Source organism: Falsiroseomonas ponticola (assembly GCF_016805305.1).
GTDB classification, from domain to species: domain Bacteria; phylum Pseudomonadota; class Alphaproteobacteria; order Acetobacterales; family Acetobacteraceae; genus Falsiroseomonas; species Falsiroseomonas ponticola.
Map to the genome: position 1 here is coordinate 1 of NZ_JAERQN010000001.1, position 56,404 is coordinate 56,404.

50 protein-coding genes (1 of these 50 cut by a window edge) are annotated in these 56,404 nt (G+C 72.2%); 26 read left to right on the forward strand and 24 right to left on the reverse strand.

Going from position 1 to position 56,404, the window contains the following annotated elements:
- Positions 1–469 precede the first annotated feature (469 nt).
- Complete coding sequence (locus JJI54_RS00005) at positions 470–1,672, forward strand: M23 family metallopeptidase (protein WP_203069691.1); 1,203 nt, start codon at positions 470–472, stop codon at positions 1,670–1,672.
- Between the two features lie 80 nt (positions 1,673–1,752).
- On the opposite strand, the gene JJI54_RS00010 is transcribed toward JJI54_RS00005, so the two are convergent.
- A complete protein-coding gene (locus JJI54_RS00010; RefSeq protein WP_203069693.1) occupies positions 1,753–3,435 on the reverse strand; it encodes a Na/Pi cotransporter family protein in 1,683 nt (560 codons plus the stop codon).
- A 123-nt stretch (positions 3,436–3,558) separates the two neighbouring features.
- Positions 3,559–6,147: an ATP-dependent chaperone ClpB gene (clpB, locus tag JJI54_RS00015; protein WP_203069695.1), complete on the reverse strand. Its 2,589-nt coding sequence runs from the start codon at positions 6,145–6,147 to the stop codon at positions 3,559–3,561.
- A 114-nt stretch (positions 6,148–6,261) separates the two neighbouring features.
- Between clpB and JJI54_RS00020 the strand changes: the two genes are divergently transcribed.
- Positions 6,262–7,032, forward strand: coding sequence for an MOSC domain-containing protein (locus tag JJI54_RS00020; protein WP_203069697.1), 771 nt, complete (start codon positions 6,262–6,264; stop codon positions 7,030–7,032).
- A gap of 59 nt (positions 7,033–7,091) precedes the next feature.
- On the opposite strand, the gene ndk is transcribed toward JJI54_RS00020, so the two are convergent.
- Together ndk and JJI54_RS00030 are read right to left on the reverse strand one after the other, a co-directional pair.
- Positions 7,092–7,514 carry a nucleoside-diphosphate kinase gene (gene ndk / locus JJI54_RS00025; protein WP_203069699.1) on the reverse strand — a complete coding sequence of 141 codons (423 nt, stop codon included), beginning with the start codon at positions 7,512–7,514 and terminating at the stop codon, positions 7,092–7,094.
- Between the two features lie 96 nt (positions 7,515–7,610).
- A complete protein-coding gene (locus JJI54_RS00030; protein WP_203069701.1) occupies positions 7,611–7,829 on the reverse strand; it encodes a hypothetical protein in 219 nt (72 codons plus the stop codon).
- 60 nt (positions 7,830–7,889) lie between these two features.
- On the opposite strand from JJI54_RS00030, the gene JJI54_RS00035 reads away from it, so the two are divergent.
- Entirely contained in the window at positions 7,890–9,755 is a 1,866-nt protein-coding gene (locus JJI54_RS00035) for an ABC-F family ATP-binding cassette domain-containing protein (protein ID WP_203069703.1), read from the forward strand.
- Between the two features lie 92 nt (positions 9,756–9,847).
- Complete coding sequence (locus JJI54_RS00040; protein WP_203069705.1) at positions 9,848–12,382, forward strand: ATP-binding protein; 2,535 nt, start codon at positions 9,848–9,850, stop codon at positions 12,380–12,382.
- Between the two features lie 4 nt (positions 12,383–12,386).
- On the opposite strand, the gene JJI54_RS00045 is transcribed toward JJI54_RS00040, so the two are convergent.
- A complete protein-coding gene (locus JJI54_RS00045; protein ID WP_203069706.1) occupies positions 12,387–12,614 on the reverse strand; it encodes a hypothetical protein in 228 nt (75 codons plus the stop codon).
- Between the two features lie 286 nt (positions 12,615–12,900).
- On the opposite strand from JJI54_RS00045, the gene JJI54_RS00050 reads away from it, so the two are divergent.
- Both JJI54_RS00050 and JJI54_RS00055 read left to right on the forward strand, forming a co-directional pair.
- Positions 12,901–15,018 (forward strand): sensor histidine kinase, encoded by a 2,118-nt coding sequence (locus JJI54_RS00050; protein ID WP_203069716.1) that lies wholly within the window; start codon positions 12,901–12,903, stop codon positions 15,016–15,018.
- 69 nt (positions 15,019–15,087) lie between these two features.
- Positions 15,088–15,540: a hypothetical protein gene (locus JJI54_RS00055; RefSeq protein ID WP_203069718.1), complete on the forward strand. Its 453-nt coding sequence runs from the start codon at positions 15,088–15,090 to the stop codon at positions 15,538–15,540.
- A gap of 69 nt (positions 15,541–15,609) precedes the next feature.
- Here the strand turns inward: JJI54_RS00055 and JJI54_RS00060 are convergent, their stop codons facing one another.
- The 4 genes from JJI54_RS00060 to JJI54_RS00075 all read right to left on the reverse strand — a co-directional run bounded on the left by JJI54_RS00060 (position 15,610) and on the right by JJI54_RS00075 (position 19,900).
- A complete protein-coding gene (locus JJI54_RS00060) occupies positions 15,610–16,431 on the reverse strand; it encodes an N-acetylmuramoyl-L-alanine amidase (RefSeq protein ID WP_203069720.1) in 822 nt (273 codons plus the stop codon).
- Positions 16,432–16,523: 92 nt separating this feature from the next.
- Positions 16,524–16,973, reverse strand: a complete 450-nt coding sequence (locus JJI54_RS00065) for a DNA polymerase III subunit chi (protein WP_203069722.1) — start codon at positions 16,971–16,973, stop codon at positions 16,524–16,526.
- Positions 16,973–18,406 (reverse strand): leucyl aminopeptidase family protein, encoded by a 1,434-nt coding sequence (locus JJI54_RS00070; RefSeq protein ID WP_203069724.1) that lies wholly within the window; start codon positions 18,404–18,406, stop codon positions 16,973–16,975. Before JJI54_RS00070 ends, JJI54_RS00065 begins: the two co-directional genes overlap by 1 nt.
- 9 nt (positions 18,407–18,415) lie before the next feature.
- Positions 18,416–19,900 (reverse strand): leucyl aminopeptidase, encoded by a 1,485-nt coding sequence (locus JJI54_RS00075; RefSeq protein ID WP_203069726.1) that lies wholly within the window; start codon positions 19,898–19,900, stop codon positions 18,416–18,418.
- 150 nt (positions 19,901–20,050) lie between these two features.
- Between JJI54_RS00075 and cysQ the strand changes: the two genes are divergently transcribed.
- The 4 genes from cysQ to JJI54_RS00095 all read left to right on the forward strand — a co-directional run bounded on the left by cysQ (position 20,051) and on the right by JJI54_RS00095 (position 24,188).
- On the forward strand, positions 20,051–20,821 hold the full coding sequence (gene cysQ, locus JJI54_RS00080) for a 3'(2'),5'-bisphosphate nucleotidase CysQ (protein WP_203072264.1): 771 nt from the start codon (positions 20,051–20,053) through the stop codon (positions 20,819–20,821).
- The gene (locus JJI54_RS00085) at positions 20,818–21,792 is read left to right on the forward strand and encodes an L-threonylcarbamoyladenylate synthase (RefSeq protein ID WP_203069728.1); all 975 of its coding nucleotides are present in this window, start codon (positions 20,818–20,820) and stop codon (positions 21,790–21,792) included. Before cysQ ends, JJI54_RS00085 begins: the two co-directional genes overlap by 4 nt.
- 129 nt (positions 21,793–21,921) lie before the next feature.
- A complete protein-coding gene (locus JJI54_RS00090; RefSeq protein ID WP_203069730.1) occupies positions 21,922–22,611 on the forward strand; it encodes a cysteine hydrolase family protein in 690 nt (229 codons plus the stop codon).
- Complete coding sequence (locus tag JJI54_RS00095; RefSeq protein ID WP_203069732.1) at positions 22,608–24,188, forward strand: hypothetical protein; 1,581 nt, start codon at positions 22,608–22,610, stop codon at positions 24,186–24,188. The genes JJI54_RS00090 and JJI54_RS00095 overlap by 4 nt, the downstream gene beginning before the upstream one ends.
- Before the next feature lie 66 nt (positions 24,189–24,254).
- Here JJI54_RS00095 and JJI54_RS00100 read toward each other — a convergent pair whose 3' ends face one another.
- The 4 genes from JJI54_RS00100 to JJI54_RS00115 form a co-directional block, all read right to left on the reverse strand.
- The gene (locus tag JJI54_RS00100) at positions 24,255–25,292 is read right to left on the reverse strand and encodes an alpha/beta hydrolase family protein (RefSeq protein ID WP_226381324.1); all 1,038 of its coding nucleotides are present in this window, start codon (positions 25,290–25,292) and stop codon (positions 24,255–24,257) included.
- Between the two features lie 13 nt (positions 25,293–25,305).
- On the reverse strand, positions 25,306–26,931 hold the full coding sequence (locus JJI54_RS00105) for a tannase/feruloyl esterase family alpha/beta hydrolase (RefSeq protein ID WP_203069734.1): 1,626 nt from the start codon (positions 26,929–26,931) through the stop codon (positions 25,306–25,308).
- A gap of 125 nt (positions 26,932–27,056) precedes the next feature.
- On the reverse strand, positions 27,057–28,028 hold the full coding sequence (locus tag JJI54_RS00110; protein WP_203069736.1) for a Bug family tripartite tricarboxylate transporter substrate binding protein: 972 nt from the start codon (positions 28,026–28,028) through the stop codon (positions 27,057–27,059).
- A 43-nt stretch (positions 28,029–28,071) separates the two neighbouring features.
- A complete protein-coding gene (locus JJI54_RS00115) occupies positions 28,072–29,157 on the reverse strand; it encodes a 4-oxalomesaconate tautomerase (protein WP_203069738.1) in 1,086 nt (361 codons plus the stop codon).
- A 114-nt stretch (positions 29,158–29,271) separates the two neighbouring features.
- Between JJI54_RS00115 and JJI54_RS00120 the strand changes: the two genes are divergently transcribed.
- The 11 genes from JJI54_RS00120 (at position 29,272) to JJI54_RS00170 (ending at position 41,574) form a co-directional block, all read left to right on the forward strand.
- Positions 29,272–30,165 carry a LysR family transcriptional regulator gene (locus JJI54_RS00120; protein ID WP_203069740.1) on the forward strand — a complete coding sequence of 298 codons (894 nt, stop codon included), beginning with the start codon at positions 29,272–29,274 and terminating at the stop codon, positions 30,163–30,165.
- A gap of 31 nt (positions 30,166–30,196) precedes the next feature.
- Positions 30,197–30,745, forward strand: a complete 549-nt coding sequence (locus JJI54_RS00125) for a chromate transporter (RefSeq protein WP_203069742.1) — start codon at positions 30,197–30,199, stop codon at positions 30,743–30,745.
- Positions 30,746–30,785: 40 nt separating this feature from the next.
- Positions 30,786–31,340 (forward strand): chromate transporter, encoded by a 555-nt coding sequence (locus JJI54_RS00130; protein ID WP_203069744.1) that lies wholly within the window; start codon positions 30,786–30,788, stop codon positions 31,338–31,340.
- Between the two features lie 44 nt (positions 31,341–31,384).
- Positions 31,385–32,812 (forward strand): FAD-binding oxidoreductase, encoded by a 1,428-nt coding sequence (locus JJI54_RS00135; protein ID WP_203069746.1) that lies wholly within the window; start codon positions 31,385–31,387, stop codon positions 32,810–32,812.
- Between the two features lie 17 nt (positions 32,813–32,829).
- Positions 32,830–33,636, forward strand: a complete 807-nt coding sequence (locus JJI54_RS00140; protein ID WP_203069748.1) for a trypsin-like peptidase domain-containing protein — start codon at positions 32,830–32,832, stop codon at positions 33,634–33,636.
- Positions 33,637–33,684: 48 nt separating this feature from the next.
- Positions 33,685–34,848, forward strand: a complete 1,164-nt coding sequence (gene lptF / locus JJI54_RS00145) for an LPS export ABC transporter permease LptF (protein WP_203069750.1) — start codon at positions 33,685–33,687, stop codon at positions 34,846–34,848.
- A 4-nt stretch (positions 34,849–34,852) separates the two neighbouring features.
- Positions 34,853–35,992 (forward strand): LPS export ABC transporter permease LptG, encoded by a 1,140-nt coding sequence (gene lptG, locus JJI54_RS00150; protein ID WP_203069752.1) that lies wholly within the window; start codon positions 34,853–34,855, stop codon positions 35,990–35,992.
- Positions 35,992–38,337, forward strand: coding sequence for an LPS-assembly protein LptD (locus tag JJI54_RS00155; RefSeq protein ID WP_203069754.1), 2,346 nt, complete (start codon positions 35,992–35,994; stop codon positions 38,335–38,337). Before lptG ends, JJI54_RS00155 begins: the two co-directional genes overlap by 1 nt.
- Before the next feature lie 71 nt (positions 38,338–38,408).
- Entirely contained in the window at positions 38,409–39,749 is a 1,341-nt protein-coding gene (locus tag JJI54_RS00160; RefSeq protein ID WP_203069755.1) for a peptidylprolyl isomerase, read from the forward strand.
- A gap of 19 nt (positions 39,750–39,768) precedes the next feature.
- Positions 39,769–40,596 carry a 16S rRNA (adenine(1518)-N(6)/adenine(1519)-N(6))-dimethyltransferase RsmA gene (gene rsmA / locus JJI54_RS00165; protein ID WP_203069756.1) on the forward strand — a complete coding sequence of 276 codons (828 nt, stop codon included), beginning with the start codon at positions 39,769–39,771 and terminating at the stop codon, positions 40,594–40,596.
- Positions 40,597–40,611: 15 nt separating this feature from the next.
- Complete coding sequence (locus tag JJI54_RS00170) at positions 40,612–41,574, forward strand: D-2-hydroxyacid dehydrogenase (RefSeq protein ID WP_203069757.1); 963 nt, start codon at positions 40,612–40,614, stop codon at positions 41,572–41,574.
- A 16-nt stretch (positions 41,575–41,590) separates the two neighbouring features.
- On the opposite strand, the gene JJI54_RS00175 is transcribed toward JJI54_RS00170, so the two are convergent.
- The 7 genes from JJI54_RS00175 to JJI54_RS00205 all read right to left on the reverse strand — a co-directional run bounded on the left by JJI54_RS00175 (position 41,591) and on the right by JJI54_RS00205 (position 50,047).
- Positions 41,591–42,448, reverse strand: a complete 858-nt coding sequence (locus JJI54_RS00175) for an SDR family oxidoreductase (protein WP_203069759.1) — start codon at positions 42,446–42,448, stop codon at positions 41,591–41,593.
- Positions 42,449–42,518: 70 nt separating this feature from the next.
- On the reverse strand, positions 42,519–43,307 hold the full coding sequence (locus JJI54_RS00180; protein WP_203069761.1) for a glycosyltransferase family 2 protein: 789 nt from the start codon (positions 43,305–43,307) through the stop codon (positions 42,519–42,521).
- Positions 43,308–43,533: 226 nt separating this feature from the next.
- Positions 43,534–46,206 (reverse strand): pyruvate, phosphate dikinase, encoded by a 2,673-nt coding sequence (gene ppdK, locus JJI54_RS00185; RefSeq protein ID WP_203069763.1) that lies wholly within the window; start codon positions 46,204–46,206, stop codon positions 43,534–43,536.
- Between the two features lie 103 nt (positions 46,207–46,309).
- The gene (glyS, locus tag JJI54_RS00190; protein ID WP_203069765.1) at positions 46,310–48,460 is read right to left on the reverse strand and encodes a glycine--tRNA ligase subunit beta; all 2,151 of its coding nucleotides are present in this window, start codon (positions 48,458–48,460) and stop codon (positions 46,310–46,312) included.
- A gap of 3 nt (positions 48,461–48,463) precedes the next feature.
- A complete protein-coding gene (locus JJI54_RS00195; protein ID WP_203069767.1) occupies positions 48,464–48,856 on the reverse strand; it encodes a type II toxin-antitoxin system VapC family toxin in 393 nt (130 codons plus the stop codon).
- Positions 48,853–49,116: a type II toxin-antitoxin system VapB family antitoxin gene (locus JJI54_RS00200; protein WP_203069769.1), complete on the reverse strand. Its 264-nt coding sequence runs from the start codon at positions 49,114–49,116 to the stop codon at positions 48,853–48,855. Before JJI54_RS00200 ends, JJI54_RS00195 begins: the two co-directional genes overlap by 4 nt.
- Before the next feature lie 61 nt (positions 49,117–49,177).
- On the reverse strand, positions 49,178–50,047 hold the full coding sequence (locus JJI54_RS00205; RefSeq protein WP_203069771.1) for a glycine--tRNA ligase subunit alpha: 870 nt from the start codon (positions 50,045–50,047) through the stop codon (positions 49,178–49,180).
- Between the two features lie 98 nt (positions 50,048–50,145).
- On the opposite strand from JJI54_RS00205, the gene JJI54_RS00210 reads away from it, so the two are divergent.
- Positions 50,146–50,562 (forward strand): ketosteroid isomerase-related protein, encoded by a 417-nt coding sequence (locus tag JJI54_RS00210; protein WP_203069773.1) that lies wholly within the window; start codon positions 50,146–50,148, stop codon positions 50,560–50,562.
- 121 nt (positions 50,563–50,683) lie between these two features.
- Here the strand turns inward: JJI54_RS00210 and JJI54_RS00215 are convergent, their stop codons facing one another.
- Entirely contained in the window at positions 50,684–51,391 is a 708-nt protein-coding gene (locus tag JJI54_RS00215) for an alpha/beta fold hydrolase (RefSeq protein WP_203069775.1), read from the reverse strand.
- Between the two features lie 72 nt (positions 51,392–51,463).
- On the opposite strand from JJI54_RS00215, the gene JJI54_RS00220 reads away from it, so the two are divergent.
- Complete coding sequence (locus tag JJI54_RS00220) at positions 51,464–51,649, forward strand: tautomerase family protein (RefSeq protein WP_164694564.1); 186 nt, start codon at positions 51,464–51,466, stop codon at positions 51,647–51,649.
- Positions 51,650–51,655: 6 nt separating this feature from the next.
- Here JJI54_RS00220 and JJI54_RS00225 read toward each other — a convergent pair whose 3' ends face one another.
- A complete protein-coding gene (locus JJI54_RS00225; protein WP_203069777.1) occupies positions 51,656–52,345 on the reverse strand; it encodes an FkbM family methyltransferase in 690 nt (229 codons plus the stop codon).
- A gap of 129 nt (positions 52,346–52,474) precedes the next feature.
- Positions 52,475–53,293, reverse strand: a complete 819-nt coding sequence (locus JJI54_RS00230) for a S49 family peptidase (RefSeq protein WP_203069779.1) — start codon at positions 53,291–53,293, stop codon at positions 52,475–52,477.
- 104 nt (positions 53,294–53,397) lie between these two features.
- Between JJI54_RS00230 and JJI54_RS00235 the strand changes: the two genes are divergently transcribed.
- Both JJI54_RS00235 and JJI54_RS00240 read left to right on the forward strand, forming a co-directional pair.
- Complete coding sequence (locus JJI54_RS00235) at positions 53,398–54,597, forward strand: FAD-dependent oxidoreductase (protein WP_203069780.1); 1,200 nt, start codon at positions 53,398–53,400, stop codon at positions 54,595–54,597.
- Positions 54,594–55,220, forward strand: coding sequence for an isochorismatase family protein (locus JJI54_RS00240; RefSeq protein WP_203069782.1), 627 nt, complete (start codon positions 54,594–54,596; stop codon positions 55,218–55,220). The genes JJI54_RS00235 and JJI54_RS00240 overlap by 4 nt, the downstream gene beginning before the upstream one ends.
- A 100-nt stretch (positions 55,221–55,320) precedes the next feature.
- Here JJI54_RS00240 and ygfZ read toward each other — a convergent pair whose 3' ends face one another.
- Positions 55,321–56,151, reverse strand: a complete 831-nt coding sequence (gene ygfZ / locus JJI54_RS00245) for a CAF17-like 4Fe-4S cluster assembly/insertion protein YgfZ (protein WP_203069784.1) — start codon at positions 56,149–56,151, stop codon at positions 55,321–55,323.
- Between the two features lie 66 nt (positions 56,152–56,217).
- On the opposite strand from ygfZ, the gene JJI54_RS00250 reads away from it, so the two are divergent.
- Positions 56,218–56,404, forward strand: the start of a protein-coding gene (locus JJI54_RS00250; RefSeq protein WP_203069786.1) for a glycosyltransferase family 9 protein. Its footprint extends 719 nt past the window's final position; the window shows 187 of its 906 coding nt (coding positions 1–187); its start codon is at positions 56,218–56,220; the stop codon falls past the right edge of the window.

Genomic DNA, 56,404 nt, shown 5'->3' on the forward strand with positions numbered 1-56,404 from the left:
ACCCTTCCCCCCGTGTCCACCCCCGCCACATGACCCAAAAGCCACACAGCAAAAGCAGCAGGAAGCCAAAAGGCAACCTAACTTCTCTTCCCTCAACAGATGCACAGCTTGAATGAACAAGATCCCGTCCCTGGCCAGTACCCTGACCAGAAGCACCATCGCATCGCTGCGTGGAAGAGATCGGCGCCGTATGGCGGGGCGCAGCATCTAGTGGCTTTCACCACCGAGTGCAACCCCGCTTTCCAGCGCACCGTCCGGGAACCATCGGCTCCGTTCTGGTGAGGCGGCTTTTACGGGCGGGGCCGGGGGGTGTCAACGATACCCCGTCACCAAACGGACATGGCAGCCATGACCGCCACGCCGTTGACACAAACCTCTTCTCGTCACGCAGCCGAAGCGGTCAACCCGTTGACTTCATTCGCCTTCGCCCAGATGGTCCGCCCCCTCACCGCCCGGACAAGACCACAGCATGACGCCAGCGACCCGCCTCGCCCTCTCGATCTGCGCCCTTCTCGCCGCCCCTCTCGCGGCCGCCGCAGCATCGGAACCTCCGGCCGAGGCGCAGCGCGTCCTGACCGTCCGCCGGGGCGATACCCTTGGCGAGCTCCTCGCCGGCGCCGGCGTCAGCCAGGCGGAGGCGCATGAGGCGATCGCCGCCCTCCGCCCCGTCTTCCCGCCCCGCGGCCTCGCCGTGGGGCAGGAGGTCGGCCTCCGCCTCGACCCCGATCGCGACAACGCCCTCCTGTCGCTGGAGATCGAGCCCGCCCCCGGCCGCACCATCGCGCTTCGCCGCCAGGCCGATCGCTGGGTGGTGGAGGAGCAGGTCATCCCCCGCCAGCGCCACCTCGCCCGGATCGAGGCCCCCATCATCGGCGGCGTCTACCTGACCCTGACCCGCGCCGGCATGCCCGCGCCGCTCACCCATTCGCTGATCCGCGCGCTCTCCCATGAGGTGGACTTCCAGCGCGACATCCAGCCGGGCGACCGCATCGCCGTCGCCTTCGAACGGCTGCGCGCCCCGGATGGCGACCTGCTCGGCCATGGCCAGCTGCTGCACGCCTCCCTCACCCTCTCGGGCCGGGAGCTTTCCGTCTGGCGCCATGTCGAGGCGGATGGCGACGTCGCCTGGTACCATGCGGATGGCCGCCCGCTGGCCGGCGGTTTCCTCCGCACGCCGCTCGATGGCGCGCGCCTCACCTCCGGCTTCGGCATGCGCCGCCATCCCGTGCTCGGCTTTTCCCGCCGACATGAAGGCCTGGACTTCGCCGCCCCCCCGGGCACGCCGATCTACGCGGCCTCCGACGGGGTGGTCGCCGCCGCGCGGATGGAACGCGGCTATGGCCGCACCGTGCGGCTGCGCCATCCCGGCGGGGTGGAGACCGTCTATGCCCACATGTCCCGCTTCGCCCGCAACCTGAAGCCGGGCGACCGCGTGCGGCAGGGTGACGTGATCGGCCATGTCGGCTCCTCCGGCATGTCCACCGGCCCGCACCTTCACTATGAGATCCGCCTGGCCGGCCGCGCCCAGGACCCCGCCCGCGCCGCCCTGCCGGCCGGGGAGCGCCTGCGCGGCCCCGAACTCGCCGCCTTCCATGACCGGCGGCGGGAGCTGACCCGCCAGATGGCGCAGATCGCCTCCGGCCGGACGGAGGTGGCGCTGGCGGGCGATTGATCGCCCGCCAGCCTTTTTCCCCCTTGGGGCGGGCGATTGATCGCCCGCCAGCCTTTCCCCCCCTTGGGGCGGGCGATTGATCAGCCCCCGGCCAGGCTCTCCGCCAGGTTCGGCTCCGTCGCCAGGCGGCTCGGCAGCAATTCCCCCCGCCGCTCCAGCAGCGGGTGGGCCACCATCGCGAAATGCGCGCCGATGCGGCGCAGGTCCCGCACCGCATCCAGCAGCAGCCCGGCCGCGGCGCCACCCTCCGCGGCGGAACGGTCGGCGGCCTCCGCCATCCGGCGCAGCGCGCTGCGCTCCGCATCCCGCAGCGCCTCCTTCTCCCGCACCAGGCGCCGCGCGGCTTCCGCATCCTCCCGGATGAAGACCGCGACGGCCAGGCGCAGCTGCGCCTGGAGGCGCAGATGCAGCCCGGTGATCTCGGCCGCGATGTCGCCGGGCAGCACCAGCCCGCGCCGCGTCCATTTCTGGGCGAGGCCCAGCAGGTCCCGCTCCAGCACATCCCCCGCATGTTCCAGGCTGACGGCGAAGGCGCGGATCTCGGCCAGCCGGCGCGCATCATCCTCCCCCAGCGTCTCCTGCGGGATGCGCGCCAGGTAGCCCTGCACCTGGCGGTGCAGCCGGTCCACCTGGTCATCCAGCCGCTTGGCCACCTTGGGCCGCTCCCGGTCCCCCTCCTGGAAGGCGGCGGTGGAGGCCGCCAGCATCGCCTCCACCGTATCCGCGATGCGCAGCACCTCCCGCGCCGCATTCGCCAGCGCCACGGGCGGCGTCTCCAGCGCATCGGGGTCGAGGTAGCGGGCCGCCGCGGGGTCCTCGGCCGGCGGGCGGTCCGGCACCAGCCGTTCCAGCCCCCGCGCCAGCGGCCCCAGCAGCGGCCAGGCCAGGATGGCGGTGCCGAGGTTGAAGGCCAGGTGCGCCTGCGCGGCGAAGATCGCGCCCGGCTCCGCCTCCAGCACCGGCAGCAGCGGCGGCATGGCGCCCAGCACCAGCACGGCGCCGGCCACCCGGTTGGCGATGTTGCCCAGCGCCACGCGCAGCCGCGCCCGTTCCGGCCCGGCCTCCCCCAGCGCGCCCAGCAGCGGGTTCACCGCGCTGCCGATATTGGCGCCCAGCACCATGGCGATGCAGGCCTCCGCCCCCAGCAGGCCGGATGCGGCCAGCGAGGCGATGAACAGCATGGCCGCGACCGAGGAATGCGCCGCCCAGGCCAGCAGCGCCGCCACCACCAGGTTCGGCAGCGGCATGTCGGCGAAGACGCCGACCAGCGCCCGCAGGGTGGGGGATGCCTCCACCGGCGCCATGCTGGCGGAAAGCAGGTGCAGCGAGATCAGCATCAGCCCGACGCCGATGAAGACCCGGCCGATATCCTTCCCCCGGCTGCCGCTGCTGCGCCGGAAGGCGACCACCCCCGCCAGCACCAGCGCCGGCGCCAAGGCGGAGACCTCGAAGGACAGGGCGAAGACGATCAGCGCGGTGCCGATATTGGCCCCCAGCATGGCCGCCAGCGCGGGCGCCAGCGCCACCCCGGCACCGGCCGCGAAGCTGCCCACCATCAGCGCCGTCGCGGTGGAGGATTGCAGCGCCGCGGTGGCGAACAGCCCGGCCAGCACGGCGCGCACCCGGCTGCCCAGCGCCACGCCCAGCCCCTGGCGCAGCCGCATGCCGAAGGCCCGCTGCACCCCGGACTGCACCATGTGCAGGCCCCAGAGCAGCAAGGCGGCCTCGCCAGCCAACTCCACCAGCAGCAATGCCTGGGACAAGGCCTCACCCCTCTGTCATAAAACTGAAACAGAGAGATTAGGCCCAGAAGGGCGCACCGGGGAAGGCGCCGCCTTCCCCGGACCCCATCCGCCAGGCCCGAGACGGGCCTGGACCGTCGTCGGTCAGGCGGCCTGCTTCAAGGCGGGGCGGACTTCGAGGCCGTCGGGGCTGGCCGTCACGCGCAGCACCGCGCCATCGCCGACCGTGCCTTCCAGCAGCAAGCCGGCCAGGCGGTCCTGCAGGCTGCGCTGGATCACCCGCTTCAGCGGCCGGGCGCCATAGGCCGGGTCGTAGCCCGCTTCCGCCAGCCATTCCCGCGCGCTGTCATCCAGCTCCAGCGTGATGTGCCGGTCGGCCAGCAGCTTGCGCAGCCGCACCAGCTGGATATCGACGATATGCGCCATGTCGCCCCGCGCCAGGCGGCGGAACAGCACCACCTCGTCCAGCCGGTTCAGGAATTCCGGCCGGAACCGCTCCCGCACCGCCCGCATCACCGCCGGCCGCGCGGCCTCGATATCCGCACTCTCCGGCAGTTCGGCGATGGCCTGGCTGCCGAGGTTGCTGGTCAGCACGATGATGGTGTTGCGGAAATCGACCGTCCGCCCCTGGCCATCCGTCAGGCGCCCATCATCCAGCACCTGCAGCAGGATGTTGAAGACGTCCTCATGCGCCTTCTCCACCTCGTCGAACAGGATCACCTGATAGGGCCGCCGGCGGATGGCCTCGGTCAGCGCGCCGCCCTCGTCATAGCCGACATAGCCCGGGGGGGCGCCGACCAGGCGGCTGACGGCGTGCTTCTCCATGTATTCGGACATGTCGATGCGCGTCATCGCGCGCTCGTCATCGAACAGGAAGCTGGCCAGCGACTTCACGAGTTCGGTCTTGCCGACGCCGGTCGGGCCGAGGAACAGGAAGCTGCCGATCGGCCGGTTCGGGTCCTGCAGCCCCGCGCGGGCGCGCCGCACGGCCTTGGAGACCGCCTCCAGCGCCTCCTCCTGCCCCACCACGCGCTGGCGGAGCTGGTCTTCCATCTTGAGGAGCTTGGCGCGCTCCCCTTCCAGCATCTTCTCCACGGGAATGCCGGTCCAGCGGCTGACGACGCCGGCGATGCCTTCCTCCGTCACCGCCTCGTTCACCAGCCGCGCATCGCCATCGCCCGTCGCCGCGATCTTCTTCTCGAGGTCCGGGATCAGGCCGTATTTCAGCTCCCCGGCCCGGGCATAGTCGCCGCGCCGCTCCGCGAGTTCCAGCTCGGTGCGCGCCTTGTCCAGCTCCTCCTTGGCCTTCTGCGTCTCGACGACCTTGCCCTTCTCCGCCTCCCAGCGCTGGGTCAGGGTCCGACTCTCTTCCTCCAGATCGGCCAGCTCCTTTTCGAGCTTAACCAGACGGTCGCGACTGGCGGAATCCTGCTCCTTCCGCAGCGCCTCGCGCTCGATCTTCATGCGCATGAGGTCGCGGTCGATCGCGTCCAGCTCCTCCGGCTTGCTGTCCACCTGCATGCGCAGGCGGGACGCCGCTTCGTCCACCAGGTCGATCGCCTTGTCCGGCAGGAAGCGGTCCGTGATGTAGCGGTTGGAGAGCGTGGCCGCCGCCACCAGCGCGCCATCGGCGATGCGCACGCCGTGGTGCAGCTCATACTTCTCCTTGATGCCGCGCAGGATGGAGATGGTGTCCTCCACGCTCGGCTCGCCCACGAAGACCGGCTGGAAGCGCCGCGCCAGCGCCGCGTCCTTCTCCACATGCTTGCGGTATTCGTCGAGCGTGGTGGCGCCGACGCAATGCAGCTCGCCCCGCGCCAGCGCCGGCTTGATGAGGTTGGAGGCGTCCATCGCCCCATCCGCCTTGCCCGCGCCGACCAGCGTGTGCATCTCGTCGATGAAGAGGATGACGTCGCCGGCGGCCTGCTCGACCTCCTTCAGCACGCCCTTGAGGCGTTCCTCGAACTCGCCGCGATACTTGGCGCCGGCGACCATCGCGCCGAGGTCGAGCGCCATGACCTTCTTGTCCTTCAGCGCCTCCGGCACGTCGCCGCGGATGATGCGCAGCGCCAGCCCCTCGACGATGGCGGTCTTGCCGACGCCGGGCTCGCCGATCAGCACGGGGTTGTTCTTGGTGCGCCGCGCCAGCACCTGGATGGTGCGGCGGATCTCCTCGTCCCGCCCGATGACGGGGTCGAGCTTGCCCTCGCGCGCCAGCGCCGTCAGGTCGCGCGCATACTTCTTCAGCGCGTCGAACTGCTCCTCGGCATTCTGGCTGTTGACGGTGCGGCCCTTGCGGAGGTCGGCCACCGCCTTCTCCAGCCGCTGCGCATCGGCGCCGGCCAGGCGCAGCGCGCGGCCGGCCTGGGTGTCGCTGGCGGCCAGCGCCTGCAGCAGCCGGTCCTGCGCCACGAATTCGTCGCCGGCCTTGGCCGCCAGTTGCTGCGCGCCATCCAGCACGCGGACGATATCCGGCATGAATTGCGGCTGCTGGCCCGCGCCGCCGCCCGTCACCTTGGGCAGCTTCGCCAGCTCGCCTTCCACGGATTGCCGCGCGACCTTGGGGTCGCCCCCCGCGGCGGTGATCAGCCCGGCGGCGGCACCCTGCTCATCGTCGAGCAGCGCCTTCAGCAGGTGTTCGGCGGTGACGCGCTGGTGGTAGTCCCGGATCGCGATGGTCTGCGCAGCCTGCAGGAAACCGCGCGCCCGGTCGGTGAATTTCTCGATGTCCATTCGCATGTCCCTCTCTGGAGCGGACTGGCTCCCCAAGCCCCCGATCGGGCGGCAAGGGTTTGCCTTCCGCCTTGATGTGGTATGCGGCGCGGCGGGGCTTCAAGAGGATGACCCATGCGTGTCGAACGGATCACCCGCTTTCCCGTGAAGGGTCTGACCGGGGAGTTGATGGATGTCGTTGACATCGAGGCGGGCCAGGGCCTGCCGCATGACCGCCGCTTCGCCTTCGCCCAGGGCGACAGCCCCTTCGACCCCGCGGCGCCGGTCTGGATGCAGAAGCGCCACTTCGCCTGCCTGATGGCCAATGCCGGCATCGCCGCCATCCGCTCGGCCTATGACCCCGTGACGGGCATGCTGCTGCTGATGGCCCCGGGTTTTCCCCATCTGGCGGTGGACCTCGCCCTGCGCGGCGACCGGGAACGGGCGGCGGCCTGGATGACCGCCTATCTGGGCCCGGAGGCCCGCGGCTCGCTCCGCCTGGCGGAGGCCCCGGGCCATGCCTTCACCGACATCGCCGCCAAGGCGGTCTCGATCATCGGGCTCAGCAGCGTGAAGGCGCTGTCGGAGAAGGTCGGCATGGAGCTCGACCCCACCCGCTTCCGCGCCAATATCCTGTTCTCCGGCGCCGCCCCCTTCGCGGAGCTGGACTGGGTCGGGCGGGAATTCCTCGTCGGCGGGACACGAATGAAAATCTTCAAGCGCACCCAGCGCTGCCCGGCGACGGAGGTGAACCCGGAAACGGCGGTCCGGGACGCCAAGCCGCAGAAATGGCTGCGGGAGCATTACGGCCACGCCGATATGGGCGTCTATGCGGAGGTGCTGGAAGGCGGCCGGGTCGCGGTCGGCGACGCCCTGGAACCGCTCCAGGCTGACCTGCTCGGATAGCAGAAGGGCCGCGCCCCCAGCCGGGGCGCGGCCCTCTCAACCTTCCAGCTGACGAAAGGTCAGCCGACGATCTCGGCGCCGGCGAAGAAATAGGCGATCTCGATCGCCGCATTCTCCGCGCTGTCGGAGCCATGCACGGAATTCGCCTCGATGCTCTCCGCGAACAGCTTGCGGATCGTGCCCTCGGCGGCGTTGGCCGGGTTGGTGGCGCCCATCAGCTCGCGGTTCTTCGCCACGGCGTTCTCGCCTTCCAGCACCTGCACGACGACGGGGCCGGAGATCATGAAGCTGACCAGGTCGTTAAAGAAGCCGCGCTCGCGGTGCACGCCGTAGAAGCTCTCGGCCTGGGCCTTGGTCATCTGGATGCGCTTCTGGGCGACGATGCGCAGGCCGTTCTTCTCGAACACCGCGTTGATCGCGCCGGTCAGGTTGCGGCGGGTCGCGTCGGGCTTGATGATGCTGAAGGTGCGCTCGATGGCCATGGGGCGTTTTTCCTGTTGTGCGGGTGCGAAAGCTGGCGCCGGATAAGGGGGGAACGGTTCCGGCGCAAGCCCCGGGGCCGGCGGGCAGCCCTGCCGTCAGGGCGCCGGGGCGCCGAACAGCCAGGCCGCCAGTTCCACCAGCCCGGCCAGCAGCCAGGGTGCCTTGGCCATGATCGCGGCCAGGGTGATGAACCCCACCACGACCAGCGCCGCCAGATTGACCACCACCCGCCAGGGCTGCCGCACCGTATCGGCCACCAGCCCGCCCAGCACCCGCAGCAGCCCCTCCAGCGTCCCGAAATCCCTGAGCCGCATGCCACCCTGGCCCTCCGCCGGGCTACGCGCCCCGGCGCCTTCCCTGTATGAACCGCCGCCATGACCGTCATCGCCATCCGCAGCCTGACCATCCGCTTCGGCGGCCGCACCCTGCTCGAGAATGCCGACCTGATGCTGGATGCCGGCCGGAAGATCGGCCTGGTCGGGCGGAACGGCGCCGGCAAGTCCACCATGCTCCGCGCCATCACCGGCGACCTGCAGCCCGATGGCGGGGAGATCAGGCTGGCCGCCCGCGCCAAGATGGGCGTCGTCGCCCAGGAAGCCCCGGGCGGCGAGACCACGCTCCTCGACAGCGTGCTGGAAGCGGACACCGAACGCCACGCTTTGCTCCAGGCGCTGGAGGACCCGGCCCAGGCCCACCGTGTCGCGGAAATTCACGAAAGGCTCATCGACATCCGCGCGGACAGCGCCCCCGCCCGCGCCGCCACCATCCTGTCCGGCCTCGGCTTCGATGCGGAAGCGCAGGCCCGCCCCCTCTCCGCCTTCTCCGGCGGCTGGCGGATGCGCGTCGCCCTCGCCCGCGCCCTGTTTCCGGAACCCGACCTGCTGCTGCTGGACGAGCCCACCAACCACCTGGACCTCGAAGCCACCATGTGGCTGGAGGGGTGGCTCGCGAAATTCCCCGGCGCGGCCATCGTCGTCAGCCATGACCGCGGGCTGCTGGACCGGGCCGTGGACGGCATCGCCCATCTCGACCAGCAGAAGGTCACCTTCTACCCCGGCAATTACGAGAATTTCGTCCGCGTGCGGACGGAGCGCGCCGCCCAGCAGGAAAGCCAGCGCGTCAAGATCGCCGCCCAGCGCGCCCATATGCAGGCCTTCGTGGACCGCTTCCGCGCCAAGGCCACCAAGGCCCGCCAGGCGCAATCCCGCCTCAAGGCCCTGGCCAAGCTCCCGGTGATCGAGGCGGTGGTGGAGGATGCGGCCAGCACCTTCTCCTTCCCCGAGCCCGAGGAACTGCCGCCCCCGATCCTGGCCATCGAGAAGGCCGATGCCGGCTATGGCGGCCCGCCCATCCTGAAGGGCATCGATCTGCGGCTGGACCAGGAGGACCGGATCGCCCTGCTGGGCGCCAATGGCAACGGCAAGTCCACCCTGGCGAAGCTCGTCGCCGGCCGCCTCGCCCCCCAGCGCGGCACGGTGCGCCGCTCCTCCAAGCTCCGCGTCGGCTTCTTCGCCCAGCACCAGTCGGAGGATCTGGACCCGACGGGCACGCCGCTCAGCCACATGCAGGCCGCGCTGCCCACCGCTACCATCCAGCAATGCCGCGCCCAGCTCGCCCGCTTCGGCCTGAACGCCGAACGCGCGGAGACGCGGATCGAACGCTGCTCGGGCGGGGAGAAGGCGCGCCTCCTGCTCTCCCTCTGCACGCGGGACGCGCCCCAGCTGCTGATCCTGGACGAGCCGACCAACCACCTCGACATCGATGCGCGGGAGGCGCTGGTCCGCGCGCTGGCGGACTACAAGGGCGCGGTGCTGCTGATCAGCCACGACCCGCATCTGGTGGAACTCGTGGCCGACCGCCTCTGGCTGGTGGCCGATGGCAAGGTCACGAGCTTCGACGGCGACATGGACGAATACCGCGCCCTGCTGGCCGAACGCGCCCGGGGCAGCGGCGGCGGCGGCGCCGGAGAGCGTGCGCCGACCGACCGCGCCGCCCGCGCCCAGGCCCGCGCCCAGCTGGCACCGCTCCGCGCCCGGCTCAAGGAGGTGGAGAAGCTGATCGAGCGCCACACGCTGGAAGGCAGGCTGATCGAGAAGAAGCTCTCCGACCCCGAGACCTATGCCTCCCGCAAGGCGCAGGACATCGCCTGGGCCACCACGCGCCAGGCCTTCCTGGCCCGCCAGATCGCGGCGCTGGAGGAGGAATGGCTCGCCATCTCCGAACAGCTGGACGCTGCCTGATCGTCACGATCGGGTGAGGCTGCGGGCGCGGCCCTTCCCGCCGCGTGACCGGATCGGGGACCCTGGCCGCAACCAACACCTTGGAAACGCTGTTGTCCCTCCGCCGCGTCAATGTCGCGATCCTCGCCATCGCGGGCGTCTTCCTGGCCTCCCTGGTCGGCATCCGCATGGCTTTCCTGGAACAGGAACGCGTCGCGGCGCTGGAACGGGCGGAGATCGGCACCCGCGAACTGGCCCGGCTGCTGGAACAATACGCCCGGCGATCCTTCGAGACGGCGGACCTCGTCTCCAACCGCGTGGCCGACCGCGTCGCCTCCCTCGGCGGCCCCGCCGCGGTGGTGGGTGATGAGGGCTTCCATGACTGGCTGCGCGACCTCTCCGCCCGCTCCGCCGGCGACTACATCATGGTGGTGGATGAGGGCGCGCGGCCGGTCGCGCTGAACAGCCTCTTCCCCGCCCCGGACCTGGATTTCCGCGACCGCCGCTGGTTCCAGGCGCATCTCGCCGGCAATGACCGCCATGTGGGGGAGGCGATCTACAGCCGCGTGACGCGGGAGATCCTGTTCACCTACTCCGTCGCGATGCGCGATGCCGATGGCCGCCTGACCGGCGCGGTGCAGATCGCCCAGCGCCCCGGCTTCTTCCAGCAGCAGGCGGAGGCCAGCGAGATCGGCCAGGGCACCGTGCTCGCCATGCTGGACATCGAGGGCCGGATCCTCGCCCGCACCGGCATGACGCGGGAGACGGTGGGCCGCGCCATCGCCGTGGCGCCGCCGAGCGCCACCAACGCGGCGGGCACGCTGCGCATCCCCTCCGCCCTCGATGGCGATGCGCGCATCATCTCCTACCGCCGCCTGGCGGACTGGCCCGTGATCGTCGCCGCCAGCGTGCCGGTGGACAGCGCGCTCGCCCCCTTCCGCGCGGCGCTGGTCTGGTCCGGCAGCATCGTCGGCGCCGTCGCCGTCGCCATCATCCTGCTGACCGCCATCGCGCTGCGCCTGGCGCGGCGGGAGGAACAGGGGCGGGAGGCGCTGGCCCGCGCCAATGCCGCGCTGCGCGACGCGGCGACGGAGCTGGAGCAGCGCGTGGCGGAGCGCACCCGGGCGCTCGCCACCGCGCGCGACCAGCTGGCGGAGAGCGAGCACCGCTTCCGCGCCATCTTCAACAGCACCTTCCAGTTCATCGGCCTGCTGGCGCCGGACGGCACGGTGCTGGAAGCGAACGACGCCGCCCTCGCCTTCGGCGGCGTGACGCGGGAGGAGGTGGTCGGCCGCAGGCTGTGGGAGGCCCGGTGGTTCGAGATGGGGGAGGCGGTGCAGGACCGCCTGCGCGCCGCCATCGCCGCCGCCGCCGCCGGCACGCCCCAGCGCTATGAGGAGGTGGTCCGCGGGGCCGACCGCCTGGCCGCCATCGACTTCTCCATCCGCCCGCTGCGGGACACGGAGGGGCGCATCACCCTGCTGGTGCCCGAAGGCCATGACCTGACGGAGCTGAAGGCCGCCGAGGCAAGGCTGCGGGAGGCGCAGAAGATGGAGACGCTGGGCCAGCTGACGGGCGGCGTCGCGCATGACTTCAACAACCTGCTGATGGCGGTGCTCGGCAACCTGGCGCTGCTGAAGAAGCGGCTGCCGGAGGATCCCCGCCTGGCCCGGCTGCTGGATGGCGCGCTGCAGGGGGCGGAACGCGGCGCGGCGCTGACGCAGCGGCTGCTGGCCTTCGCGCGGCGGCAGGAACTGCGCCCCGCCGCGGTGGACCTGGCGGCGCTGGTGCTCGGCATGCGGGGCCTGCTGGAACGCTCCACCGGCCCCGGCGTGCGGATCGGGGTGGAGCTGCCGCCCGGCCTGCCCGCCGCGCTGGTCGATGCCAACCAGCTGGAACTCGCCCTGCTGAACCTGGCGGTGAATGCGCGGGACGCCATGCCGGGCGGCGGCACGCTGGCGGTGACGCTGGCGGAAGCGCAGGCCCCCTCCCCCGGCGCGCCGCCCGGCCTGGCGCCGGGCGCCTATCTGCGCCTCGGCGTGCGGGACAGCGGCACGGGCATGGATGCGGCGACGCTGGCGCGCGCGGTGGAGCCCTTCTTCACCACCAAGGGCGCCGGCCGCGGCTCCGGCCTCGGCCTGTCCATGGTGCAGGGGCTGGCGCAGCAATCCGGCGGCGGCCTCGCCCTGGCCAGCACGCCCGGCCAGGGCACGCTGGCGGAGATCTGGCTGCCGCGCGCCGGCCAGGCCGCCGCCGCGCCCCGCCCCGCGCCGCCGGATGCCCTGCCCGCGGTCGAGGCCAGGCGGGTGCTGGTGGTGGATGACGATCCGCTGGTGGCCGCCGGGACGGCGCTGATGCTGGAGGATCTCGGCCATGGCGCGCTGATCGCCCGCTCGGCGCAGGAGGCGATCGAGCTTCTCGCCCGCGACCCCGCCATCGACCTGGTGCTGACGGACTACGCCATGCCGGGCATGAACGGGCTGGACCTGGCAGGGCTGCTGCGGCGCGACCATCCGGGGCTGAAGGTGGCGCTGGCGACCGGCCATGCGGAACTGCCGGCGACGGAGACGGATTGGCTGCCCCGCATCAACAAGCCCTATGGGCAGCGGGACCTGGCGCGGCTGGTGGCGCGGCTGACGGCGGCCTGAGCCCTCACTCCGCGCCCATCATGGCGCCGCGGGCGGGGGCCACCTGCTCCTCCGCCAGCGTCCGGCGCAGGAAGGTCGGCCACAGCGCCCAGGCGGTGCCGGGCTCGGCGGGGGTATCGGCCAGGGAATCCGCCCCGGACCCGGCATGGCGGGCCGCCCGCGCATCCCGCGCCGCGCCGGCCCCGCTTCCCCCCGGTGCCTCGGATGGCCCGGTATCCGCCCTTCTTCCCATGGCGTTGTCCCCGCGGATGTACCGCCCCGCCATCCTGGCGAAGCGCCGGCGGCTTCCGCAACCCGGCGCTGCATCCGCTGCCGCAAGCGTGATGGGTCGTTGCATTTTCGTCACAGCACGCCGCCGCTACACTCCGACATCGAGGACGGCATCCCCCCGTGCGACGATGGGGGGCGGGATGGAACCGTCCTGGTCCGGCGCCATTGCCCGCCAGGACGCAGGCCGGTGGTCCCGCGCCCCCGCCGGGGCGCATCGCCCGGCCACGGGCCTTCGTCACGCCGCATCGATGCAGGAGGCCGCCGCCATCGTCGCCACGCCCATGCCGCCACCCGCCGCCCGCGGCGCGCCGAGCCTGCGGGCCCGCCTGCTCGCCCTGGTGGCGCTGCTGGTGGTGGCGCTCATCGGGCTGGGCGGCCTCGCGGTCTGGCAGGCGCATGCGGAAAGCCGCCGCCAGGCGGGGGACCGGCTGCTGGCCGCCGCCCGCGCCATGGCGCACCGGATTGACCTGGAATTCGCCCGGGCGGAAGCGCTGCTGACCGGCTTCGCCGCCCAGCCCGGCCTGGCGGAGGGCGATGCGGCGGCCTTCATGGCGGCCGCCGCGCGGCTCGGCCCGCTGCCGGATGGGCGCGTGCTCGCCATGGCGCGGATGGGCGAAGGCCAGGTCGCCAACACGGCGATGGGGATCCTGCCCGGCCCCACCCCCATCCCCCCGGCGCTGGCGGAGGCGCTGGCCCGCGGCGGCACCGCCATCTCCAACCAGTATCGCGGCACGCTCAGCGGCCGCCCCACCGTCGCGGTGGCCATCCCGTTGCCCGCCGGGGCGGACCCGCCCCGCCTCGCCATCGGCCTGTCCCTGCCCGGGGAGGCGATCGCCCCGGCGCTGGGCGACGCACCGCTGCCGCAGGGCGCGGTGGCGGGGCTGATGGACCGCCGCGGCATCATCATCGCCCGCAGCCGCGACGCCGCCGCCGCCATCGGCCAGCCCGCCGTGCCCGCGCTGGTGGAGGCGATGGCGCAGGCCGGCGAAGGAGTGGTGGAGGGCATCGCCAACCGGGACGGGGAGGTTTCGGTCATCGCCTTCGCCCGCGCCCCCGTCTCCGGCTACGGCGCCGCCGTCGCGCAGCCCGAGGCGGTGTTCGAGGCCGGGCTGCGGGAGGCGCTGACGCGCCTGCTGCTGAGCACCCTGCCCGTCGCCGTGCTCGGCCTCGGCATCGCGCTGCTGCTCGCGCTCCGGCTGCGCCGGGCGCTGGCGGCGCTGTCCGCCATGCCGGACAGCATCCCCCCCGCCGGCCTGGCGCCGGGCCCGAAGCTGGCGGAGGTGCAGGACCTGGCCCGCGCGCTCGCCGCCGCCGATGCCGCGCGCACCGCCACCGAAGCGGCGCTGCGCGAACGCACCGCCTGGCTGGAACAGGCCCAGCGCGCCGCCGCCGTCGGCACCTGGCGCTGGGATTTCGCCACCGGGGAGCTGCGCTGGTCGGAAGCGATGTTCCGCCTCTATGGGCTGGACCCCGCCACGCAGGGCCCGCCCAGCCTGGCGCTGTGGCGCAGCCACCTGCTGCCGGAGGACCGCGCCGCCGGCATCGCCGCGATGGAGCGCGCCCGGCTGACCGGGCGGCATGAGGCGGAGGCGCGCATCCGCCGTGCCGATGGCGCCATCCGCTGGATCCGTGCCAGCGGCGCCGTCGAATACGGGCCGGACGGCACGCCCGAGCGCCTTGTCGGCGCCAGCCATGACGTGACGGAACAGCGCCTGCTGGCGCAGGAGCGGGACGCCCGGATCGCGGAGAAGGACCTGCTGGTGCAGGAGATGCACCACCGCGTGAAGAACAGCCTCCAGCTCGTCCAGGGGCTGCTGCTGCTGCAGGCCCGCGGCGCCGCCGACCCCGCGCTGGCGGCCAAGCTACGGGAAGCCGCGGGCCGCATCGTCTCCATCGCCGCCGTCCATCGCCGCCTCTACGAAGGCGCCCCCGGCATGGCGCAGGAAGTGGCCGAGCATCTCCGCGCGCTGGTCGAGGATCTGGGCCACTCGCTCGGCTCCTCCGGCCGCGCCATCGACCTCTCGGCCGCGCCCGGCCTGCGCCTGCCGGCGGGGCAGATGGCGGCGATGGGGCTGCTGGTCACGGAACTCGTCACCAATGCGCTGAAGCACGGCGCCGGGCGCATCGCCGTGCGCTTCCAGCCCGGGCCGGCCGGGGCGGTGCTGGAAGTGGCGGATGAAGGCGCGGGCTTCCCCCCGGGATTCGACCCGACGCAGTCCCGCGGCCTCGGCATGCGCGTCGCCCTCGCCATGGCGCGCCAGCTGCGCGGCGCGCTGGCGGTGCAACCGGGCCCCGGGGGATGCGTGGTGGTGCGGCTGCCGCCCTCGGCCGAAGCGCCGGAGGACGCTGTCCAAATTTCCAACTAAATCGTTAATATTTCGTTGTCGACTTGTTCCGCGGCATCGAGTCATCTACCCTTCGCGGCGGAGGGTCTCATGGTCGTCGCCGCGGTCATCCTGGTCTCCCTGCTGCTGCTGCCGGGCGTGATCGCCGGGCTCATCGTGCGGCCGCTGTTCATCACCCCCGCCTTCACCACCCCGCCGCTCTCGACGCATGACATCCGCTATGTGCTGAACCAGCACAGCGCCGGGCTGTTCGACATCGTCATGCGCGCCGTCGTCGCGGAAGTCGCGCTGGGCTTCCTGGCCGGCAGCGTGGCGGTGACGCTGGCGCGCATGGTGCTGGCGCGGGAGAGGCTGATGCCCGTGGCCTATGCCGTCAGCATGGCGCTGGCCGGGCTGCTGGTCTTCGACCAGGCGCCATCCGTGCTGCGCTACGGCGTGTCCGAGGCCGCGGTCGCCATGGCGACCTACCTGGCCGGCATCAGCGCGGGCATGATCGTCGCCGCCGCCTTCGCGGACAGCAAGGCGCAGCGCGCGGTGGGATAGGGCATTTTCGAGTCGGGCGGCATCGCCCGGCGACCCGGACAATGCGCGGAAACAGATGTCCAGGCCGGGTCAGCTTCCCAGGCGCCGCAGGAAGGCGCCGTGCACGAAGCCGTCCTGCACGCCATCGCCCTGCAGATCCACCAGGCGCCAGTCGCCTTCCTCCCGCAGCACGCGCAGCTTCGTCCCCGGCGGCAGCTTCCCCACCACCGCGAAGGCCGGGCCCGGCCCGCCGCGCAGGTTCAGCTCGTCCCGCACCACCACCTCGAACTGGCCGAGGTCACGCTCCGCCAGGCTGCCCGAACCCGCCGCGCCGCCGCCCAGCGCCTGGAAGCGCCGCATCGGGAAGGCCGGGCCGGGGTCCACCTTGCGCGTCGGCGCGATGTCGTCATGGCCGACCACCTCCTGGATGGTCGGATAGGCCTCCCGCAGCGCGAGGGTGATGGCCTCCACCGCGCGCAGCTGCGGCTCCGGGAAGGCCTCCCACCCCATCTCGGGCCCGCCATTGCGGTGCCGCGCCACCACCACCTGCTCGGCCGTGAAGACGCGGCCCAGCCCGTCCCGCGTCCAGCCATCGCCGGCGCGCCGGTCGAGGAAGCCGAGATTGGCGATCTCGATGCCGATGGAATGGCCGTTCAGCCCGTTGAAGCCCCGCCAGGTGGAGGGGCCGGCATGGAAGGCCTCGGTCGTGAACTCCACCGTCTGGATGATGGAGCCGTCGCGCTCCACGAAGAGATGCGCGGAGAGGCCCCGATCCTTGATGGCGCGGACGGAGCCCAGCGCGGAGCCGCCGGCGGTGTAGTGCATGACGATGAAGCGCGGCGTGATCTTGCCGCCGACATGCGGCGTGGCATCGAAGGGCACGCCGTCCAGCCTGTTGCGCTTGACCTGCATCGCCCGCCCCCACCGCCTTGCGCGGCCGGAACGTTAACGCCGCCCGGCGGTGTCCTGCAACCCTGGCGCGCGTTGCCGCGCGGCGAATCGCGTCAGGCTTTCTTCTCCCACCCCCGCGGCCCCTGCTGCCAATAGGCCAGCGCATGCCCCGCCGCCTTGGCCGCCTTCCAGCGCCCGCGCGCCGCCGCCACCGCCGCCTCATCCCCGCCATCGAACAGGTCCAGCACCCGGTCGAAGGCCTCGAGATGCGCGCTGCTCGTCCCCTCCAGCAGGAAGAGGAAGCGCGCCCCGTTCGGGGCCTCCCCATCCTCCGTCGTCAGCCAGATCGGCTGCAGGGCGGCATGGCCCATGCGGGGCGTGCCATGGGGCAGCCAGTCCGGGTCCGGGCAGGTCCAGAGCGTGGCGTCCAGCGCCTCCAGCCGCTCCTGGGACGCCAGCCGCACCATGGCCCGCCCGCCCCCCGCCAGCACCCGGCCCAGCAGCTTCGGCAGCGCCTGTTCCAGCGGCGTGCGCGTCAGGTGGTAGAAGCCGTATTCCGCCATCAGCCGCGCGCCCCCGGCGCGGCGTGATGGTCCGCCTCCTCATGGTGCATCGCCACCCAGCGATCCAGCAGCCGCGCGCCGAAGCCCGTGGCCCCCGCCGGGCCCAGCGCATGCGCCCCGTCCTGCGTATCCACCCCCGCGATGTCGAGATGCGCCCAGGGCACATCCCCCACGAAATGCTCCAGGAAGGCCGCGGCATGGCAGGCATCGGGCAGCAGGCGCCCCGCCTGGCACTGCCGGAGATCGGCGATGTCGGAGCGCAGATCCTCCCGGTGCCGCTCCCCGATCGGCAGCGGCCAGAGCGGTTCGCCCACCGCCTCCCCCGCCGCGGCCAGGGCGGCGGCCAGCGCGCCGTCATTGCCGAACAGCCCGGCGCGATGGTGGCCGAGCGCGGTCACCACCGCCCCCGTCAGCGTCGCGAGATCGACCACCGCGCGCGGGGCATGGCGCGTCACGGCGTGATGCAGCGCATCGGCCAGCACCAGGCGCCCTTCCGCATCGGTGTCGATCACCTCCACCGTGCGGCCCGACCCCGTGCGCAGCACGTCGCCGGGGCGGTAGGAGGCCGCGCCCGTCGCATTCTCCGCGATGGCCAGCACCGCGACCGCCGGGCAGGGGGAGTTGCGCCGCGCGAGGGCCAGCATCGCCCCCGCGCAGGCCGCGGCCCCCGCCATGTCCGCCCGCATCGCCTCCATCCCCTGCGCCCCCTTGATGGAGATGCCGCCGGTGTCGAAGACGAGGCCCTTGCCCACGAAGGCGACCGGCGGCGCCACCAGGCTGCCCTTCCAGCGCAGCGTCACCAGGCGGGGCGGGAAGGCGCTGCCCTGCCCCACGGCCAGCAGCGCGCCATAGCCTTCCCGCGCCAGGCGCTTGCGGCCCCAGACCTCCACCTCGATCCCGTGCCGCGCCAGGCCGCGCAGGCGGCGGACGAAATCCCGCGTGGTCAGCACATTGGCGGGCTCCGTGGTCCAGTCCCGCGCCACCAGGCAGCCCTTCACCGCCGCCGCCGCGCCCCGCCAGGCCGCCCGCGCCGCGCCGGGGTCATCCGCCAGCACCGTCACGGCGCGGGGCGGCGCTTCCTCCGCCGGCCTGCGGCGGTAGCGGTCGAAGCGCCAGGCGCCGAGCGCCATGCCGGCCGCCAGCGCGGCGGCGTCCCCGGCGCCGAGGCCGCGCGCATCCAGCACCGCATCGCCCGCCTTCAGCGCCAGCGCGGCGGCGGCGCCCGCCCTTTCCCAGTCCAGCGCCCGCCCCGGCGTGCCGAGCCCGAGCAGCAGCGGCCCGCCCGCCAGGTCCAGCACCGCGCCTTCCTCCGCCCGGAAGCCGGCGGCCCCGGCGGCCGCGGCCCAGGGGGCGGGCGGCGCCGCGCCGGCGGCCAGCGGCAGCACCAGCCGCCCGCCCAGCGGCGCGGTCCTGCGGAAGCGGACGGCCAGCATGGCCCGGCCTCAGCCCTCGCCCATCTCCGCCACCAGCCGGTCCAGCATGCGCACGCCGAAGGCGGTCGCGCCCTTCGGCACCGTCGGCTGGTCCTTGCTGCTCCAGGCCGTGCCCGCGATGTCGAGATGCGCCCAGGGCATCGGCCCGTCCTTGGTGTTGACGAAGCGCTGAATGAACTGCGCGGCGGTGATGGACCCGCCCGGCCGCCCGCCGACATTCTTCATGTCCGCGATGTCGGAGCGGATCTGCTTGTCATAGGCATCGCCGAGCGGCATGCGCCACGCCTTCTCCCCCACCGCCTGGCCGGCGGCCAGGATGCGGGCGGCAAGGTCGTCATCATTGCTGAACAGCCCGGCATGCTCGTGGCCGAGCGCGATGATGATGGCGCCCGTCAGGGTCGCGAGGTCGATCATGCAGCGGGGCTGGAAGCGTTCCTGCGCGTACCAGATGACGTCGGCGAGCACGAGGCGCCCCTCGGCATCGGTGTTGATCACCTCCACCGTCTGGCCACTGTAGGTCTTCACCACGTCGCCCGGCCGCTGCGCGGTGCCCGACGGCATGTTCTCCACCAGCCCCACCAGCCCGACCACGTCGCATTTGGCGCGCCGTCCCGCCAGCGCGGCCATCAGCCCGACCACGGTGCCGGCGCCGGCCATGTCCCACTTCATGTCCTCCATCCCGCCCGCCGGCTTGATGGAGATGCCGCCGGTGTCGAAGGTGACGCCCTTGCCGATGAAGGCCATGGGCTTGGCGCCGCGGCGGTTCTTCGGCGCGCCCTTCCACTGCATCACCACCAGGCGGGGTTCGTGCTGGCTGCCCTGCGCCACGCCGATCATCGCCCCGAAGCCGAGTTTCGCGAGTTCCTTCAGCCCCATGACTTCCACTTCGACGCCGAGCTTCTCCAGCCCCCGGCAGCGTTCGGCGAATTCGATGGGGTGCAGGATGTTGGGCGGCTCGCTCACCAGCTCCCGCGTCAGGAAGACGCCATCCGCCACGGCGCGCATCGGCGCGAAGGCCTGCTTGGCGGCGTTGGGTTCCGCCGTCGCGATCGCCAGGCGTTCCAGCTTCGGCTTGTCCTCCTCCTTCTCCCGCGTCCGGTAGCGGTCGAAGCGCCAGGCGCGCAGCAGCGCCCCAAGGCCGAGGCTCGCCGCCAGGGCGGGGGGCAGCGCATCGGCGGCCACCGTCGCCTCCCGGTCCTGGGCCAGGGCGCCGATCAGCGCGCCGCCCGCCGCCTCCGCCGCCGCGGCGTCCAGCTCCGCCTCCTTCCCCAGGCCGACCGCGACGACCTTGGTGAAGCCCCCCAGCGCCCAGAGGGTGGTCGCCTGGCCCTTCCGCCCCTTGAAGCCCGCGGCCTCCAGCGCCCGGGCCAGCGCGCCGCCCGCCTCCTGCTCCGCCTGCGCGAAAAGGCCCGCCGGCGCCGCGCCCTCCGCGATCGGGAGGACCAGCGTGCCGGACTTGGGGAGGGCGGCTTTGACGAAGGCGATGTCGGGCATGGGGTGCGGCGTCCGTCCGGCTTGTTCGCCGCCAGACTATCATCCCCGCCGCCGCCGGTCACAACCGGGGAACAGGGCGCCGCACCGTCCAGAAACGCGCGAAACACGCCGTTGCTTTCCCAGCCGCCGCGGCGGCGCTACAGCACCGATATGCGGAACGAGGATCTGCTCGGCCTGGCCGTGCGTCTCGCGGTGGCGGCGGCCGCCGCCATCAACGCCGTGCGCGCCGCCGGCTTCGTCGTGGAACACAAGCGCGACCACTCCCCCGTCACCGTCGCCGACCGGATCGCGGAGGCGCTGATCGTCGAAGGCCTGCGGGAAGCCACCCCCGGCATCCCCGTGGTGGCGGAGGAAGCCGTCGCCGCCGGCCAGGCGGATGTCCCCGCCGGCCGCTTCTGGCTGGTCGATCCGCTGGACGGCACCGCGGAATTCACCGAGGGCCATGACAGCTTCGCCGTGAATATCGGCCTGGTCGAGGATGGCCGCCCCATCCTCGGCGCCGTCGCCCTGCCCGCGACCGGGGAGGTCTTCTCCGGCATCGTCGGCCAGGGCGCCTGGAAGCGGGACGCCGCCGGCGAACGCCCCATCGCCGTCCGCGGCATCCCGGCCAGCGGCGCCACCGCGATGGTCAGCCGGCGGCATGACCGTGACCCCCGCATCCTGGACTTCCTGGCCGAACGGCACGTCGTCTCCGTCACCAGCATCGGATCGGCCGAGAAGTTCTGCCGCCTGGCGGAAGGCGCGGCGGACTACTACCCCCGCCGCGGCCCCACCAGCGAATGGGACACGGCGGCGCCGGAAGCCGTGCTGATCGCCGCCGGCGGCCGCATGGCGGACTGGTCCGGCGCGCCGCTGCGCTACGGCAAGCCCGGCTGGCGCAACCCGCCCTTCATCGCCGAGGGCAAGGGCCTTCCCGCGTGACCCTGCGACTGACGGAGGTGGCGGAAGCCGCGCGGCTGCTGCGGGAGGGTGCGCTCGTCGCCTTCGCCACCGAGACGGTCTATGGCCTCGGCGCCGATGCCCGCAACGCCCGCGCCGTGGCCGCGATCTTCGAGGCCAAGGGCCGCCCCCACTTCAACCCGCTGATCTCCCATTTCGCCAGCGCCGAGGCCGCCTTCGCGGAGGTGGTGGCGGATGGCCGCGCGCGCGCGCTGGCCCAGCGCTTCTGGCCCGGCCCGCTGACCATGGTGCTGCCGCGCCGGCCGGAGTCCCGGATCGACCTGCTGGCCGGCGCGGGGCTGGATACGCTGGCCGTCCGCGTGCCCGGCCACCCCCAGGCGCTGGCGCTGCTGGCGGAGGCCGGCATCCCCATCGCCGCCCCCTCCGCCAACCGCTCCGGGGAGGTCAGCCCCACCACCGCCGCCCATGTTCTGGCCGGCCTCGGCGGGCGCATCGCCGCCGTGCTGGAAGGCGGCGCCTGCGCGGTGGGCGTGGAGAGCACGGTGCTCGACCTGTCCTCGCCGGGCGGCGCGGTGCTGCTGCGCCCGGGCGGCGTGACGGCCGCCGCGATCGAGGCCGTGATCGGCCCGATCGGCCGCCCCATCCCCGCCGCCGCCGCCGCCGCGACGCAGACGCTGCGCAGCCCGGGGCTGATGCTCTCCCACTACGCGCCCCGCCTGCCGGTGCGGCTGGAAGCGACGGTGGTGCTGGCGGAGGAAGCGCTGCTCGCCTTCGGACCCGAACCGCTGCGGGGTGCGGGCGCGCTCTGGAACCTCTCGCCGTCGGGCGACATGGCGGAGGCCGCCGCGCGGCTCTTCGCCGGGCTGCGCTGGCTGGATGCGGAAGGCGCGCGCCTCGGCCTGGTCGGCATCGCCGCCATGCCCATCCCCGGGTCAGGCCTGGGCGAGGCCATCAATGACCGCCTGGCCCGCGCCGCCGCCCCGCGGGGCTGACTGACCGTTTCGCGCGCAGCACGCTTGCCGATCGGGCATCGCTGCGCCATCCCCTGACCATTCGCCCGCCATTCAGGCTGGCCCCGCGCTTGCTTGTCCCCCTCCGTGGCCACCGCCCGAGGGACAAGCATGGCAGCCGTCATCCCCGCCGATCCCGCGCCCTTCGCCTTCACCCCCGCGCGCAGCGCGCTGGTGGTCATCGACATGCAGCGGGATTTTCTCGAACCCGGCGGCTTCGGGGAAAGCCTCGGCAACGACGTCTCGCTGCTGGCCTCCGCCATCGGCCCCTGCCAGGCCGTCCTCGCCGCCGCGCGCGCCGCGGGGATGCTGGTGATCCACACGCGGGAAGGCCATCGCCCCGACCTGTCCGACGCCCCGCCCGCCAAGGTGGAGCGCGGGCCGAAGGGCCAGCGCATCGGCGATCCCGGCCCGATGGGCCGCATCCTGATCCGCGGCGAACCCGGCCACGACATCATCGAGGCGCTCGCCCCCCTCCCCGGCGAGCCCGTCATCGACAAGCCCGGCAAGGGCGCCTTCTACGCGACCGAACTTGAACCCATGCTCCGCCACCGGGGGATCGAGGTGCTGTTCGTCGCCGGCGTCACCACCGAAGTCTGCGTCCACACCACGGTGCGCGAGGCGAATGACAGGGGCTTCCGCTGCCTCGTCATCGCCGATGCCTGCGCCTCCTACTTCCCGGAGTTCCACGCCACGGCGCTGCGCATGATCAGCGCGCAGGGGGGAATCTTCGGCTGGGTCTCCGAAGCCGCGCGCGTCACCGCCGCGCTCCACCCGCATCGCGAAGGGAAAGCCGCATGAGCACCACGACGGAAAAACCCGTGCTCTGGTCGCCCGGCGACTGGAACGCGCTGTTCGGCTTCGGCACCAACATCCTGGTGAACCTGCTGGTGCTGACCGGGCTGCTGCGCTTCGTGCTGCAGATGCCGGACAGCATCGTCTTCGGCCGCATCCTGCCCGCCGCGGGGCTGATGATGGCGCTGTCCACCATGTACTACGCCTGGCTCGCCTACCGCCTCGCGCTCAGGACCGGCCGATCCGATGTCTGCGCGCTGCCATCGGGCATCTCCGTGCCGCACATGTTCGTCGTCGTCTTCGTCATCATGCTGCCGATCTCGGCGCGGACGAACGACCCGATCAAGGGCTGGGAAGCGGGCCTCACCTGGGTGTTCGTCCAGAGCTTCATCCTGATGGCCGGCGCCTTCCTCGCCCCCTGGGTGAAGAAGGTGACGCCGCGGGCGGCGCTGCTCGGCACGCTGGCCGGCGTCTCCATCACCTTCATCTCCATGCGCCCGGCGCTGGAGATGTTCATGACGCCGGTGATCGGCATCGTCTGCTTCGCCATCGTGCTGGCCGCCTGGTTCGGCGCGCTGCGCTATCCCCGCGGCATCCCGGCGGGCCTCGTCGCCATCGCCTTCGGCATGCTCATCGCCTGGGGCGCCGCCGCGCTCGGCCTCGGCTTCGGCGGCCGCAGCCTCGACAAGCTGCTGGGCGGGCTCACCAATATCGGCTTCTCCGTGCCGATCCCCGCCATCGACCATGTCTTCGGCGGCTTCGAGTTCATCGGCATCATCCTCGTCACCGCCATCCCCTTCGGGATCTATGACCTGGTGGAGGCGATGGACAATGTGGAGAGCGCGGAGGCGGCCGGCGACCATTTCCCGACCACGCGCGTGCTGACGGCCGATGGCGCCGTCTCGCTCGTTGGCTGCCTGATGGGCAACCCCTTCATCAACGCGGTCTATATCGGCCACCCCGGCTGGAAATCCATGGGCGGGCGCATCGGCTATTCCGCCGCCACGGGCCTGGCCGTGCTGGTCGTCACCTGGCTCGGCATCATCTCCCTGCTGCTGGACCTGATCCCGGTCGTCGCGATCGCGCCGATCCTGCTCTACATCGGCATGCTGATCGGCGCGCAGGCCTTCCAGGAGACGCCGAAATCCCACGCTCCCGCCGTGGTGCTCGGCCTGGTGCCGCATCTCGCGGCCTGGGCGAAGACGCTGATCGATGGCGCGCTGGGCGCGGCGGGCACCAACGCCGTCTCGGTCGGCATGGACAAGCTCGGCCAGGTCGGCGTGCTCTATCCGGGGCTGGAAGTGCTGGGGGAGGGCTCCATCCTCTCGGGCCTCATCCTCGCCGCCATCGCCGCCTTCATCATCGACAAGGAATGGGTGAAGGCCAGCTACTTCGCCGGCGCCGGCGCGGTGCTGACCTTCTTCGGCTTCATGCACGGGCCCGCCGTGGGCATCGCCGTCACGCCCGGCGTCGCCGCGGCCTATGCGCTGGTGGGCGCCTTCCTCTACGCGGTCAGCCGGCAGGCGGAGATCGAAGGGGCGCTGCGCGCGAAGCTGAACCGCGCCCCTGCCGCCGCTGAGTGAATCCTGGGGAAGGCGCTGCCTTCCCCAGACCCCATCCGCCAGGCCCGAGACGGGCCTGGACCGTCGTTACTGGTACAGCCCCTTGCTCGCCAGCCACTCCTGGATCACGCCGGCGGCCTGGTCGCCGTTGCGGTCCATCATCAGCATGTGGCTGTTGCCGCGGATGCCGCGCTCCGGCAGGTCCACCACATCCACGCTGCCGCCCGCCGCGCGCACGGCTTCCGCGAAGCGCACGCCATTGGCGCGGATGGTCGGCCAGCGGCTGTCCTGCGCGATGTAGTCGCCATAGATCATCAGCACGGGGATGTTGCGCAGCGCCGCCACCTTGGCGGGATCGCCCACCGCCGCGGGCTCCACCAGCACCAGCGCGCGCACCTTGTCCGGCCTCTCCTGCGCCGCGCGCCAGCCGAACAGCCCGGCCTGGCTATGCGCCACCACGACGCTCGGCCCGACACGGTCCAGCAGCGCCAGATAGGCCTCCAGCGTCAGCTCATCCGTCGTGGTGAAGCGCGGCACGATCTGCCGCATGAAGTTCATGTAGCTCTCGCGATCCGCCGGGAACTGGTTGCCCGGCAGCACCTCGCCGCGCGCGAAGCTGCCGGGGCCATTGCCGATGCGGAACCGCTCGAAGGGATTGTCCACCGTCAGCAGGAGGTGGGAGCCCCCGGTCTGCTCCGGGATCATGGACCAGCCGGACCGGCCGCGCTCCACCGCGTCGCTGACATAGACAGGCCAGCCGCGGCGCAGGAAGAAGTGCTGCCACCCCTCGCGCCCGTCGGGCGTCGTCTCATAGGTCACGCCCGTCAGCCCGCCGCCATGCCACAGCAGGATCGGCGCCTGGCCGCGCGGATTGGATGGGATCATGTACTGCGCGTACATCGAGCCCATGAGGTAGGTGCCGTTCGGATCCACGCGCGCGGGCACGCCGCCCGGGCTGAACAGCACCTCCCGCACCGGCTGGCCGGAGATCACGACCTCCCGCCCGCCGACATGGAAGCTGCCCCAGCTCTGCAGCGAGACGGGCGGCAGCTGCGATGCCTGCTGCGCCATCGCCGGCGCGGCCAAGATCGCAGCCATCGCCGCCGCCATCACGAGTTTCTTCATCGGTTCCTTCCTCTCACTCCACCGCGCAGACGAAGCTGGCGGCGCGGTTCACATCGCCTTCCCCGCGATAGCGCGGAAAGGCCGGCGCGGCGCAAAGCGGCAGGGTGCGCCCGCGCGTCGGGCTCGCCGTGCCGTCCACCACCACCTGCCCCTGCGGCGGCACGCCATTCTCCACCCAGTTGTCGAGCGCGCTCACGCTGCCCCATTGCGGCGCGAAGCGCCCGCCGCCATGGGCCAGCCCCGGCAGCAGGAAGAAGCGCGCGAAGCCATCGGCGCGCTCCGCGCCCATCGCCTGCACGATGCGCTGGTGGAAGCGCGCATTCTCCCAGGGGCTGACGGAGGGATCGTCATTCCCCTGCAGCAGGATCAGCTTGCCGCCGCGCGCCGCGAAGGCGGAGAGGTCGGCGCGCGACGCATCGAACAGCCGCGAGATTTCCAGGATCCGCTCCCGCTGCGGCCCCTCCGCCGTCACGTCCAGCCTCCGCATGTCGAGGTCGCGGCCCCCATTCACGAAGTAGCGGAAGAACTGGTAGGCGCGATCGACGTGATGCGCGTTGGGCCCCGATCGCGGCGGCGATGTCAGCGCGGCCTGGGAGCCGAGCTGCATCGCGATCCCCTCCAGGCTGTTGTAGCCGAGGTAGTCGTTCAGCCCGTTCGCGAAGGCATAGGGCAGCGTGTAGCCCTGGTGATAGACGCGCATGGTGCGGTCGATCTGGGTCGCGGTCAGGCAATGCGCGGGATGCCCCGTCTCTCCCGCCTTGCAGCGCAGCGCCTCCAGCGCCGCGCTCGCGCCGGCGCGGCAGGCCGCGGGGTTGCTCACCAGCCCATCCGCCACGCCATCCAGCCCGTCGCAGCGCGCCAGCGATTCCTGCGCGATCCGCGTCACCATCGCCGGCGGGATCCAGCCCGCCGCGTCATCGTCATAGACCGCGCGGCCCAGCATCGCGCCCCAGAGCCGCAGCCCCATGTAGCTGCTGACGGGATACCAGGAGATGATGCCGTCATAGGCTTCCGGCCAGCGCATCGCGGCCGTCAGCCCCTCCCGCCCCCCGGTCGAGCCGCCGTTGAAATAGACGCGGCGCGGCGCCTCGCCGTATCGCGCCCCGGCCACGGCGCGCACCGCATCCAGCGTCTTGCGGATATGGGCATAGCCGAAATTGTGCAGCGCCTCCTCGTTCAGCGCGAAGGAGGCATCGTCCGCGCTTTCCGCCTGGTGGCCGCTATCGCCCGCGAAGGTCAGGAAGCCGCGGGCGAGCGGCGTCGCGGCACCCTCCAGCCCATGCACCTCCGGCCCCGTGGTGGCGGGGATGCGGCCATTGTAGCCGCCGCCGCCGAATTGCAGCGCCTTGCGGTTCCAATGCGTCGGCAGGTTGGCCTGGAAGCGGATTTCCGGCGCCTGCGGATCGACCGGCGCGATGGCGCCCATCACGCGGCAGTATTCGCCGTTCGGGTTCCCGGCCTCGTTCGCCGGCACCAGCCGCGCCGCGGTCACGGCGGCGCCGGTGGTCGGCAGGGTGATGGCGGCGGCCGGGATGCGCAGCCCCGTGAGCGCCGCGCAGGCCTCGGCCGGCGGCCTGGGCTGCGCCATGGCGGGCAGGGCGGCAGCGGCCAGCGCCGCCACCGCGAGGGTGTGCTTCATGGTACCCGTCCCCTTCCCCTGCGCCCCGGCGGCATGCCGGGGTCGCACCGCGCCCCGCCTTGCTGGCGGGGTCGCCTTGCGCCCGGCCTTGATGGCCGGGTCGCACGACACACCCGTGGCGGGCGTCAGTCCACCGTGATGTTGGCCTGCCGGACGACGGTTGCCCAGCGTTCCCTTTCCCACCGGATCAGTTCGGCGAAGCCGCGGCCATCCAGGGTGGAGGGCTCCGCCCCTTCATCCCGCAGGCGGCGCACCACCTCCGGATTGGCCAGCGCCTCCCGCATCGCGGCGAAGAGGCGCGCCTTCACCGGCTCCGGCGTCCCGCGCGGCACCAGCAGCCCGTACCAGGCGGTCGCCTTGTAGCCCGGGATGGTCTCCGCCACCGTCGGGATGGTGGGCAGGATGGTCATGCGCGCATCGCCCGTCACCGCCAGCGGCCGCAGCGAATTGCTGGTCAGCAGGCCGACCACGGAAGGCAGCGTGGTGATCATGAAGTGCAGGTGCCCGGCGACCACGTCGGTCAGCGCGGGGGCGGCGCCGCGGAAGGGGACGTGCTCCGCCTCCAGCCCCGCCATCTGCAGCATCAGCGCCGCCGCCAGGTGGCTGGCGGAGCCGTTGGAGGCGCTGCCATAGGTGATGTTGCCGCGCGCCGCGCGGATCTCGCCCAGCAGCTCCTGCAGGTTCGTCGCGCGGGACTTCGGCCCCACCACGACGATCAGCGGCGCATCCGCCACCAGCCCGATCGGCTCCAGCGCCGTCTCCGGGTTCACCCGCATGTTGCGGAAGAGGGAGACGTTGACGCTCATCGGCCCATGGTTGCCCATCAGCATCGTGTAGCCATCGGGCCGCGCGCTGGCCGCGGCCTCGGTCGCGATGTTGCCGCCGGCGCCGGGCCGGTTCTCCACCACCACGGGCTGGCCGAGCGCGGGGCTCATGGCATTCGCCACCGTGCGGGCGATGAGGTCCGTGCCCCCGCCGGGCGCGAAGGCCAGCAGGATGCGGATCGGGCGGCTGGGGAAGGGCCCGTCCTGCGCCAGGGCGGGGCCCGCGAAGGGCAGCGCAAGCGCGGTGCCGAGCAGCGTGCGACGATCGATCATGGTGACTGGTTTCCGCTTTCTTGTTGTGTGAGGCGTCAGGTCTTCAATCCGCCGCATCCGCCAGCCGCGCATGCCCCGGCCAGACGGACCCCGGGATCAGCAGCGTGCCTTCGAAGATGCGGCGCGCCGTGCGCAGCGTGCCGGCCCAGGCGACGGCGTCGCCCTCCATCCCGATCGGCACCTCCATGATGCCGGAAGGATGGGCGATCCGCACCACCTCGCCCGCGCCGGGCACGGTCGCGACGGTGCCGGCCAGCCGCGCGGCGGCGGCCAGGGTGATGCCGCCCGTCACCGCCATGGCGCGGTGGCAGGCATGGGGCGTGAAGTAGCGCGCGGCCAGGTCCGCCCCCTCCGCCGGGGGCCCGACCAGCGCGGGCTTCGGCACCACGCTGTCGGAGACATCGCCGAAGCCCATGCGCCGGCCCGCTTCCAGGCGCAGCGCCTCCAGCCGCGCGCGCAGCACGGCGTCATCCTCCAGCGCCTCCGGCCGGTCCCCGGCCGAGACGCCGAGCGATTCCGCGCGCACCAGCATCATCGGCATGGCGCCGTCGATCAGCGTGACCTCGATCCCCTCGATCACCTCGCTCCGCCGCCCGGTCGGGAACATCGCGCCCGTCTTGCTGCCGGCCACGTCGCGGAAGCGCAGCACCACCGGCGCCGCCGTGCCCGGCACGCCGGGGATCGCCGCATCGCCTTCATAGGTCACGCGCCCGCCCGGCGTCTTCACCGCGGCATCGACCAGCGCGCCGGTGTTGACGTTGCGGATGCGCACCAGCGTCTCCCCCTCCCGCGCCCGGACCAGCCCGGCCTCGATCGCGAAGGGGCCGACGCCGGCCAGCATGTTCCCGCAATTCGGCTTGGTATCGACCAGCGCGCGGCCGACATCGACCTGCGCGAAGAGGTAGTCGACATCGATGCCCGGCATGGCGGAGCGGGAGACGATCGCGACCTTGCTCGTCAGCGTCTGCGCGCCGCCGATGCCATCCACCTGCATGGGATGCGGCGACCCCATCGCCGCCAGCAGCACGGCGTCGCGCGTCGCCTCATCCGCCGGCAGGTCATCGGCCAGGAAGAAGGGGCCGCGGCTGGTGCCGCCGCGCATCAGGACGCAGGGGATGCGGGTCTGCATGGATTGTCCGGCCGTTTCCGCCGCGCGTGATAGCCGCGCCGATCCCTGCGGAGTAGTGCAAAGATCGGCAGTACTCTTGCGCGCGGCGCAAGACGGCCGCAGGCTTCCCCGACCATGGCCATCGCCCTCGACCAGCTGCGCACCTTCGTCGCCGTCGCCGAAGCCGGCGGCCTGACCCCCGCGGCGGAGACGCTGCATCTATCCCTGCCCGCGATTTCCAGACGGTTGACGGCGCTGGAGGAGGAGCTGGGCGTCGCCCTCCTCACCCGTTCAACACGCCGTGTGGCGCTGACCCAGACCGGGCGCGAATTCCTCCCCCGCGCCCGCCGCCTGCTGGATGAGCTGGAGGAAAGCCTGCTCGGCATCCGGGAGGTCGCGGCCCAGCGGCGCGGCCTCGTCGTCCTGGCCTGCATCCCGACCGCCGCCTACTACTTCCTGCCCGCGACGCTCGCCGCCTTCGCCCGGCGCTTCCCCGCCGTCCGCGTCCGCGCCATGGACCTCTCGGCGGAGGGGGTGACCGATGCCGTCGCCACCGGCGCCGCCGAATTCGGCGTGGGCATGGAAGGCGCGGCCCATCCGGAGGTCGAGTTCCGCCCCATGCGGCGCGACCCCTTCGTCCTCGCCTGTCGCCGCGACCACCGCCTGGCCCGCCGCCGCGCCGTCCGCTGGCAGGACCTGGAGGGGGAGCGCCTGGTCGGCGTCTCCCGCCGCTCCGGCAACCGCCTGATCCTGGACCGCGCCCTGCTTCCCCGCGGCATCAGCCCCCATTGGCACTACGAGGCCGAGCATCTCTCCACCAGCCTCGGCCTGGTGGAGGCCGGGCTCGGCCTCGCGGTCGTCCCCCGCCTCGCCCTGCCGCGGGACCCCCACCCGGTGCTGGTGGCGCGCCCGCTGACGGACCCGGCGGTGGATCGCGCCACCGGCCTGCTGCTGAAGCGCGGCGCGGAACCCGGCCCCGCCGCCCGCGCGCTGATCGACCTGCTGGCCCGCGGCATGCGGGGGGCTTGATCCCGGGCGCCCCGCGCGCTCCCTTGCAGCCATGCCGGATCCCAGCCCGACCGTCGGGCAGCTCTTCCTCACCTATCTCAAGATCGGCCTGGTCGGCTTCGGCGGCGTCAATGCCTGGGCGCGGCGCGTGCTGGTGGAGGAGAAGCGCTGGCTGACCGAGCAGGAATATGCGGAGGTGCTGGGCCTCGGCCAGGTCCTGCCCGGCCCCAATGCGCTGAACGTCGCCATCCAGCTGGGCGACCGTTTCCGCGGCGGCGCGGGCGCGCTCGCCACCACCCTCGGGCTGTTCGGCGGGCCGCTGCTGGTGCTGATGGGGCTGGCCGCGCTGCATGACGCCTATGGGGAGGTGCCGCTGGTCAAGGCCATCCTCGCCGGCACGGCGGCGACGGCGGCGGGGATGATCCTCGGCACCGCGCTGAAGATGGCGACCAGGCTCAGGCCCGCCCTGCCCATCGTCGCGGTGGGCATCGCCGCCCTGGTCGGCGGCGCGCTTCTCCGCCTGCCGCTGCCCTACATCGTCCTCGGCCTCGCCCCCTTCGGCATCGCCGCCGCCTGGTGGACGCTGAGGACCCGCGCGTGAACGACCGGGACCCGCGCGTGAACGCGACCAGGACCCGCGCATGAACGACCAGGGCGGCATCCTCCTCCAGCTCGCCATCGGCTTCGCCGCCATCTCCATGATCGCGGTGGGCGGCGGCATCGCCGTGGTGCCGGAGATGAACCGCCTGGTGGTGGACGTGCATGGCTGGATGACGGATGCGCGCTTCGCCCAGCTCTTCGCCCTCGCCCAGGCCGCGCCGGGGCCGAATGTGCTGGTCGTGGGCCTGATCGGCTGGCAGGTGGCGGGGCTTGCGGGGATGCTGGTGGCGACGCTGGCCATGACCGGCCCCGCGGGCCTCTTCGCCTTCGGCTTCTCCAAGCTCCGTGGTCGCCTGGCCGGGGCGCGCTGGCTGCGGATCATCGAGAAGGGCCTGGTCCCCATCGCGGTCGGGCTGATCTTTTCGTCCGGGATCATCCTGGCGCAGGGCGCGGCGCACCCCGCCGGCCCCGGCACCGCCATCAGCCTGCTGGCGGTGGGGCTGACCGTCTTCTCCACCCTCTTCGTCTGGCTGACCGATCGCAGCCCGCTCTGGGTGCTGGCCGTCGGCGCGGTCGCGGGCGCGCTGCTTCTCTAGCCCCCCACGGCGACAGCCCCGCGCGGCGGCGCTATACGCAGGGAATGCCCGACGCCCCCACCCCGGCCGGCCTGCTGGACCGGCTGCACGCGCTCCTCGGCCCCCGTGGCCTGCTCACGGATCCCGCCGACATCGCCCCCCATCTGTGCGACTGGCGCGCCCTCTACCAGGGCCGCGCGCTGGCCGTGGCGCGCCCGGCCGATACGGCGGAAGTCGCCGCCGTGGTGAAGCTGGCGCAGGAAACCGGCACGCCCATCACCGTGCAGGGGGGCAACACCTCCATGGTCGGCGGCGCCGTGCCGGATGAGAGCGGCCGCCACCTGATCCTCTCGCTCGCCCGCCTCAACCGCATCCGGGATTGCGATCCCGTGGACATGACCATGACGGCCGAGGCCGGCGTGGTGCTGAAGACCGCGCAGAACGCCGCGCAGGATGCCGGCTGCCTCTTCCCCCTCAGCCTGGGTGCGGAGGGCACGGCCACGATCGGCGGCGTGCTCTCCACCAATGCCGGCGGCAACACCACGGTGCGCTACGGCAATGCCCGCGAATTGATGCTGGGGCTGGAGGTGGTGCTGCCCGACGGCCAGGTCTGGAACGGCCTCCGGCGCCTCCGGAAGGACAATACCGGCTACGCGCTGCGGCACTTGTTCGTCGGTGCGGAGGGCACGCTCGGCATCGTCACCGCCGCCGTGCTGCGCATGTTCCCCCGCCCGCGCGACACGGCGCTGGCGCTCTGCGCCGTGGCGGATGAGGATGCTGCCCTCGGCCTGTTCCGCCGCTTCCGCGACCGGGACGAAAGCGCGGTGCGCGCCTTCGAATACATGTCGGGCACCGGCGTCGATTTCTGCGTGCAGCACATCGAGGGCATCGGCCGCCCGCTTTCCGACCGCGCCGACCACTACGTGCTGGTCGACCTCGCCTCCCCCCGCCCCGATGCGGGCCTGCGCGACATGGCGGAGGGCGTGCTGGGCGAGGCGATGGAGGAGGGCATCGTGCTCGACGCGGTTCTGGCCGAAAGCGAGGCCCAGGCCCAGAAGCTGTGGCGCATCCGGGAGGAGCATCCCGAGGCGCAGAAGCGGGAGGGGGCGTCGGTGAAGAACGACGTCTCCGTCCCCGTCTCCAAGGTGCCGGAGATGATCCGCCGCTGCTCCGCCGCGCTGATGGAGCTGATCCCCGGCAGCCGCCCCGTGCCCTTCGGCCATATCGGGGACGGCAACATCCACATGAACCTGGAACAGCCGCCGGGCATGGACCCCGCCGCCTTCCTGGCCCGCAGCCACGACATCATGGATTGCGTCAACGCCATCGTCCGCGACCTCGATGGCAGCTTCAGCGCGGAACACGGCATCGGCCGGCTGAAGACGGACATGATGGAGGCATGGCGAGGGGGGGCGGAGCTGGATGCGATGAAGCGCATCAAGGCGGCGCTGGACCCCGCGGGCCTGATGAACCCGGGCAAGGTGCTGCCCTGAAGCCAGGGGCTGGTCGGGTGCGATGGGGAAGGCGCTGCCTTCCCCATACCCCATCCGCCAGGGGGCAGAGCCCCCTGGACCATCGTCAATGGAGCCCGGTCCAGGGTCCGGCTGGACCCTGGCGAGGGGGTGCAGGGGGAGCGGCGCTCCCCCTGCTTCTTCTCCTCGCCGCCTGCGCCCCCACCCCCGCCCGCCCGCCGGAGGCCGGCCTCGCCGCCACCGCGACCGTCGCCGAGATCCGCTCCGGCGAGGCGCCGAACTGCAACGCCTCCGGCGCCGCCATCCATCTCGGCGGCGGCCGCTTCGTCACGGCCGCCCATGTGGTGGATGGCTCCGTCCAGCGGCTGCGCGGCTTCTGCCCGCCGGACCGCCAGGGCCAGCCCGCCGTCACGCTCGGCGTCCGCGGCACGGAAGCGCCGGCCCGCATCCTCCGCGCCGGGCGGGACCGCGTCGATGCCGGCATCGGCCAGCGCTACTGGGGCGGGGAGGATCTGGCCATCGTCACCCCCACCCGCGCGCTGCCCGCCCTGCCCGCCGCCACCCCCTGCGCCGCCGCCCCCGCCCCCGGCACGCCCGCCCTGCTCGTCACGCCCCGCCGCGCCATCCGCACCCGGCTGCTCGCCCCCTGGTCGGACCCCGACCGCGCCTTCGGCAGCTACCTGGAGATCCCGGAGACGCTGGCCCCCGGCGAATCCGGCGGCGCGGTGTTCGAAGCGGCCTCTGGCTGCCTGGCCGGGATCGTCAGCCACCGGGATTCGGATGGCGGCCCGCCCAGCACCCGCCTCGTCCCCGCGTCAACCATCGCGCGATTCATGCAGCCGTGAGGGGCCCCGCTTTGCCGCGCGCCCCGAAGGGCTGGTAGAAGGGCCGCGATGACCCGGATCGACCGCTACATCCTGCGCCAATTGGTGGGCGGCCTCCTGGCCGTCACCATCGGGCTGGCCGCGCTGGTGTGGCTGACGCAGTCGCTCCGGTTCATCGAGCTGGTGCTGGACCGCGGCCTCTCGCTCGGCGTCTTCATCCAGCTCACGGGGCTGATGCTGCCCGGCTTCTTCGCCGTGATCCTGCCCATCACCACCTTCGTCGTGGTGCTCTTCGTCTATGTGCGGATGAACAGCGACCGGGAACTGGTGGTGATGCGCGCCGCCGGCCTGTCCCAGCTCCGCCTGGCGCGGCCCGGCATCCTGCTGGCGCTGATGGCGGTCGCGGCGGGCTATGTGCTGAACCTCTGGCTCGTCCCCCTCTCCCACACCGCCTTCCGCATCTGGCAGTTCGAGATCCGCAACCAGATGGCGGCGATCCTGGTGCAGGAAGGCGTCTTCTCCTCCGTCGGCGGGGACCTGACGGTCTATGCGCGGCTGCGGGACCGGGACGGCACGCTGCGCGGCATCCTGGTGCATGATGCCCGCGAACGCGGCGCGCCCGTCACCATCCTGGCCGAACAGGGCCGCATCACCACCGGCCCCAACGGCCCGCGCGTCACGCTGCAGAACGGCGTCCGCCAGCAGATGGAGCGCGTCCCCAACCCCGCCCCCGGCGCCCAGCCCATGCGGCTCTCGGTCCTCTCCTTCAACGAGAACAGCATCGACCTGGCCCGCGCCACGCGGCAGGAGGAAGCGCGCTTCCGCGACTCGCGCGAACGCAGCATCCCCGAATTGCTGCACCCGGACCCGGCGGAGGGCCTCCGCCCGCGGGAGATCGCGCGCTTCGTGGGGGAGGCGCATCAGCGCATGTCCGCCCCCCTCACCGCGCTGTCCTTCGCCCTGGTCGGGCTCTCGGTGGCCCTCACCGGCCAGTTCCGCCGGCATGGCGGCGGCCTCCGGCTCGCCACCGGCATCGGCATCGTGGTCGGGCTGCTGGCGGTGGGGCTCACCATCGGCAACCTCGCGACGCGGGACAACAGCTTCGTCTGGCTGATCTGGCTGCACGCCACCGTCCCCGGGCTGGTCGCGCTGTGGTGGATGCTGGGCGCGCCCGGCCTGCCGCGGCCGCGCAGCCTGCCCATGCCGCCCCCGCTGCCAGCCGGCGGCCCCTGAGCCCATGATCCTCACCCCCACCCTCACGGGTTATGTCGCGCGTGCCTTCTTCGGCATGACGCTCGCGATGCTGGGGGCGCTGACCGGCCTGGTCGCGCTGTTCGACTTCATCGAATTGCTGCGCCGCGCCGCGACCCGCCCCGATGTCGGCTTCGGCATCGCGCTGGAGATCGCGAGCCTGCGCCTGCCCTTCGTCTCCCTCCAGATCCTGCCCTTCTCCATCCTGCTCGGCGGCATCATCGCCTTCTGGCGGCTCACCCGGTCGTCGGAGCTGATCGTGGCGCGCGCCGCCGGCATCTCCGCCTGGGGGTTCCTGACCGGGCCGCTGGTGGTGGCGCTGCTGCTCGGCATGGTCGCCACCGGCGCCATCTCCCCCATCTCCTCCGCCCTGCTGTCGCGCGCCGAACGGCTGGACCAGACCTTCCTGCGCACCGGCGGGGGCATGACGGCGCTGGCCGGCGGGCGCCTCTGGCTCCGCCAGGCGGACCGGGAGCTGGAGGCGAATGGCGTCGCCATCATCTCCGGCCGCCCCGTCGCCATGCGCGGCGCGGACCAGCCCCTGCCCCGCGCCGGCGCGCGGTTCGAGCTGCAGGAAGTCTCGGTCTGGCGCCTGACCGCCGCGGACCAGCCCCTGTCGCGGCTGGAGGCGCCGCGCGCCCGCCTGACCGCCGGCGCCTGGGTGATCGAGGATGCGGTGGCCTTCGGCGCCGACCGCATCGCCAAGCCCATCGGCACCATCAGCCTGCCGACGGAGCTGACGCCCGACCGCATCGAGGACAGCTTCGCCTCCCCGGAAACGCTGGATTTCTGGGCCCTGCCCGGCTTCATCGCGGTGCTGGAGGAGGCGGGCTTCTCCGCCGTCCGCCACCGCATCCAGTTCCAGTCCCTGCTGGCCCTGCCCGTCCTCGCCATCGCCATGGCGCTGCTCGCCGCCGGCTTCTCCATGCGCCAGACGCGGCGCGGCGGCGTCGCGCAGATGATCGGCGGTGGCGTCGCCGCCGGATTCGCCCTGTTCGTCGTGGACAAGGTCAGCAATGAATTCGGGGAGGCGGGGTCCCTGCCGGTGGTGCTGGCCGCCTGGGCCCCCACCGTCGCGGGGCTGCTGCTGGCCCTCGCCCTGCTGCTGCACCTGGAGGATGGTTGATGCGCCAGCCCGGCGGCCGATCGGGAAAGCTGCCCCCGCCGCTGCGCGCCCCGGGCGGCGCGCCCACGGGCCTGCGCCCGCGCCGCGCGCCCCGGCTTGTGTCCCTGGCGGTGCCGGCGCCGCTGCCCGCATCCGCGCCCGCCGCCGGGCCGCGCACCCGCGCCCGCCTGCTTCTCGGCACCGCGCTGGCCGCCGCCTGGCTGGTCCTGCTGCCCATCATCCCCGCCACCCCCCAGGGCTTCGGCGGCTTCGGCAGCCGCGCCAGCAGCGACGAACCCGTGACCTTCACGGCGGAGGAGGTGGAGTACGACCAGGTCTCCAACACCGTCACCGCCCGCGGGCGGGTGGAGGCCTGGCAGGGCGACCGCGTGCTGCGCGCCGATGAATTCACCTACAACCGCGAAACCGGCGTCGCGGTGGCCACCGGCAACGTCGCGCTGATCGAGCCGGACGGCCAGACCCTCTTCGCCGACCGCGCGGAACTCCAGGGCGGCATGCGCGATGCCGCGATCGAGGGCATCCGCGGCCTGCTGGCCAACAATGCCCGCCTGGCCGCCGCCGGCGCGCGGCGCACCGGCGGCACCGTCACGGACCTGGCGCGCGTCGTCTATTCCTCCTGCGACCTGTGCCCGGAGGATCCGACGCGCCCGCCGCTCTGGCAGCTGCGCGCCCGGGTCGCGACGCTGGACAGCACGGAACAGCGCGTGCGCTACCGCGATGCCGCCGTGCAGTTCGGCGGCTGGCCGGTGCTCTACGCCCCCTATTTCAGCCATGCCTCGCCGGATGCGCCGCGCGCCTCGGGCTTCCTCTCGCCCACGCTCGGCACCACCCGCCTGCTCGGCGCCTTCGCGGAGATCCCCTACTACTGGGCGATCGACGACCATTCCGACGCCACCGTCACCGCGACGCTGTCGGAGAAGCAGATCCCGAATCTCGGCGTCGCCTATCGCCGCCGCTTCAACAGCGGCGACCTCTCGGTCGAGGGCTCGATCGGCGCGCTGGACGGCACCTCCTCGGACGGCACGGGCGGCCACCTCTTCTCCCGCGGCCGCTTCTCGCTGGATGAGAACTGGCGCGCGGGCTTCGGCATCAACCGCGCCTCCTCCCGCGAATATCTCCGCGCCTGGCGCTATGGCGGGCCGCGGGTGCTGACCACCAGCGCCTATCTGGAAGGCTTCTGGGGCGCGGAAGGCTATGCCCGCATCGACAGCATGATCTACCAGGGCCTCGATTCGCAGACGACGACCAGCCAGATCCCGGTCGTGCTGCCGCGGGGCTATGCGGACTACGTCTTCCCGACCGATGAGCTGGGCGGCAACTTCACCCTCGACGCCTCCGCCTACAGCATCTTCCGCACCACGGGCACGGATACGCGCCGCGTCGGCAGCCGCCTGTCCTACGAACTGCCCTTCACCGGGGAAGCGGGCGATCTCTGGACCTTCCGCACCCATGCCGATGTGCTGGGCGGCTGGGCGGATGGCCTGGCGCTGGCGCCCACCTATGGCGATGCGGGGGGCGATGGCTTCTACGGCCGCGCCCATATCCGCAGCGCGGTGGATTGGCGCATGCCCTTCCTGCGCAGCGCGGGGGAATGGGGGTCGCAGCTGATCGAGCCGCGGGTGCAGGTCGTGACCGGCCCCTCCACCGGCGCGCAGACCAGCTTCCCGAACGAGGACAGCCTCGACCTCGAATTCACCGACGCCAACCTGTTCAGCCTGAACCGCTTCCCGGGGCGGGACCGGCTGGAAGGCGGCACCCGCGTGGATGCCGCGCTGCGCGGCGCCTGGTTCTTCCCCAATGGCGGGCAGCTCGAGGCGCTCGCCGGCCGGTCCTTCCGCGCCGCGACGGACGCCACCTTCGCCCAGGGCACGGGGCTGGAGGGCCGGTCCTCCGACTGGGTCGGCCGCCTCCGCCTGGCGCCGGTGCCCTGGCTGGAACTGGTCGGCCGCACCCGGCTGGACCGGGAGACGACGGAACCCCGCCTGTGGGACGGCAGCGCCACCGTCTTCGGCGGCCCCTTCTCCCTGACCGGCGGCTACCTGCTGACCGACCCCGCCCCCTATGTGACGACACGGAAGCGGGAGGAGGTGTCGATCGGCGGCACGCTCCGCCTGACGGAGAACTGGCGCATCGGCGCCTTCGGCCGCTACGACATCCACCTGGACCGCGCGGTCAGCGGATCGGCCAGCGCGATCTACGAGGATGAGTGCCTGATCTTCGAGACGCGCTTCGTCCGCAACCGGGCGCAGGACCCGAATACGGGGCGCGACTATGCCGGCGGCACGCTGCTGCTGTTCCGCATCAGCCTGAAGACGGTCGGCGATTTCGGGTTCCGCGCCTTGTGATGACGCGCCCGGACCCGGCGGGGCACGCTCGCGCCCTTCCCAATACCCCCCCGCACGCCTAGGAAAGCGCCATGCGTCCCACCGCCCGCGCCCTGCTGCTGCTCTCCGCCCTGGCCCTGCCCCCCGTGGCGGGGGCGCCCGCCCTGGCCCAGGCGCCGGCCGCGCCCGCGCCCGCGCCGGCGGGCTCCACGAACGGCCGCGCGCCGGACGGCGCGACCAACGGCATCGTCGCCGTCATCAACGGGGACATCGTCACCCGTGGCGACGTGGATGGCCGCCGGCGCCTCTTCGCGCTGAATGCCGGCCTGCCGGCATCGCCGGAGGTGCTGGAACGCCTGACGCCGCAGGTCACGCGCCTGCTGGTGGATGAAAGGCTGCGCATGCAGGACGTGCAGCGCCGCCGCATCCCCGTGACGGATACCGACATCGCCCAGGCGGTGGCGGAGCTCGAGCGCCGCAACAACCTGCCCGCCGGCGGCCTGGTGGCCCAGCTGCGCCGCGCCGGGGTGGAGCCCCGCGTGCTCTACGACCAGCTGCGCGTGCAGATCGGCTGGGCGCGGCTGCTGCGCCAGATCCTGGGCCCCCAGGCCCAGCCCACGGATGCCGAGGTGGCGGAGCAGATCGCCCTGCAGCGCGCCCGCACCGGCCAGCAGGAATTCCTGGTCAGCGAGATCTTCGTCCCCGTGGACGATCCGGGGGAGGAGGCGGAAGTCCGCCGCTTCGTGGAGGAGGTGGTCACCCAGCTCCGCCGCGGCGTGCCCTTCCCCGTCGCCGCCACCCAGTTCAGCCAGGCCCAGACCGCGCTGCAGGGCGGCGACCTCGGCTGGGTGGGGCTGGAGGCGCTGGACGAGGCGGTGGCCCGCATCGTCGGCCAGATGCCCCCCGGCGCCATCAGCAACGCCATCGCCGTGCCCGGCGGCTTCCAGATCGTGGCGCTGCGCCAGCGCCGGGAGGTGGGCCGGGACGAGGCGACGATGCTGACGCTGCGCCAGGCCTTCTTCCCCTTCGCCACCCCGCTGAACCCGCAGGCCCCCACGGCCCAGCAGGTGGCCGTGGTGGAACGCGCCCGCGCCCTGGCCGCCAGCGCCCGCAGCTGCGAGGCGGTGGAGCAGGCCGCCCGCGCCGCCGGCAGCGGGCGGGACCCCGATCCCGGCCCGGTGCGGCTGGAAACCGTGCAGCCGCCGCCGCTGCGCCAGCTGATCGGCAGCCTGCCCCCCGGCCGTGCCAGCCAGCCCGTGATCGCGCCCGACGGCGTCGCCATCATCATGGTCTGCACGCGGGAGACGCGGAACCAGGCCGAGATCACGCCCGACGTCGCCCGCCAGCAGCTGCTGCGCGACCGCGTGGAACTGCTCTCCCGCCAGCTCCAGCGCGACCTCCGCCGCCGCGCCCAGATCGAGATGCGCAGCTGAGAGCGGGGACGGCGTCGTCGTGAGCACGGCGCTTCCCTCGCTGCGCGACACCATCGCGCGGCACGGCCTCGATGCCCGGAAGTCGCTCGGCCAGCATTTCCTGCTGGACCAGAACCTCTGCGACCGCATCGCGACGCTGGCCGGGGACCTGACGGGCCGCCATGTGCTGGAAGTGGGCCCCGGTCCCGGCGGCCTGACCCGCGCGCTGCTCGCCTCCCCCGCCGCCGCCGTGCTGGCGGTGGAGCTGGACCGCCGCGCCATCGCCGCGCTGGCGGAGCTGTCTGATGCCTTCCCGGGCCGGCTGCGCGTGCTGGAGGCCGATGCGACGACGATCGACGCCGTAAGCCTGCTGCCGACTCCACGAAAAATCATCGCCAACCTGCCCTACAACGTCGCGACGCCGCTGCTGGTGGGCTGGCTGCGGAACGCCCGGCACTTCGAATCCATGGCGCTGATGTTCCAGCAGGAGGTGGCGGAGCGCATCTGCGCCGCGCCCGGCACGGAAGCCTATGGGCGCCTCGGCGTGCTGGCGCAGTGGCGCTGCCAGGCGCGCTTCCTGCTGAGCCTCCCCCCCGGCGCCTTCAGCCCCCCCCCGAAAGTCCACTCCGCCGTGGTCGGCCTGGTGCCGCATGCCGAGGACCCGGGGCCGGACCTCTTCGCCACCATGGAACGCCTGACCGCCGCCGCCTTCGGCCAGCGCCGCAAGATGCTGCGCGGATCGCTGAAGTCGCTCGGCCAGGCGGAGGCGCTGCTGGACGCCGCCGGCATCGCCGGCGACCGCCGGGCGGAGACGCTGACCATCCCCGAATTCGACCGCCTGGCCCGCGCCCTCTTCGCGCGGGGCTGAGAAGAGGACCCGTCCATGCTGCCGCCCAAGCCGACGATCTGCTTCGCCCATGTCGCCTACCGCTTCGCCGAACGCTACGCGGAGCGCGGCGGCACCCTGCCCCATTTCGAGGTCCGCAGCCTGCCGGAGCTGGAGGCCCGGATCGGGGAGGCCGATATCCTCCTCGTCTCCGGCATGTGGCGGAACCACCTGGCGGCGCAGGCGCCGCGGCTGAAGTTCATCCAGTCCATCAGCGCGGGCGTGGACCAGTATGACCGCGCCGTGCTGGCCGGCGCCGGCATCCGCCTGGCCTCCGCCCAGGGCGCCAATGCCAATGCCGTCTCCGAACACGCCATTTCCCTGATCCTCGCCATCGCCCGCCGCCTGCCGGAGGCCCGCGACAACCAGGCCCGCAAGCACTGGCGCGGCATGATCGGCGACCTGACGAAGCGCGAGGACGAACTCGGCGGCAAGACCCTGCTGGTGGTCGGCATCGGCCGCATCGGCGGCCGCCTGGCGCGACTGGCGAAAGCCTTCGGCATGAACGTCATCGGCCTGCGCCAGGACCCCTCCAAGGGCGCGGAGGGCGCGGACGAGATCCACGGCATGGGCGCGCTGATGGCCCAGCTTCCCCGCGCCGACTACGTCGCCCTGACCTGCGCGCTGACGCCCGAGACGCGCGGCCTGATGGGTGCCGCGCAATTCGCCGCCATGAAGCCCGCCGCCATCCTGGTGAACGTCGCCCGCGGCGCCGTCTGCGTGGAGGCGGACCTCGTCGCGGCACTCGCCTCCGGCCATCTCGGCGCCGCCGCGCTGGACGTGACGGCGGAGGAACCGCTGGCCGAGGCCTCGCCCCTCTGGTCCATGCCCAACGTCTTCATCACCCCCCATACGGGCGGCGAGACGCGGGCCTATGAGGGCAATGTGCTGGACCTGATGGAGGAGAACCTGAAGCGCCTCCACGCCGGGGAGACGACGCTGAAGAACCAGGTCGTCTGACCAGCGGGCGGGGCCGTCACCCGTTCACGACGGTCCCGCCATTCGGGTGGATCACCTGCCCGCTGATGTAGGAACTGTCCAGGTTGCTGGCCAGGAAGATGTAGGCCGGCGCCACCTCATCCGGCTGGCCCGCCCGCCCCATCGGCGCCTGCGCGCCATGCTCCGCCGTCCGCTCCGCGCTGAAGCTGGCCGGGATCAGCGGCGTCCAGATCGGGCCCGGCGCCACCGCATTCACGCGAATGCCCCGCTTCTGCAGCGACTTCGCCAGGCTGCGCGTGAAGGCCACGATCGCGCCCTTGGTGCTGGCATAGTCGATCAGCGTCGGATTGCCCTGATAGGCCGTGATGCTCGTCGTGTTCACGATCGCCGAGCCCTCGCCCATATGCTTCAGCGCCGCGCGCGTCACCCACATCATGCCGAGGATGTTCGTCCGGAACGTCTTCTCGACCTGCTCCGTCGGGATCTCGGAAAAATCCTCGCAGACATGCTGCTCCGCGGCGTTGTTCACCAGCACGTCGATCCGCCCCAGCTCCCCCACCACGCGCTGCACCAGGATGTCGCAGACCTGCGCATCGCCGATATCGCCCGCGATGGCGACGGCGCGCCGCCCCTCCGCCTCGATCAGGCGCTTCGTCTCCTCGGCATCCTGGCCCTCATCCAGGTAGAGGATCGCGACATCCGCGCCCTCCTTCGCGAAGCCGATCGCGACCGCCCGGCCGATGCCGCTGTCGCCGCCCGTCACCAGCGCGACCTTGCCCGTGAGCTTGCCGGAGCCCTTCCACTTCGCCATGGCCGATTCCGGCCGCGGCTCCATCTCGGCCTCGATGCCGGGCTGGTGGGACTGGGACTGGCGAGGCTGCGGCGTATCGGGCATGGGGATTCTCTCCGGTTATCCCCCGGCAACGGCGCCCGAGGCCCCGGAGTTCAGGCCCACCGCCGAAACGTCAGTCCCGCTTCACGCCCCCATGCCGCTCCGGCTCCAGCCGGGCCTTGAGATAGGCGAGCAGCGGAAAGGCCCCCGTGCAGAGCGCCAGCAGCACGCCCCAGCCCCCCTCCCGATACCCCTTCCGGGACACGTAGCTCTTCCACACCCGGGACACGAAACGCCGGAGATTGTCCGGCATCGACCCGATATTTCCCTGCGCGATCAGATCCGCCGCCTTGGCGGAGGAATACTTGTCCAACCGCCGCAGCATGTCGGAGATGTCCCGGTCCACCAGGTGGATCAGCGCGCCCTCCGTGATCTTCGGGCCCTCCTTCCCCACCCAGTCCAGCCCCGGATGCACCCGCTGCGCCCGCCACCGCTTGGCGCCCTTGCGGAACAGCCGCGGCACCGACGTGGTCCCGAAGCTCCCCGCCCAGCCATGCCGCACCAGCCGAGCGCCGACATAATTGTCCACCGGCACCTGATGCCAGGCGTGCCCCGACACCGCGATCACCCGCCGCACCGCGGCCGCCAGCGGCGGGCTCACCCGCTCATCCGCATCGACCTCCAGCACCCAATCGCTGGAACAGGCGGCAATCCCGGCATTCCGCCGCTCGCCCTCCAACTCCCAAGCGCCCTCGATCACCCGCGCCCCGGCCGCGCGCGCAATCGCCGCACTCGCATCCGTCGTGCGATCCAGCACCACCACGACCTCATCCGCGAAGGCCACCGAGGCCAGGCAATCCGGCAGCCGCTCAGCCTCGTTGCGCGCGACGATGAGGGCGGAGAGGGTCGGCGTGGCGGTCATGCTGCCGCAGGGAGGGCTCCGCCCTCCCCGCACCCCACCCGCCAAGGGGCAGCGGCCCCTTGGAACCCATGACTTGATGGGAGGAAAGGGAGGGGGCGCGGTCGCACGGATGCGAAGGGAGCGCGGGTGGCGCCCCCTCCCTTTCCTCCCATGAACGGTGGTCCAGGAGGCCCCTGCCTCCTGGCGGGGGGTGCAGGGGGGCGGCGCCCCCCTGCCAGCGCGACCTTCACGCCGTCCTGTCGCCCCCACCGCCCGCCAGCGCCGCCTGGGCGGCGGCCAGGCGTGCCACGGGCACGCGGTAGGGGGAGCAGGAGACGTAGTCGAGGCCGACCGAGCCGCAGAAGTGGATGGAGGCCGGGTCGCCGCCGTGTTCGCCGCAGATGCCGAGTTTCAGGTCCGGCTTGGTCTTGCGGCCTTTCTGCGCGGCGATTTCGACGAGGGCGCCGACGCCGTCCACGTCGATGGAGACGAAGGGGTCTTTCGGCAGGATGCCCTTCTCGACGTAGAACGGAAGAAACTTGCCGGCGTCGTCGCGGGACAGGCCGAAGACGGTCTGCGTCAGGTCGTTGGTGCCGAAGCTGAAGAAGTCCGCGCTTTCGGCGATGGTGTCGGCGGTCAGGGCCGCGCGGGGCAGTTCGATCATCGTCCCCACCTGGTAGACGATGTGGTAGCCGCTTTCCGCGAAGACTTCCTGCGCCACCTTGTCCACCTGGGCGCGGGTGATTTCCAGCTCGCGCTTGGTCATGACCAGCGGGATCATGATTTCCGGCACGGGCGCCGCGCCGGTTTCCTTGCCGACCATGACGGCCGCTTCGAAGATCGCGCGCACCTGCATCTCGTAGATCTCGGGATAGGTGACGCCGAGGCGGCAGCCGCGGTGGCCGAGCATCGGGTTGGCTTCCGAGAGGTCCGCCACGCGCCGCTTCATCAGCGCGACGTCGGCGCCGAGGCTTTCGGCCACTTCCTCGATCTCGCTTTCCTTGTGCGGCAGGAATTCGTGCAGCGGCGGGTCGAGGAGCCGGATCGTGACGGGCAGCCCCGCCATGATGTTGAAGAGGTCGAGGAAATCCTTGCGCTGGAAGGGGAGCAGCCGCGCGAGGGCGTCGCGGCGGCCGCCTTCCGTCTCCGCCATGATCATCTGCCGGACGGCGCCGATGCGCTCCGGGTCGAAGAACATGTGTTCGGTGCGGCAGAGCCCGATGCCCTCGGCGCCGAACTTGCGCGCGGTCTCGGCATCCAGCGGGGTTTCGGCGTTGGCGCGCACCTTCATCTTGCGCACGCCATCGGCCCATTCCATCAGCGTCGCGAAGTCGCCGGAGAGCTGGGGTTCGATCATGGCGACGGTGCCGGCGAAGACCTCGCCGGTCGCGCCATCCAGCGTGATGGTGTCCCCGGCCGAGAGGCGCTTGCCGCCGGCCGAGAGCGTCTGCTGCGCGTAGTCCACGTTGATGGTGCCGGCGCCGGCCACGCAGGGCCGGCCCATGCCGCGGGCGACGACGGCCGCGTGGCTGGTCATGCCGCCGCGCGTGGTCAGGATGCCCTTGGCGGCGTGCATCCCGTGGATGTCCTCGGGGCTGGTCTCGATGCGCACCAGGATCACGGCCTCGCCCTTGGCGGCGCGGGCTTCCGCTTCATCGGCCGAGAAGACGATGACGCCGCAGGCGGCGCCAGGCGATGCCGGCAGGCCCTTGGCGAGTGCCTTGCGCGGCGCCTTGGGGTCGAGCGTGGGGTGCAGGAGCTGGTCGAGCGCCTTGGGATCGACGCGCTTCACCGCTTCCGTCCGGTCGATCAGGCCTTCGCGGGCCATGTCCACCGCGATCTTCAGGCTGGCCGCCGCGGTGCGCTTCCCGTTGCGCGTCTGCAGCATGTAGAGCTTGTTCTGCTGGACCGTGAATTCGATGTCCTGCATGTCCCGGTAATGCTTCTCGAGCTTCGCGCGGACCTCGATGAGTTCCGCGTAGGCCTTGGGCATCACGGTTTCCATGGACTTCTCGCCCGGCTTCGCGCGGGCCTCCGCCATGGGCTGCGGCGTGCGGATGCCGGCGACGACGTCCTCGCCCTGCGCATTCACCAGGTATTCGCCGTAGAAGAAGTTCTCGCCCGTGCTGGGGTCGCGCGTGAAGCAGACGCCGGTCGCGCAGTCATTGCCCATGTTGCCGAAGACCATGGCCTGGACGTTGACGGCGGTGCCCCATTGCGCGGGGATGTCGTGCAGGCGGCGATAGGTATTGGCGCGCGGGTTCATCCAGCTGCCGAAGACGGCGCCGATCGCGGCCCAGAGCTGCGCGTGGGGGTCCTGCGGGAAGGGCTTGCCGGTGACTTCCGCCACCATCTCCTTGTAGCCATCCACCACGCGGTGCCAGTCCTGCGCGGTCAGCTGCGTGTCCTCGTCCACGCCCTTGTCCATCTTCACATGTTCGATGATCTCCTCGAACCGGTGATGGTCCACGCCGAGCACGACGGAGCCGAACATCTGGATGAAGCGGCGGTAGCTGTCCCAGGCGAAGCGCGCATCGCCCGAGGCGGCCGCGAGCCCATCCACGGTGGCGTCGTTCAGGCCGAGGTTCAGCACCGTGTCCATCATGCCGGGCATGGAGACGCGGGCGCCGGAGCGGACGGAGACGAGGAGCGGCTTGTGGTGATCGCCGAACTTGGCGCCCACCGCGTTCTCCACCAGCGCCAGCGCCTGGTTCACGCTGTCCAGCAGCTCCGGCGGGTAGGACTGGCCGTGGTCGTAGTAGTAGGTGCAGACCTCGGTGGTGATGGTGAAGCCGGGCGGGACCGGCAGGCCGATGCTGGCCATCTCCGCCAGGTTGGCCCCCTTGCCGCCCAGGAGGTTCCGCATGTCGGCGCGGCCCTCATTGTGACCGGCACCGAAGCTGTACACCCACTTCGTCATTGGACGGCGCTCTCCTGCAAACTGCGTGGCTGTTCGCGACGAACTGCCACCGCGTCCCGGCCGGGGCAAGCCTTATGCCGGGTAAGCGGAGGCGGCCTGTGTGTCAGCCCTCGATCCGGGAAAAATCGGCCACCGCGTCGATTCCGGCGCGGAGCCGTGCGAGCAAGCGTAGACGGTTGCGTCGGAGTTCCGGAACGGGGTCGTTCACGGTGACGCGGTCGAAGAAGGCATCAAGTGGGCCTCGCAACGCTGCCAAGGCCGACATGGCAGAAATGTAATTTTCAGAAGCCAACGAGGCCGTGACGGCCGGCTCCGCGGCATCGAGGGCGGCGGCCAGCGCCTGCTCCTCCGGCGCCGCCAGCAGCGCGGCGTCGATGGCGCCCTGGTGCGGCCCGTCCTTCTTCTCCTCGATGCGGAGGATGTTGGCCGCGCGCTTGTAGGCGGCGAGCAGGTTCGGCCCGTCGGCACCCTCCACCAGCGCCTTCAGCGCATCGGCACGGGCGAGCAGGCGGACGAAATCATCCTCCGCGCCCGCCCCGAAAGCGGCGGCGACCAGGTCGTGGCGGGCGCCCTCGGCGCGCAGCTGCACGCGAAGCCGCTCGGCCAGGAAGTCCACCAGCCCCGCCGCGAAGGCCGCGACCATGGGCGGGTGCAGGCTGCCCTTCGGCGCCTGGTAGCCCGCGCGCAGCTTCTCCTGCGCCACCGCCATGCCGAAATCGGGCGAGGATGTTTCCCCCACCGCCTGCGGGAAGCCGAAGAAGGCCTCCCCGATCACCTCGCCAAGCCGCAGCCTGAGGCCGTTCTCCCGCAGGATGCGGATGACGCCGAGCGCCGCGCGGCGCAGCGCGAAGGGGTCGCCGGAGCCGGTCGGCCGCTCATCGACGGCGAAGAACCCCGCCAGCGTGTCGAGCTTGTCCGCCAGCGCCACCGCGATCGCCACCGGCTCGGTCGGCACCGCGTCGCCGGGGCCGAGCGGCCGGTAATGCGCGGCGATCGCCTCCGCCACGCGGGCGTCCTCGTTCTGATGCAGCGCGTAGTAGCGCCCGATGATGCCCTGCAGCTCCGGGAATTCGCCGACGAGGCCGGAGGCGAGGTCCGCCTTCGCCAGCTCCGCCGCGCGCGCCGCCAGGCCCGCATCGGCGCCCACCAGCGGCGCCAGGTGCCGCGCCAGCTTCACCAGGCGGGCCACGCGCTGCCCCTGCGTCCCGAGCTTCGCGTGGAACACCACGCTCTCCAGCTTCGGCAGGTAGCTCTCCAGCCGCTGCTTGCGGTCCTGGTCCCAGAAGAAGCGGGCGTCGGAGAGCCGGGCGCGCAGCACGCGCTCATTCCCCGCCACCAGCGTCGCGCCGCCATCGAGTGCGGCGATATTGGCGACCAGCGCGAAGAAGGGCGCCGCCGAGCCATCCGGCTTCACCAGCGAGAAGTAGCGCTGGTTCACGCGCATCGTCGTGCGCATGAGTTCCGGCGGCAGATCCATGAAGGCGTCGTCGATGCGCCCCAGCAGCGGCACCGGCCATTCGACGAGGCCCGCCACCTCCTCCAGCAGCCCCTTGTCCGGCACCACCCGCACGCCCTGCGCGGCGGCCAGGCGGTTCATGCCTTCCTCGATGATCCGCATGCGCTCCTGCGCATCCGGCACCACGAAGCGCTCCCGCAGCCCGGCCTCGTAATCGGCCAGCCCCGTCACCGCGAAGGCGCCGCCCTTCCCCGCATGCGCGGCCATGATGCGGTGGCCCTCGGTCTCGTTGCCGCTGACGAGCCCCGGCAACTCCTCGATGGCGAAGGGCACCACCTGGCCATCCAGCACGCAGAGCACCCGGTGCAGCGGCCGCACCCAGGTGAAGGGCCCGTTCCAGCGCATCGACTTGGGCCAGCCGAAGCCCCGGATCAGCCCCGGCATCGCGGAGGCCACCAGCGAAGCCGCCGTCACCGTGGCGCCCGGCTTCTGCAGCACCCAGAAGCCGTTCTGCTCCGCCAGCATGTCGCGCGTCGCGCCATGCTTCTTGAGAAAGCCGTCGAGTGCCGCCGGCGGCGCGGAGGTGCGCGGCCCGCGCTCCTCCTTCCCCTCGGTCGTCACCTCGGCGCGCAGCGTGGCCGAAAGCCCGATGCGGCGCGGGCCGTAGAAGGGCTTCGGCGCGCCCTCCAGCACCGGCGCGACGGCGCTGGCGAAGGCTTTCGCCAGGTCTTCCGCCCCCCGCGCCTGCATGCGCGCCGGGATTTCCTCGGAGAAGAGTTCAAGCAGCAGTTCCGGCATGGCCTAGATGGCCCTCTTCACATCGGTCTGGGCGAAGTCATCGCCCTTGAACAGCAACGGCTCACCCCGTTCCTGCGCGAGCGCGTAGGAGAAGCAGTCGCCGAAATTGAGCTTCGCGGGGTGGCGGCCCTTGCCGAAGCGGCGCCAGCCATCGCGGGCCAGTTCCGCCTGGTTCGCGCTGACCGGCACAACAGCCGCGTTCACGCTGCGCAGCAGGTCATTCAGGTCACGCCCCAGTTCAGCGCCGCCCCGGCCCTCCACGACCATGGTCGCCTCCACCAGCGTCGCCGCGGAGATGGCACAATCTCCAGCCGCGAGCGCCATGGCATCCGCGTAGGATTGCGCGTCGGGTTCCTGGGACAGGATCGCGAACAGGGCCGAGGTGTCGAGGATCAAACGGGCAGGCCATTCTCGTCATACAGGTCGGAGTGGTCGCTGGTCCGCAGATGCGGCGGGATGCGCGCGGCGGCGCGTGCGCCGATCGCCATCAGTTCCGCCGCCAGGGCCTTCCGATCCGCCTGTTTCTCCGCCCGCGCCCGCGCCAGCCGGTCCCGCACCGCTTCCCGCAGCGCGCCCGTCGTGCTGGTGCCCAGCATCTCCGCCAGCGCCTTCGCCTCCGCGATCAGCGCCTCGTCCTTGATGTTCAACTGCCCCATGGCACCACCCCGATGGTATAAACCCCCATCAACATGGTAGAACGCCCTGGCAGCGGCAAGCTCAAACCCGTTCCCCCGCCACCCAGGCCTCGCAGCACGCCTTCGCCAGCGCGCGGACCCGGCCGATATAGGCCGCGCGCTCCGTCACGCTGATGGCGCCGCGGGCATCCAGCAGGTTGAAGCGGTGGGACGCCTTGATGCACTGGTCATAGGCCGGCAGGGCCAGCGGCGGGTCATAGGCCAGCAGCGACTGGCACTCCCGCTCCGCATCCGCGAAGTGCTGGAACAGCATGGCGGTGTCGGCGCCGGAGAAATTGTGATGGGAGTATTCGACCTCCGCGCGGCGGAAGACCTCCCCGTACTTCACGCCGCGTCCGTTGAAGTCCAGCTCGTACACGTCATCCACGTCCTGGATGAACATGGCGAGCCGTTCCAGCCCGTAGGTCATCTCGAAGGACGGCACCTCGCAGGCGATGCCGCCGACCTGCTGGAAATAGGTGAACTGGCCGACCTCCATCCCGTCGCACCAGACCTCCCAGCCCAGCCCCCAGGCGCCGAGCGTCGGGCTCTCCCAGTCATCCTCCACGAAGCGGAAATCATGCTTCATGGGATCCAGGCCGAGATCCCGGTAGCTCGCCAGCAGCAGATCCTGCGCGTCGCGCGGGCTCGGCTTCATGATGACCTGGTACTGGTAGTAGTGCTGCAGCCGGTTCGGGTTCTCGCCATAGCGCCCGTCGGAAGGCCGGCGGGAGGGCTGGACATAGGCCGCCGCCCAGGGCTTCGGCCCCAGCGCGCGCAAGGTCGTCGCGGGGTGGAAGGTGCCCGCGCCCACTTCCATGTCGTAGGGCTGCAGGATCAGGCAGCCCTGCGCGCTCCAGAACCGATGGAGGCGCAGGATGATTTCCTGGAAGGACGGCGCGGTGTCGGACATGCGGGGGCGGGTCTTGCCGGGGGAGGTTTCGCGCGTTCATTACCCCCCGCGCGGGGAAGCCGGCAAGCAACCCCGCTCTTCCCGCCGGAGACCTGTCCATGCACGCCACCGAAGCCCTGGTCCGCCGCTACTACGCCGCCTTCAATGCCGGGGACCGCACGGCCATGCTGGCCCTGCTGCATGACCAGGTCGCGCATGACCCCAACCAGGGCACGCGCCGCATCGGCAAGCCGGCATTCGAGCAATTCCTCGCCCGCATGGACGGCGCCTATGCCGAGCAGCTGGAGGACATCACCGTGATGGTGGACCCCACCGGCACCCGCGCCGCGGCGGAGTTCACCGTGGTCGGAACCTACCTCCGCACCGATGAAGGCCTGCCCGAGGCGCGCGGCCAGGCCTACCGCCTGCCCGCCGGCGCCTTCCTGGCCATCGAGGGCGGCCTGATCGCCCGCATCACCACCTACTACAACCTCGAGGACTGGGTCCGTCAGGTCTCCGCCCGGGAGACCGCTTGAGAACACCGGCGGGTCGGTTTCGCTGGGCTTTTCCGCGCTGGGTGCGTCTCCGGCCTTGCCGATGCAACCAGCATCGGCTGCATCCGGATCCTGCCCAGCACGAAAAATCCCTCGCGAACCCTCAGCCGCCGGCATCCTCAAGCGGTCTCGGAGCCACGAAATCCAGGATCAGCCGCGCCAGCGCGCCCGGCGCCTCGATCGGCACCATGTGGCCGCTGCCCTCGATGATGGCGAGCCGCGCGCCGGGGATGCCATCGGCGATCTCGCGCGCTTCCGCCACGCTGCGCAGCGCATCCTGCGCCGCGGCCACCACCAGCGTCGGGCAGGCGATCTCGCCCAGCCGGTCATCGAAGGCCGGGCGCGGCATCAAGGTCTGGCGCAGGAAGACCTCCCCGCCCAGCCGGTCGCCCATCGCCCTCAGCCGGTCCACCAGCGCGGCATCCCCGGCGCGGTCCGGATGCAGGCCGCGGGCGATGGCGGCGCGGCTCATCCCCCGGAAGGCCTGCCCCTCCGGCCGCCCCGCCACCGCCTGGCGCCTGGCCTGCTGGGACGCGCTGTCACCCCGGGCGGAGGTCGCGACCAGCACCAGCGCCCGCACGCGGCCGGGCGCCATCCGCGCCACCTCCCGCGCCACGAAGCCGCCCATGGAGAAACCCACCAGCACGAAGCGCCCGGGGGCGTCCGCCAGCACCCGCGCCGCCATCCCCGCCAGCGTGCCGTCCTGGAACAGGTCGCCGTGATGCATGGGGCCGATCGGCGCCAGCAGCGGCGCCAGCTCCTCCCACATCCCCGCATCCAGCATGAAGCCGGGCAGCAGCACCACGCCCATCAGGCCACACCCCCTTGCGCAGTCCCCGCGCCGCGGCGGAGGCTACCCCGGCACCCCCAAGGAAGCACCCCGATGCCCGAGATCATGGTCTTCGCCGCCACCGGCCGCACCGTCGAACAGAAGCGCGGCCTGGTGCGCGACCTGACGGAGGCGATGGTGAAGAATTTCGGCGTCCCGGCCGCCAGCGTGACCGTGCAGATCGTCGAATCGGCGCCGGACTCCAAGGCCAAGGGCGGCGTCCTCTTCTCCGACCGGTAGCCGCCGCTACCCCGCCACCACCATGAAGTTCTCGTTGGAGGGATAGCGCCGGAAGGTCTCCGTGATGCGGTAGCCCTGCGCCGCGGCCCAGGCGCGGAACTCCCGCGCATTGCGGTTGTGCACCTCGATGAAGATGGCCGGGCGATGGGCGGCGATCACGCCGGCCAGGCCGCCCAGCACCTCCATCTCCATCCCCTCCACGTCGATCTTCAGGAAATCGACAGGGCGGCCCGCCAGCAGCGCATCGCCCGTCCGCAGCGGGATGGCGCCGTCCGGCGCCCCCGGCACCATGCGCGTGCCGCCCAGGTTGTTGCGCCCGCCCACCGCCGCCGCCACGCCCTCCGCCCCCGCCAGCCCGATGCCGAGCAGGCTGGTATCGACGATCCCCGACAGCCCGTTCAGCAGCACGTTGAGGCGCAGGATCTCCGCCGCCGGCGGGTTGGGCTCCAGCACCAGCACCCCGGCGGGGGCCAGGAAGCGCGCGACATGGACGGCATGGTTGCCGACATTGGCGCCGATATCGACGAAGCGCGCGCCGGCCGCGCAATGCCGGGCGATGATGCCCAGCTCCTCCGGCTCATAGAACTCGCCCTGCGCATGGTGGCGCTGGATCACGTCATGCTCGTTGGCGACGAAGAAGCGGATCTCCCGCCCCTCGATGGTCGTCGTGACCACGGAACCGGCCAGCCGCCTCATCGCATCCCATCCCCACTCTGCCCCGGGGCGGGAGGATTGTGCCATGGCCGCCCGCGCCGCAACCCGGCGGCGCCGGGCGGGATCAGCGGCAGGCCCCGCACCGCCACCGGCACGATGCGCGGCGCTTCGCTACAGGCCGAGCCTGGCCCAGGCGGCGCGTTCCTCCGCCGCCGCCAGGGCGCCCTCCGCGATCGCGGCGCCGGAGAGCAGCCGCAGCGGCCAGGGCGGCCGCCGCGCGCCCACCGGCACCAGCCGCGCCTTCTCCCCGAAGCGGGCGCGGAGGTCGGACGACACCTCCCCGATCCGGTCCGCCAGGCCGAGTTCCACCCCGCGCGCCCCGGTCCAGAAGCGGCCGGTGAAGAGCTCCTCCTCCGGCGCCTTCAGCGCCGCGCCGCGGCGGGCGCGCACCCAGTCCTTGAAGGTCACGTGCAGGTCGGCCAGCAGCGCCTCCAGCCGCGCCACATCCTCCGGCCTCTCGGCGCGGAAGGGGTCGAGGAAGCTCTTCTCCTCCCCCGCCGTGTGCATCCGCCGCCGCACGCCGAGGCGCCGGATCGCCTCCTCCATCCCGAAGCCCGCGCTGATCACGCCGATGGAGCCGACGATGGAGGCGCGGTCCACCACGATCTCATCCGCCGCGCAGGCCAGCCAGTAGCCGCCGGATGCCGCGGCATCCTCCACATAGGCCGTCACCGGCACCTTCTTCTCCTCGGCCAGGCGGCGGATGCGCTGTGCCACCAGGCTGGACTGCACGGGTGAGCCGCCCGGCGAATTGATCACCAGCGCGACGGCGGCCAGGCGCTTCAGGCGGAAGGCGCGCTCGATGAGCGGGGCCATGCCCTCCGCGCTGATGCCCGGGGCCGCGAAGGGCCCGCCGCCGCGCGCCGCGATCACGCCGGAAAGCCGCAGCACCGCCACCACGGGCGGCCGATCCAGGAAGGGGATTTTCATGCCCCCATAGATGCGCCCACGGTCCCCGCGCACAAGCAGCCCGCGAAGGGTTCCCCCGGCGCGCGACAGAGGCAATATTGTCCGGACGAATCCCGAGGGACAGCATGGCCAAGGACGATCGCGTCATCATCGCAGGGGCAGGCCCGGTCGGCATGGTCGCCGCCGCCTACCTGGCCGGGGAAGGCATTCCCGTCACCATCGTGGAGCAGGCGCAGGACCTGCCGGATGACCTGCGCGCCTCCACCTTCCACCCGCCGACGCTCGACATGCTGGGCCGCTTCGGCGTGGTGGATGCGCTGATCGAGCAGGGCCTGGTCTGCCCCTTCTGGCAGTTCCGCGACCGCCACCAGGGCGTGATCGCGACCTTCGAGATGGAGCGCCTGAAGGACGACACGGCGCATCCCTACCGCCTGCAATGCGAACAGTGGCGGCTGACGCGCATGCTGCGCGAACGCATGGCCGGCAATCCCGACGTCCGGTTCATCTACGATGCCAAGGCGGATTCCGTGGCGCAGGACGCCGATGGCGTCACCCTGACCATCGAACGCTCCGACGGGACGAAGGAGCCGGTCCGCGGCCGCTACCTGATCGGCGCGGATGGCGCGCGCAGCGCGGTGCGGCGTTCCGTCGGCACGGAGTTCCGCGGCCAGACCATCCCGGAGATCTTCCTCAGCCTCTCCACCACCTTCCCCTTCCACGAGCATATCGGGGATCTCTCCAACATCGCCTATATCAGCGACCCGCAGGAATGGTTCGTGCTGCTGCGCACGGCGTCGCTGTGGCGCGTGCTGTTCCCGACCGATCCGGAGGAGACGGAGGAGCAGATGACCGACCCCGCGCGGATGGATGCGCGGCTGCAGGCGGTGGTGCCGAATCCCGCGGGCTACAAGGTCGTGCACCGCACCGCCTACCGGGTGCATGAGCGGGTGGTGGACGAATACGTCCATGGCCGCGTCTTCCTGGCCGGCGATGCCGCGCATATCAACAACCCGCTCGGCGGCATGGGCATGAATGGCGGCATCCACGATGCCTTCAACCTGGCCTCCAAGCTGACCGAGGTGTGGAAGGGCGCCGACCTGTCGCTGATGGGCCGCTACGGCCGGCAGCGGCGCAAGGTGGCGCTCGACGTCGTGCAGCAGCAGGCGCTGCGCAACCGCCAGATCCTGAACCAGCGGGACCCCGAACAGCGCCGCGCCTATCACGACGAGCTGCGCGCGACGGTCGCCGACCCCGCGAAGCACCGCGCCTACCTGCTGCGCAGCGCGATGATCCAGTCGCTGCGGGACCTGGAGGCGGTGGCATGAGCGGGCATCCCGAGGCCGACATCTACCACCGCCAGGGCATGGGCAACACGGCCGGCATGGGCCAGCGCCCGGCGCTGGTCATTGTCGACTACGTCAATGGTTTCGCCGATCCCGAGCATTTCGGCGGCGGCAATATCGGCCCCGCCATCGAGCAGACGGTGAAGCTGCTGGCCTTCGCCCGTGCCCGTCGCTGGCCCGTGGCGCATACCCGCGTGGTCTATGCGGATGACGGGTCGGATGCCGGCGTCTTCACGCTGAAGGCGCCCTCGCTGTTGAAGCTCACGGAGCATTCGCCGCTGTCGCAGATCGTGCCCGAACTCACCCCGGTGCCGGGCGAGCACATCGTGCGCAAGCAGGGCGCCTCCGGCTTCTTCGACACCAACCTGGCGTCCTGGCTGCGCTACCAGGGGGCGGATACGGTGGTGGTGGCGGGCTGCACGACCAGCGGCTGCGTGCGCGCCACCGTGGTGGACAGCCTGCAGCATAATTTCCGCACGGTCGTCGCCACCGATTGCGTCGGCGACCGCGCGATCGGCCCGCATGAGGCGAACCTCTTCGACATGGGCCAGAAATACGCCGATCTGATGACCCGCGCGCAGATCGAGGCAGCCGCCCACCGATGACGGTCCAGGGGCGGTTCGGCCCTGGCCAGGAGTGCAGGGGGGCGGCGCCCCCCTGCCGACATCGGTAGGTGCAGCGGGGCGCCCCCCCGCGGCTGTCCCATCACCCCGCCGGCGTCTTCTCCGCCGGCAGGTGCATCCAGGCGGGCACGCGCGGCGTCAGCACCGCCCCGCCGGCCGACAGCCTGGCGCCTTCCGCCAGCGCATCCAGGCGCAGCATCGCCAGCCCATGGCCGGCGCGGGCGGAGCGCATCTCCCCCACTTCCACCCCGTCCCGCAGCACCGGCGTGCCGGGTGGCGGCAGGCCGCCTTCCACCGTCACGGGCACGATCCGCCGCTTCAGCAGCCCGCGATACTTGGTCCGCGCCGTCAGTTCCTGGCCCATGTAGCAGCCCTTGGTCCAGGACACGCCGCCGAGTTCGTCGAAGCCGCCTTCCAGCAGCACGGACTTCTCCGGCTCCAGGTCCCGGCTGCCATCGGTCAGCCCCAGCGAGAGCCGGTGCAGGTCCCACGCCGCCTCATCCGCATCGCCGAGCGGCGTGTTGCCGAGGATCCGCCACCCCGCCTCCGGCAGGCGCGGGTCGGGGGCGGCGATGCTGCGTGGCGGCGGCAGCGCGCCGCCCCAGCCCGCCATGACGACGAAATCGGCGGAGACGTCGCGCAGCGCCACGCGGTTGCGCAGCCGGAAGCGGGACAGGCGCTGCACCAGCGGCCCGGCCTGCTCGCGCTCCACATCCAGCAGCAGGCGTTCGCCATCGGAGAGGATGAAGAAATCGGCCAGCCACTTGCCCTGCGGCGTCAGCAGCGCGGCCCAGACGGCCTGGCCCGGCGCGGCCTTCGCCACGTCGTTGGACACGAGCCCCTGCAGGAAGGGGACGCGGTCCTCCCCCGCCACCTCGACGACTCCACGGCCCGGCAATACGGCAATCGGCATGGGCCGGAAGGTGGGAGAGGCGGCGCCGCGTTGCAACCGCCGCCTTCGTGCTATGCGGGGTGCGCGATGCGCATCCTTTTCGTCACCTCCACCCGGATCGGCGATGCCGTGCTCTCCACGGGGCTGCTCGACCATCTGCTGCGCGCCCATCCCGGCGCGCGGGTCACGGTCGCCTGCGGCCCGGCGGCGGAGGGTGTCTTCGCCCGCATGCCGGGGCTCGATCGCCTGATCGTGCTGCGCAAGCGCCGCTGGT

Coding starts and splice junctions, on each gene's coding strand:
- cysQ (WP_203072264.1), top strand. CDS start 20,051: ATGCGGAACGAGGATCTGCTCGGCCTGGCCGTGCGTCTCGCGGTGGCG.
- JJI54_RS00225 (WP_203069777.1), bottom strand. CDS start 52,345: ATGAGGCGGCTGGCCGGTTCCGTGGTCACGACGACCATCGAGGGGCGG.
- JJI54_RS00070 (WP_203069724.1), bottom strand. CDS start 18,406: ATGCTGGCCGTCCGCTTCCGCAGGACCGCGCCGCTGGGCGGGCGGCTG.
- JJI54_RS00240 (WP_203069782.1), top strand. CDS start 54,594: ATGAGCGGGCATCCCGAGGCCGACATCTACCACCGCCAGGGCATGGGC.
- JJI54_RS00105 (WP_203069734.1), bottom strand. CDS start 26,931: ATGAAGCACACCCTCGCGGTGGCGGCGCTGGCCGCTGCCGCCCTGCCC.
- JJI54_RS00075 (WP_203069726.1), bottom strand. CDS start 19,900: ATGCCCGACATCGCCTTCGTCAAAGCCGCCCTCCCCAAGTCCGGCACG.
- JJI54_RS00035 (WP_203069703.1), top strand. CDS start 7,890: ATGACCGTCATCGCCATCCGCAGCCTGACCATCCGCTTCGGCGGCCGC.
- JJI54_RS00115 (WP_203069738.1), bottom strand. CDS start 29,157: ATGCAGACCCGCATCCCCTGCGTCCTGATGCGCGGCGGCACCAGCCGC.
- JJI54_RS00205 (WP_203069771.1), bottom strand. CDS start 50,047: ATGTCCGACACCGCGCCGTCCTTCCAGGAAATCATCCTGCGCCTCCAT.
- clpB (WP_203069695.1), bottom strand. CDS start 6,147: ATGGACATCGAGAAATTCACCGACCGGGCGCGCGGTTTCCTGCAGGCT.
- ndk (WP_203069699.1), bottom strand. CDS start 7,514: ATGGCCATCGAGCGCACCTTCAGCATCATCAAGCCCGACGCGACCCGC.
- JJI54_RS00100 (WP_226381324.1), bottom strand. CDS start 25,292: ATGAAGAAACTCGTGATGGCGGCGGCGATGGCTGCGATCTTGGCCGCG.
- JJI54_RS00155 (WP_203069754.1), top strand. CDS start 35,992: ATGCGCCAGCCCGGCGGCCGATCGGGAAAGCTGCCCCCGCCGCTGCGC.
- ppdK (WP_203069763.1), bottom strand. CDS start 46,206: ATGACGAAGTGGGTGTACAGCTTCGGTGCCGGTCACAATGAGGGCCGC.
- JJI54_RS00175 (WP_203069759.1), bottom strand. CDS start 42,448: ATGCCCGATACGCCGCAGCCTCGCCAGTCCCAGTCCCACCAGCCCGGC.
- JJI54_RS00050 (WP_203069716.1), top strand. CDS start 12,901: ATGCAGGAGGCCGCCGCCATCGTCGCCACGCCCATGCCGCCACCCGCC.
- JJI54_RS00170 (WP_203069757.1), top strand. CDS start 40,612: ATGCTGCCGCCCAAGCCGACGATCTGCTTCGCCCATGTCGCCTACCGC.
- JJI54_RS00200 (WP_203069769.1), bottom strand. CDS start 49,116: ATGGGGCAGTTGAACATCAAGGACGAGGCGCTGATCGCGGAGGCGAAG.
- JJI54_RS00220 (WP_164694564.1), top strand. CDS start 51,464: ATGCCCGAGATCATGGTCTTCGCCGCCACCGGCCGCACCGTCGAACAG.
- JJI54_RS00045 (WP_203069706.1), bottom strand. CDS start 12,614: ATGGGAAGAAGGGCGGATACCGGGCCATCCGAGGCACCGGGGGGAAGC.
- JJI54_RS00055 (WP_203069718.1), top strand. CDS start 15,088: ATGGTCGTCGCCGCGGTCATCCTGGTCTCCCTGCTGCTGCTGCCGGGC.
- JJI54_RS00020 (WP_203069697.1), top strand. CDS start 6,262: ATGCGTGTCGAACGGATCACCCGCTTTCCCGTGAAGGGTCTGACCGGG.
- JJI54_RS00210 (WP_203069773.1), top strand. CDS start 50,146: ATGCACGCCACCGAAGCCCTGGTCCGCCGCTACTACGCCGCCTTCAAT.
- glyS (WP_203069765.1), bottom strand. CDS start 48,460: ATGCCGGAACTGCTGCTTGAACTCTTCTCCGAGGAAATCCCGGCGCGC.
- JJI54_RS00235 (WP_203069780.1), top strand. CDS start 53,398: ATGGCCAAGGACGATCGCGTCATCATCGCAGGGGCAGGCCCGGTCGGC.
- JJI54_RS00230 (WP_203069779.1), bottom strand. CDS start 53,293: ATGAAAATCCCCTTCCTGGATCGGCCGCCCGTGGTGGCGGTGCTGCGG.
- JJI54_RS00160 (WP_203069755.1), top strand. CDS start 38,409: ATGCGTCCCACCGCCCGCGCCCTGCTGCTGCTCTCCGCCCTGGCCCTG.
- JJI54_RS00125 (WP_203069742.1), top strand. CDS start 30,197: ATGCCGGATCCCAGCCCGACCGTCGGGCAGCTCTTCCTCACCTATCTC.
- JJI54_RS00215 (WP_203069775.1), bottom strand. CDS start 51,391: ATGGGCGTGGTGCTGCTGCCCGGCTTCATGCTGGATGCGGGGATGTGG.
- JJI54_RS00130 (WP_203069744.1), top strand. CDS start 30,786: ATGAACGACCAGGGCGGCATCCTCCTCCAGCTCGCCATCGGCTTCGCC.
- lptF (WP_203069750.1), top strand. CDS start 33,685: ATGACCCGGATCGACCGCTACATCCTGCGCCAATTGGTGGGCGGCCTC.
- JJI54_RS00120 (WP_203069740.1), top strand. CDS start 29,272: ATGGCCATCGCCCTCGACCAGCTGCGCACCTTCGTCGCCGTCGCCGAA.
- JJI54_RS00030 (WP_203069701.1), bottom strand. CDS start 7,829: ATGCGGCTCAGGGATTTCGGGACGCTGGAGGGGCTGCTGCGGGTGCTG.
- JJI54_RS00060 (WP_203069720.1), bottom strand. CDS start 16,431: ATGCAGGTCAAGCGCAACAGGCTGGACGGCGTGCCCTTCGATGCCACG.
- lptG (WP_203069752.1), top strand. CDS start 34,853: ATGATCCTCACCCCCACCCTCACGGGTTATGTCGCGCGTGCCTTCTTC.
- JJI54_RS00095 (WP_203069732.1), top strand. CDS start 22,608: ATGAGCACCACGACGGAAAAACCCGTGCTCTGGTCGCCCGGCGACTGG.
- JJI54_RS00090 (WP_203069730.1), top strand. CDS start 21,922: ATGGCAGCCGTCATCCCCGCCGATCCCGCGCCCTTCGCCTTCACCCCC.
- JJI54_RS00180 (WP_203069761.1), bottom strand. CDS start 43,307: ATGACCGCCACGCCGACCCTCTCCGCCCTCATCGTCGCGCGCAACGAG.
- JJI54_RS00135 (WP_203069746.1), top strand. CDS start 31,385: ATGCCCGACGCCCCCACCCCGGCCGGCCTGCTGGACCGGCTGCACGCG.
- JJI54_RS00065 (WP_203069722.1), bottom strand. CDS start 16,973: ATGGCGGAATACGGCTTCTACCACCTGACGCGCACGCCGCTGGAACAG.
- JJI54_RS00005 (WP_203069691.1), top strand. CDS start 470: ATGACGCCAGCGACCCGCCTCGCCCTCTCGATCTGCGCCCTTCTCGCC.
- ygfZ (WP_203069784.1), bottom strand. CDS start 56,151: ATGCCGATTGCCGTATTGCCGGGCCGTGGAGTCGTCGAGGTGGCGGGG.
- JJI54_RS00110 (WP_203069736.1), bottom strand. CDS start 28,028: ATGATCGATCGTCGCACGCTGCTCGGCACCGCGCTTGCGCTGCCCTTC.